The sequence below is a fragment of the Mojavia sp. genome, assembly GCF_059505145.1.
This window is the reverse complement of record NZ_JCACKA010000047.1, coordinates 136,201-193,871: the sequence shown is the minus strand read 5'-3', so window position 1 is coordinate 193,871 and position 57,671 is coordinate 136,201. Positions and strand designations below refer to the sequence as shown.

Genomic DNA, 57,671 nt, shown 5'->3' with positions numbered 1-57,671 from the left:
CATTAAGAGCTTGTCCTGAAGGTGTTTTAACACTAATCGGTGCAGATAACTGACCAGTAAACAAATCGACTTTGTAAAGCTGCGCCCCATCTTTATCTGCGGTACTGAAATCGCCAGCAATAGCTCGAGTACGACCAGGATTAAGATTGTCGATGGCTAATGAATCGACAAATTTTCCAGGATTGGTAGGTTGAGTTCCTTGTCTTTGGGCAACAGTAGTAGCTGCACCAAATTTGTCTACAAGAGTAAGAGTACCTGCTCCAGTGCCAGGTACAGTAATTTTGTAAAGAGAACTACCGACTGTTCCAGTAGAGCTTCCTCCAATGGTGTATAGAACATTAGTTGACAGTATCTGACCTGTTGATGAAAAATCACGTCCAAAGTCAGCACCTGAGTCAAACCCAAAACGACGCAGATCAGATGGTGAACGTGTTGGCGAGGCACTGGCTGGAGCAAAAGGCTGATCGATATTATTAATCCGAATAACAGTTGGATCAATTGTTGGGCTGCCACTTTTGCGTGGTTCGTTAACGGCACTTATCCTGTTCGTGCTGGGGTTAGTTCCCAGCCCTTCTAGATCTGGGTTATTAATACTAGCGACAGTAACTGTGCCTACTAGCCCAGGAGTAATAGTTTTTGGTGCAGTTGTAGAGGCAGGAGGGATAAGAAAGCGATAAACCTGGAATTGGTTTCCAGGTGCGCTAGAAACATCCGTGTCTCCTACTGTATAACCGTAAAGAGCCATGAAAATTTTCTCCACATTTAAATTTGTACAGTTTTAAAAGCATTCCAAATTTGGAAATTTTCGGTTGCAACTTTGAATTTACAGAAAGCAGACTTTTGCAGACTTAAATTCAAATTAGTCTGCGTTATCTTACTTCGCTTGTACGGCTATAAATTCTATTTGCTAGCTATATTGGCAAAAATTAATGCAGCGAAAACTTCTACTTCTAAAAGACTAGAATAACTTGACTTCAGGCTATCACATTTATTAGTTGTTCAAGAATCCTGAGTTAAGAGTAGTATTTGGAATCTTTCCATCCTTAGGATATGTGAATAATGTTAAAAATAAGTTATCTTCTTTTTAAAGTTTAATCGTATCTAAAAGCCAAAAACTATAAACCTACCTTTGGGAAATTATCAAAACCAATTATTGTATATATGCTGTCTTACAGCATATTTTGGTAACTTTATCCGTAGTTAGTTCTTAGAGAATAGGATTAGACTAGTAAAGCGCCGCACCCTAAATAATCTCAAACCTTTACGAGAAGATCCTTTACTCTCTCAAGCAGCGCAACTAAACACCCAAAATATGCTTGAGCGCCAATATTTCGAGCATCTCTCTCCCGGAGGCAATCGCTTACTAGTTTTACTAGTAAGCAAGGTTCTAATACTCATTAACGGAGTTCAAAAACTCATTAATCCAGTTCAAAGCCTCATTAACAGAGTTCAAAGGCTGGCGTCTGATGTTTATCTCAAGTTTTTCTGCTACGGAAAAATCGCGTTTAATCCGCTAACTGTTATTTACAGCGACTTGCAGTTTAGGCCACAGTAAGGGCACAACAATGTTGTGCCCTTACAATAATTTAGAAAAGTGCTGTAAGCCTTGCCATAGGCTAAGACGGTTTTTGGTAAGGTCTTTTTAATTTCGTGCAGCCGATACTACCCCGTCTTTATCTTCTCGGTTTGCAGGTCTAGGCAATAGTTCCACCTTAATCCAACCGGGTTGCCGTGTGTCAAAAGCTTTGTAAGCATCAATGACTGAGCTTAGAGGTTCAACCTGCGTCAGGATTTGTTCTGGATCGAGTTGTCCAGTCTGAACCATATCAACCAAAGTGGGAGTAAATTGCTGCTAATTTAAATGGCGTAGCTGATTCAAAATCACTAAATAAAAATTTGAAATAAATCTGCTTGTTAGCTTTTAGGTAGCGATCGCATGATTGCACTGCGCTCTGCGCGATCATACTAAAGCTTGGTGAGTCAACTTGAACTCATCAAAGAGTATCTATTTTTGTTTTCTTGTAACCTCTACCTCAAGCAAGAAAGAATACAACAGAACAAGTTAGAGAAAGCGACCATCACAGGCCGCTGATTACGAATTATTTAGGCTTGTTTTTCCACCCGCAAACCAAAATAGGTGAGAACAAGTTCAGTCGCACCGTTATTTACTACTTCGTGGACTTCTCCCGGTTCTATAGCCACGCAGTTACCAGGAAGTAAAGGATATTCTTTACCATCAATGCGAATTACCCCCGAACCAGCTTCGACAAAAAACACTTCCGACATATCTTGATGGGCGTGTGCTGGTGCTGTTTGTCCGGGAGCAAAACGTGCTTGAGAAAAGTTAGTTAGGTGAGGCAAATCGCCAAAACGCAGCATCACCTTTTTCTTGATTTCGGGGTTGTGAGAAACGGATTCTTCTGGTAAATCGTTGAGGGAGGTGGTAATCATTCTGGTCTTAAGTCGTTAGATAATTCCACAATACCCCTAGACCCATCTATCCGTACTCGTTGCCCATCTTGCAGCAGCCAAGTAGCGCCTCGAACATCCATCACCGCCGGAATACCATACTCACGAGCCACGATCGCACCGTGAGAAAGCCTGCCTCCTGCCTCGGCAATTACTCCTCCAGCCCTGACTAACAGAGGGGCCCAGCCGGAATCTGTGTAAGGCACTACGAGAATTGTGTCTCGGTCAATCTGCGGCAATGCTTGTAAATTTCGCAACACCTTCACCCGTCCTTCAGCTTGTCCGTGGCTGGCGGGAATGCCTTGTAAAATTTGGTCAGAATATAGCTCAGAGGGGGGTAGGGGGTGAGGAGGTGCATTGCCGTAAACTAATAGAGGTATTTGATTGATTTCGCTATCTTGGACAAATTGCGATCGCCTCTTTTGCACTAATATGTCCAACTGATGGCTGAATTCTGAATCAGCAGCGTCAACCAAATTTTCTATTTCTTCTAATTTGAGAAAAAAGATATCTCCTGTTTCTCTAAGCAAGCCGGACTTTAACCAAATCTGCTCTATAGCGACAAAACTCCAACGCAATTCAGCTAACAGCCGAGAATAAACTTCGGTAACTCGTCCTTTGAGATCCACCCGTCGTTGCACAGGCCCCCGTTGCTGCTCTTTTTCGGAAAGCGCTTGATTGATCGCGTCTTTTTCGCCTGCTGGCGGGTTGTCTCCCTGCATTAACTGCACAAACAACTGCTTGACATACTGAGGGTTTTCTTTCCAAGTGGGAACGGCAATATCAGTACCGACTTCACTTAAATAGCCGTAATCCTCAAGTAATTCTTGAAAGTCGTATAAAATGTTCTGCCCCTGTGGAGTTTTTCCCAACTGCTCAAACACCTGTTCAGGTTCAAACTCAGGTAATACTTGTTTGGCTTCTGCGGCTAAAGCACTCAGCGATCGCAACACCGCTACTTCTGGCGCGATGCTGTTATCAATTTTGGCATCTTTGACCCGGAAAATCCCCTGCCGGATGGCAGCACTCAAGGGAGCTAAAATACTGTAGTACGTCGCCAGGCGCAGCAAGTCTAAGATCCAATCAATTCGTTCTAATATTTGGCGTGGTTCTAGTTCATGTATAGGTTCGTGAGCCAACTGCGACAAACCTGGAATAAATTTTTCGCGGTAATCTTGCTTGAAATCCTGTTCGAGATTTAATTCTCGTTTCAGCAACCGCAACAGTCCTGGTACATTCCGTAAGGTGGAAATCAACGGCGGTTTACTGAGTTTTTCTCCTCTAGTTAAAAACTCCAGACTTTCTGGTGGCAAACCCATGCGTAAGAAAATCTGCCCTAACAAAGATGCATTAAAGTATGCTCTTGAATAATGCAGTGTGGCAGTGTCGATAAAACTTAACCCTAAAACGCGATCGCCCAACACTAAAGTAAAAATTTCTCCCCACACCCCACAAGTTAAGGGACGATTAATCGACCAAGTTAAGGGGTGAATAACTCCAGGGATTACTTCGGCGGCAATTTTGCGTGTCCAAATCGGCAGTAAGGTGGTTATGGGTCTTGCTTGCAACACCCACAGAGTTTGACCGTCGTAACTCCACTCGATATCTTGAGGAACACCGTGATAACGTTTTTCTAGCCGACGGGCTAAATATGCTACTTGTTTGATTATTGCTTGTGGAACTCGCCCTGTACCCTCTAATTGCACAGAGGCGAAATTTTCTGTATCAACGACAAAAGCCCGATATTGTTCTGGTGTAACTCTTCCAGAAACGACTTGACTGGCGCTTCCTGGTAAAGCTTCAATGACGATCGCATCACCTTGTTGGGTAATGGGATCGCGGCTGAAAGCCACACCAGAATATACACTCTGGACTTGTTGTTGAACTAGCACTGCCATCGCTTGATCTGGCAAACCGCGATCGCGTCGATATTGTACAGCAGTGGGATGATTATAAGAAGCTTTCACTTGGGCGATCGCTTCTTCTAGCTTCTGTTTACTGGTAACGTTCAACACCGTTAGGTATTGTCCAGCAGCAGAAGCTTGTTCTGAGTCTTCTCCAATAGCAGAGGAACGCGCTACCAAAGGAGATAATTCCGAAGGCTGGAAAAATTCGCTTGCTCCTTCGCCATCATCAACTGGAGAAATTACCCATCCCTTCGGCACTGGGTAACCCCATCGCTTAATTTGAGATAACGTAGCTGCTTTTTGCCCAACTCTCGCCTCATCTAAATCTTCATCTAGAGAGACAATCGGTTTTTCGCCACGCAAAAATTCCAGCATTGCTTTTGACTCCGTTTCTGCCCCTGCGGTAGGCAAGTTCAAATCATCGGGAATTTTTGTATAAATCCAGCCAAGTAGTCCAGCCAGGATCACAGCAGCAATAATTCTGGGGAAATCTTCAGCGTGCAGCAGTGCCACAAATAAAGGAAATACTAGCAAAACTCCGTACTTTACTAGTTTTTTAGATTGAAAAACTGTAAAGCTGACGGCTGCTAACAAAGCGACAAATCCTGCTACCAGTGGATCGTGTACTAAAAATCCCCAGACGACATTTGTTGTGCCTGCCCCTCTGCCCATCCAGTATCTACCTATTACCAAAGCAATTAGGGCAATCAATTCCCAAGCCGATCCTTCTTTAAAGAAAGCACGGGCAATGAAAACTGCCGCAATTCCCTTCAAAGCTTCCGATAATACTGCTAGAATTCCTACCAGTTTGCCGCCGTGGTAAAAAGCAGCTGAGACGCTTATATTTCCCGTACCAAGTTGCGCCAGTTGCCTTCCCTTCAAGGTATAGGTAATCCAGGCAATCAACGGTAACGCGCCCAACAGTGAGCAGGCAATTAAAGTAATTAAGGCACCCCAAAGTTCAAACATCGTGGATTTTGGATTTTAGATTTATATTGCATCTTGCATCTCAAATGTCAAATCTAAAATCATGCGTAAATTGTATTGATGCTTTTATGGGCGCTTTTATCAGTTGTGCGATGGACACTTGGCATCGGCAAAAACCGTTGTTGCCAGTGCCCTTCCGAACGACTAATTACTAAGCGAATAATTGCTTAGTTTAACGCATAGGCCGCTTGTAGGGCCCAGATAATCAAACCAGCAATCGACCCTAAAAGCAAGACGGTAGATATAGTGACTGCTTTCGGGGAGTCAGCACCCTTAAATTTCATAATTCCTCGATTTAAATCGGACATAGCTTTGTAAGCCTCCTTTGTTACAGTGCTAATTTGTCCGTTTTGATTGTAGTCCTTCTGTTAACGGATCATGCCAAATTACCATGATTATTTTATTTAAGCTTTGCAACATTTATAAGAGAAAATTTATTTACTCCTATGGACTTACTAAGTACTGATATACATGAGTATCAGTTACACGGTATGGAGCATAGGGTATAAGGCATCCAGCATCAGGATTTCTGAAAATTAGATTTTATTAAATATACTAAAGCATTGAATTAAATTACGTAAATTTACCTTTAAAAATAGAGTCATAATTTTAACAAAATCAGTCCAGCGGCAGAGAAAACAGTAGTATAATTTATCACTTTATTCCTGGAGAATAATTTTCTCAAAATGATTGGAGAGTATTTGCAGGTGAAATTAGCCCTGATAATAATTTTGGCGGTGATGGTGGGATTGTTGTTAGCTATAGAGATAGGACTGCGATCGCTCTTTGGCTTTGGGAATCCGTTAATTTACATTGGCGATGAGCAGATTGGCTATTTATTAGCGCCTAACCAGCGTACCCGTCGCTTTGGCAATCGCATTGAGATTAATGAGTATTCTATGCGGAGTGCGCCACTGCAAATGATACCTGTACCGTCTACACTGCGAATTTTAATTTTAGGAGATTCTATTGCTAATGGTGGCTGGTGGACAGATCAGGCTAACACCATTTCTAACTTGTTGATGCGTTCCTTAAAATCAGCCAGCATTGATAATTACACAGAAGTAGAAGTTTTAAATGCGTCAGCCAACTCTTGGGGGCCGAGAAATGAATTAGCTTATTTACAACGATTTGGGAATTTTCAAGCTCAAGTAGTGGTTTTATTAATTAATACTGATGATTTATTTGCAAAAGCTCCAACTTCTTTACCAGTAGGACGCGATCGCAACTACCCAAATAGTAAACCTCCCCTAGCTTTAGTGGAACTTTTACAACGTTATATTTTTAAGCAAAAGCCAATTCCCGAATTAGAAAATATACAAAATGAAGCAGGTGATATTGTTGGGATTAACTTAGAAGCTATTAGTAAAATTCAGGCATTAACTCGTGACAGCAACAGCAAATTTCTGTTAATTATGACTCCTTTATTCCGAGAAATTGGTGAACCAGGCTCGCGTGATTACGAGATTAAAGCACGTCAACGTTTGAGTGAATTTACGAAAACGCAGCAAATTACTTATATAGATATGTTGCCAATATTAAATTCAATCAAAGATGTTCAAGAAGTGTACCAAGACAATATTCATTTCAACTTCCAAGGTAATCAGTTAATCAGCCAAGTTATAGAGCGATCGCTAAGAGAAATGTTATATCACGATACAAAATTATAAATTGGAAAAGTTACTATAATAACTAATTAAAATCTTGACTTTTAGAATTATAAATTTTAAATTTAATTTTAGTATCAGCCCATTTTCCCCAACTTAGGATCAAGGCATTATTAAATGCTCGTCCTTTAGCAATGAGTCAGATGCCTTCTTCGTTGCCATCTTCTCCTACACCCATTGAGGAATCTCCGCCAGCAAGTACAAGATTGGGGAAAAGCACAAAAAAATTGGTATTTAACATTTTAGAATTTGTAGATCAGATATTCTACGGGTTGATGGGGCAACTTGGGAGAACAGTATATGCTTCAATTCAAGATGCGATCGCCCTAAGTATTATCTTGCAAATTCCAGGATTTATAAGTGAATTTATTATCGGTAAAAATTTCTCTAGTTTTGATGTTTGTTTCCAAGAAAATTATTTAGATGTATCCTGTTTAGCTTGCTTCATTATTGTGACATCTGATTTCTTGCTATGGATTGTGCTTGCTGGAAGAATCCTGGGCCGTTTTTGGGCAGATTTAAGGAATTTGAAAAATCCATAGGAGAAACAAGTTATGTCAGCAAATAACCGCTATCAAATGAGTCTTGATCAAGAAGCTAAATTCGGATTAAATTCTTTACTCAAGCAAACAGCTCAAGTTGGCATAGGTTTTTTAGCAATGTTATTACTCACTGGGGGTAATCCACCAGCTTTGACTATGATGTTAAGCTGCGCCGCCGGAATTAGTTTTGTTACTTGGAGTGAACAAAAGCGACTTACTAAGCAGCGAATAATAACCGAGATGCCTATCCCACGCGAGGAAATTCAAGAGCAGGTAAAGCAACTTCTCCAAGCGGATACAGAGAACTTGTCTGAGTTAGTCAAAACTGCTGGATTAAACCCCCTTGAAGATTTTGTGGGAGCTAATTTAGTCGGTGTGAAAGGAGTAGGCTGCAATTTCAGCGGCTTCAACCTTAATGGTGTTCAGTTGGGTGAAGCTGACTTAAGCCGCGCCAACTTGAGTGATGCTAACCTCAGTCATGCCAACCTACGGTCTGCTAACCTCAGCCGTGCCTATCTAGTAGGCGCTAACTTATACAATGCTTTGTTAATAGATGCGGATCTCAGCCATGCTGATATGAGAAATGCCAATTTAAGCAATGCTGACTTAATTCATGTTGACCTGAGAGGAACTGATCTCAGGGGTGCTAACTTAACCCAGACCAATTTGAGCAGCGCCATAGTAGTAAATGCACAATTTGGTGCTAATCCCGGACTTACTGAAGATACTAAATCTGACCTAAAACAGCGAGGAGCAATCTTTCCTCAAGATGAACCTGCTCCAGCACGATTGTAGAGACTTACGCTTGCTGTGTCTCTACTAAAGTTGCCCTTGGTACAAAAACCGGATTGTGTATGAGTTAGGGTACTTACCAAGTCTTGGCCATGCAACAACTCCTTCCAATAATGCCCCAAACTCAGCATGAAAACAGGTTTCCCCATTGCTTATACATAGAATTCAATACACAGCCATTGACATCTGACCAGTTTGACTTGCCTATCACTATACATTTCAGCGAACAAACGGTGCAGCTACTGGGTGGACGTGTTCAATTTGGTTTGAAAGGTATGGAACTCAAACTTAAACTAAAAAACGCTGAGATTTCTTACGATTCGCGTTATCAGCCTGAGCGAATAGAACTATCGACCTACGAACACACAGAAAAAATCACCGCAAACTATTTGCCTGTAGTTTGTCAGGTAACAACCTACGGTTCTAATTCAGACCCAGCTTGGATGTTTGAACTCACAATAAGTAGTTCAGTATTGAAAGGCTCGCTGCAAATAGAGAATTTAGGAACTTTGCAAGTCAGAAGTAAACCTTGTCAACTGAGAGCAACTGTGGAAGTCTCTTTGCAACATCTATGTTTAACTTCTGTTGAGGGATTATATGCATCGAATATCAGCCGCAATAAACAGACAATTGCAAACATAGCGATTAAGAAGGAGTTGCTGAGAACAAAGTTACAACCATATCTCAGTCGAGCCGAGGTAGATTATGAGTGACAAAGAATCTCTAAACAAACTTCAAAATCTGATCGAGCTTGTTGTCAAGGCAAAAACTGATAACTTTTTTGCGCTGGCAAAAATTGCTGGTTTAAATCCTGCTGAAGATTTTGTTGGATCTGACCTAAGCAGTATTAACCTCAATGATGCAAACTTTCAAGGTGCTAATCTCAAGGGTGCTAACCTGATTGAGGCCGATTTGATTGATGCCGACCTCAGCGGTGCTAACCTTAGCCGCGCCAACCTCAGCCGTGCAAACTTGAGGGGTGCTAATCTTAGCCATGTCAATCTCAGCCGTGCAAACTTGAGGGATACCAATCTTAGCCATGCCAATCTCAGAGGTGCAAACTTGAGGGGTGTTAATCTCAGCAGTGCTAATCTCAGCCATGCCAACTTAGTTAGTGCTGTACTAGTGGGAGTCAACTTAAACGGTGTAGAAGTAGAATTTGCCCGATTCGGGAATAACCGAGGAATTTCTGAAGCTATAAAGCTTGACTTGATTCGCAGGGGAGCGATTTTTCAAGACTTTCCGCCAGGCGATCGCTCTCCAATTCTGACCCGCATTTAAACTTATTAGCAATTACTTAATTATCGATGAAATTACAAATTCAACTAGTATAAACAACATTTATTGGAAATAAAATTAAGATTCTTGCTAATGTTTTTTTCACAAAAGACATCAATTTACATAAACAAATTTGCATAATTATGTAAAGAAAACTTAAGGTATTAAAACTCTTTCTCCTTTGCCTTCTATTCTATATAAGCGCTAGATATTGATATTACGTAGCTTACTATTGATTCATATATTTACATTAAGTTAATCTAAAAAATTTTAGAAAATATAGCAAAATAAAATTAAAAGTTTTTTCTTAACTAATATTCTTGGTTGCTAACAACTCAACCAAGCATCTCTGGTGTGATGTGAGTAGTATTTAATTTACTACTAGACTTGTTTACCTGTAGAAATTGCGAGGTGACAATATGGACACGAAACACCTCCTGAGTCGATATGCAGCAGGGGAAAAGAATTTTAATGGAGCCAATTTGCATCAGGCTAACCTTTCTAATGCTGATTTGAGAGGTATAAATTTTGCTGACGCCGACTTGAGCGGAGCCGACTTGAGCGGAGCCGACTTGAGTGGATGTAACTTAACTAGGGCAAACCTGACTAATGCAGATTTAAATAGAACCAACCTTAACGGTGCAAACTTAAGTGAAGTAAACTTTATAGGCTCAGATTTGATGAAAGCCAGCCTCAAGGAAACGAACTTGAGTCGTGCCGATTTGCGGGGTGCAAATTTAAATATGGCAAATTTGTTTAACGCAAACCTCAGCGAGGCAGAAATGAGTGGAGCCGAGTTAAGAGGTGCTAATCTGAGGCAGGCAAATTTAACTGGCAGCAACTTCAATGAAGCAGAACTTACTGGAGCAGATTTAACAGGAGCAAGCATTACTGAACAAGAGATAACTGAAAGCGTTTTGCATATTGGTTTATCGCATAAATGGGTAACTTGGGCTGGTAGTTATTAACTAATTAAAAATTCAAAATGCAAAATTCCAAGCGTCCCGTTCATATCATGTCTGCCTAATTAATTATAATTCTCGCATCTGTGCAAAAACCGCGAAATGCTCTTTCCCCCTGCCCCCGAAGTTTGCTTGGAGGGAAACCAACGCCACTTGCTCCACTTGGGGAGCCACCCCCGTGGGCGGGTTCCCCACGCCAGTCCGCACAACGGGGGGAACCCCCGCAAGCGGCTGGCTTGACTTGAGGGGAGTGGCGTGAAACCCCTGCGTACCCGTCAGTGGCTCCTCCTGGCAACTTCTCTTCCTGCGGTCTTAATGATAAGTCTTTCACCGGACACGATATCACCGATTGTACGCCAGTTAAATTAGTCAATAAAAAACTTCCAAGTTTAGCACCTGGAAGTTATTTGATGCAAAGCATAAACAAAGAATTTAGATTAAAAAATTAGTACACCAAGGGTGTAGCACCACGCATTTGGCGTAAAGAATTTATACAAGCAGGACAATCACAGCCAAATAAGTCGATCGCCATATCGCTTTCTTGATCGTTGAACTCTAGCATAGGAACGCCATCTTGAGACGGTTCCGCTTCTGGTTGATAGTTAGGAATTTGAGCTAATACAGAAGCTCTAGCACATACCAAACCAACTTTATGTTTATTGCGTATACAAGATAAACGGTCAGCGTTTGTGGTTACTGGCTCTATTGCTTGGGCTTGATTATTGATTATCACTCCCATAGATAGGATAGAGCCAAGAAGCACAGGAGTCGAAAGCAAGCTAAGTATAAATTTGTTCATGGTTTCCAGGTGAAGCAATTGCAATTGCTCAGATTCTCCGATTTAATCTTACAGTGTCAGTAAATGTCTATCAGGAATAACATTTACAGAGAATAGAGATTGAGGATTGAGATAAAAATCTGGGAATCGGGGCTTTTTCCCAGTTTCCTGTCTCTCCATCTCGACCTGATGAGTTGTATTATGACTGCGTTTGCAATTCGTTGCAAAGATTGCTGGCAGTAAAATTCCTTGCTTTCTACACCTTCAGGACTTACGTACAATGATTGTCTGTCTTGATTTCATCTGCGCTGCCTTAAAGGTTCCTCCATAATTAATATTTGACTCTCCCACCGTACTTACTGTATCTATATTTCATAACAAATGATACTTATTGTGCAGTTGCATACGGAAGAAAATTTTCTTTGATAACAAGCAAGTAGCTACTTAATAAGCTGACGTGTATACAAATTGCATCATAATCATTTATAGGTAAAACCTACAAACCTTCTGCTCTGCCACCTGCCATTCCAATGTGCAAATTAAAAACACAACAGTTTACTTAAATTTACTAGTATATCTTTATAATTTCCTCAACTTTTCATGAAACACTTTTGGTGTAACTTCGCGTTCAGTACCAAGTATTACTCATGAATCAATGTATATTCTGCCGCTCTTTGTCAGAAAAGGCTCTTCTCTGAACCTTTAAAGACAACTATAAATCGCATTCAGATGAGTCCAATCACTTACTCTTTGACTGGTGTTTTGTAATTCCAGTACGAGAATTTATTAAGTAGCTTTATAAACACTTAAAAGGTATGTAACGTGAAAATTTTGTTGGTAGAAGATGACCAGCCTACCAGTTCCGCTCTTACTGATATTCTCATTGCTCATTACTATACAGTTAACCTGGCAGTGGATGGGCAAAGTGGGTTGGAACTGGCAATGGCATTTGAATATGATCTGGTGCTGTTGGATATCATGCTTCCAGATATTGATGGTATTAGCTTGTGCAGACGCCTCCGCTCTAAAGGCTATCCCAGCCCAATTCTGCTGCTAACTGCGAAGGATAGTACCACTGATCGAGTTATGGGGTTAGATGCAGGAGCAGATGATTATGTAGTTAAGCCGTTTGACATTGATGAGTTGATGGCACGGGTACGTGCCCTACTGCGGCGAGGCAAACCGATACCATCATCTACCATCACTTGGGAAAACGTGCGTTTTGATCCGATCAACAGCGAGGTAATCTGTGGAGAAAAACTCCTGCGTCTGACTCCCAAGGAGTATTGTTTATTAGAGCTTTTCTTACTCAATCCCAAGCGAATTTTTAGCCGCAGTGCTATTCTAGAGCGCCTATGGGATTTTGCAGAGTCACCTGGAGAGGAAACTGTCAGTACCCATATCAAGTGTTTGCGTCAAAAGCTCAAGGCCGCCGGTGCTTCAGACCCCATCGAAACGGTTCACGGGCTAGGTTATAGGCTCAGACCTCCAGCGCAACCAAAAGAGCCTGCTACTTCTGTAGCCTCATATAGCAGTGACAAGAACAAAGAACAAGCATATCAAAAGAAGGTAAAGGCAAGCACTTACAAGATTTGGGAGAAATTTCAGGGCAAATTTGCACAACAGTTTGCTGTCTTGGAACAGTTAGCAATAGCGCTAAAAGCAGGCGAAGTGACATTTGAAATGCAACAGCAAGCAAAGCAACAGGCACATAACTTAGCTGGATCGTTAGGTATTTTTGGCTTGATGAAAGGTTCCCTTCTGGCAAAAGAGTTAGAGGACATATTGGAGTCGGGAAGCTTGCTGGAGGAAGTTCAGGTAGAGCAAATTGCCAACTTAGTAAGCTCACTCCGCCAAGAAGTACATAAGTCCCCCGAAGTAAAATCAGAGCCTGACTCCTACTCGCCTTTGATGCTAATTGTGGATAATGACTTGAAATTGGCGGAGCAAATTAAAATTGAAGCGAGCGTTTGGGGAGTACGAGTAGAGATTGCCATAGATTTAGACATTGCCCGCCAAGCGATCGCTCAAGATCCACCCGATATAATTTTGCTTGACCCTAATATTTCTAATTCAACGGAAGATGGGGTGACACTGCTTAGGCAACTGATGCAAGAGAGTCCTAAGATTCCTGTGTTGGTATTTACTAGGCGAGATAGCTTAACTGACAGGTTAGAGATAGCACGTTTGGGTGGGTATGCCTTCTTACAAAAACCCTTGCCAACTCGTGAAATTCTCCAAGCTGTAAGCGAAGTTTTAAGCAAGAATCACGTTACCTCTGGCAATCGAGTCATGGTAGTAGACGATGATTCAGCCATGTTAGTTATTTTGTCTACTCTCTTACGACCTTTGGGAGTAGAGGTAACAGTGCTAAATAACCCACATCAGTTTTGGGAAGTCCTGACAGCTTCGGCTCCAAACTTATTAATACTAGACCTGGAGATGCCTGATTTTAATGGATTGGATCTTTGCCAAGTTGTACGTAGTGACTGCAAATGGCACAGCCTGCCAATTATATTTTGGTCAGCGCATACAGAAGCAAAGCATATTGACCAAGCATTTGCAGCCGGCGCTGATGATTATATCTGCAAGTCTACGAAAGTAACGGAACTAACCACCAGAATTATCCGCCGTCTTAGAAGAGTTGGCTTTCAAAAGCAAAAGAGTTCAAGGGGCGACAAAGCACTTGCCTGAAGCCGAGAGCTAAATAGCACAAAAAGATTCTGACAATTTTGAAAGAACATTCAACGTCGAATGAGGGCAGCACAATGAATGCCAAAATTTACCTACAATTTTCAGCCTATGTAGTGGCTGTCGGCTCAGTAGCGATCGCGCTTCTGCTTACCCTCCTGCTTCAGCCGCTGTTAACCACTAGTATTGCTTCATTATTTTTCGTTGCCGTTGCACTGACTACATGGTATGGCGGTATTAAGCCAGGATTAATCACAACAGTGCTGTCTGTAATAGCAATTAACTATTTCTTAATTACACCAGTTCATCATTTTACTCCTGCAAGTTGGAGTGATGCTTTACGTTTAGGATTATTTTTTTTGAATGCCTCAATCATTAATCTCTTAGGTAACGACTTACGGAAAAACAAACACCAAGTTGAACAACTCAGCCAACAGTTATTACAAGAAAGCGCAATACAGCTAAGTCTGGCTTTATCCGCAACTCGTATGGGAATGTGGAACTGGAACATCCAAACAGGAAAAATCAACTGGTCGCCAGAGCATGAGCGGTTATTTGGGTTAGCACCAGGCACATTTGATGGTAGGTATGAAACTTTTGATCGTTGTTTGCATCCTGAAGACAGAGAAGCACTAAACCAAGCAGTAAATCGGGCAATACAAGAGCAGATTGCTTACCAGCATGAGTATCGTATTGTCTGGGCAGATGGAAGTGTGCATTGGATTGAGGGTAGAGGACAGACTTTTTATGATGAAACAGGGGAGCCAGTGCGAATGATGGGCACTGTGATGGATATCAGCGAACGCAAAGAAGCAGAAGCAGCTTTGGCTAGGAGTGAGCAACATCTACGCACTATTATTGATGCCGAACCAGAGTGTGTAAAAGTGATCAGCGCAGATGGTATTTTGCTCAACATGAATGCAGCTGGTTTGGCCATGATTGAAGCAGATAGTTTGGCACAAGTGGTTGGGCAATGCGTGTATCCGTTCATCGCACCTTCCCACCGACAAGCATTTAGGGATTTTATCCAGCAGGTAGCTCAGGGAGATTCCAGCGTCTTGGATTTTGAAATCATTGGACTCAAAGGAACTCGTCGATGGGTAGAATCTCATGCTGTTCCCCTGCGCGAACCAAAAGAGTCTGGGAATAGGGTTCTGGCTGTAACTCGTGATATCACTGAGCGCAAGCAAGCCGATATTGCCCTGCGCGAAAGCGAACAACGTTACGCTAGTCTAGCTGCTGCTGTTCCAGTGGGTATCTTTCGCATTGATGTAGAAGGCAACTGCCTTTATGTTAACGATCGCTGGTGTCAACTTACCGGATTAACTCCTGATCAAGCAAAAGAAACAGGTTGGTTGCAAACTTTACATCCAACCGACCGGGAACGCGTTATCCAAGATTGGAATCACGCTACCCAAAATCAGCAGATGTTTTATTCAGAGTTTCGATTTCTGCGAGCTGATGGAGTTGTCAATTGGGTATATGGTCAGGCTGTGGTAGAGCGAGCAGTCAGTGGTGAAGTATCAGGTTATGTAGGGACAATTACTGATATTAGCGGACGCAAACAACGTGAAGAACAGTTGCGATTGCTGGAATCTGTGATTTTAAAAACCAATGATGCAGTGTTAATTGTGGAAGCCGAACCCATAGATCCATCTGTACGGCGGATTGTCTACGCCAATCCTGCTTTTACTAAAATGTCGGGATATGCCCTAGAAGAAGTGATAGGCAAAACTTTTCATATTCTCCAAGGTAAAAAAACTGATCAAGCAGTACTAGCGAAAATTAACTTGGCTCTGGAAACTTGGCAATCTATCCGCTGCGATCTGATTAATTACCGCAAGGATGGCTCTGAGTTTTGGGTGGATTTAAGTATTGTGCCGGTTGCAGACGAAGAAGGTGAGTACACTCATTGGGTCGCAGTTCAGCGAGATATTACAGAGCGAAAACGAGCTGAAGAAGAACTGGAAACGCGTGTAACACAAAGAACTGCCGAATTAAGTCAGGCGAACAGTCGGCTACAATATCTTGTCAGTTCTTGCCCTTCTGTAATCTTTAGTTGCAAACCTTGCGGGGATTATGGAATTACTTACATCAGTGAAAATGTTTTTTCGTTGTTAGGCTACGAACCACAGGAATTTTTAGAAAAATCTCATTTCTGGGTTGAGCGAGTGCATCCAGAGGATGTAGAGCGGGTATTTACTGATATGGTGAGAGTTGATGAACAACACTTTTACTCTCACGACTATCGCTTTCAGCGTGCTGATGGTACTTACTGTTGGCTGTTGGTACAGATGAGATTAATTCGGGATGTATCTGGCAAACCGACTGAGATTTTAGGATATTTAGTTGATATCAGCGATGTCTACGACGAGCTTCGCTTACGCAAACAGGCAGAGGAAGCATTACGAGAAAGTGAAGCCAAGTTTCGTTCTTTGAGCGAATATTCGCCGATTGGTATTTTCATGACTGACGCTCAAGGAAAAACCACTTATACCAATCCTCGCGCCCAAGAAATAGGCGGTTATACCTTTGAAGAGGCTTTGGGATATGGATGGTTGCAATCTATTCATCCCGAAGACCAAGAACAGATTTATACTCAGTGGTCGGCTGCAATCTCTAACCAACAAAGATTTGCCCACGACGAATTACGCTATCTTCACAAGGATGGTACAGTCCGCTATGGCAAAGTTCAGACTGCCCCGATTCTGGCAGCTAAAGGTCAATTTCTGGCTCATGTCGGCACAATTGAAGATGTTACCGAAAGTCGGGCGATCGCGCAAATGAAAAATGAGTTCATTTCTATCGTGAGTCATGAACTCCGTACTCCTCTGACTGCTATTCGCGGCTCACTAGGATTACTAGCTGCTGGAGTCTACGATAAAAAGCCTGATAAGGGAAAACGAATGTTGCAAATTGCCGCAGATCAAACTGATCGCCTTGTACGATTAGTCAATGACATTCTCGACTTGGGACGACTTGAATCAGGAAAGGTGCGCTTGGAAATGCAAATTTGTGATGCAGCTAAATTAATTCAACAATCTGTAGACGCAATGCGGGCAAATGCTGAACAAAATCATATTGCTCTATCGGTTAGCTCTTCATTTATCCAAGTTTGGGCAGATCCTGATTCTATTATTCAAACTCTAACCAATTTACTGAGCAATGCCATCAAGTTTTCTCCTCCTAACACGCATATCTGGTTGAGTGCTGAACAAGTATGCGAGAACGGTCAATCTTCAACATCGATTCCTCATGTTCTCTTTCAAATTAAAGACGAAGGGCGAGGAATACCCCATGAGAAAATAGAAGCAATATTTGAGCGCTTCCAACAAGTAGATGCTTCCGATTCTCGTCAAAAAGGAGGTACAGGTTTGGGGTTAGCCATTTGTCGCCGAATTATTCAGCAACATGGTGGTCACATTTGGGCAGAGAGCATTTTGGGTAAAGGCAGTACATTTTACTTCACATTGCCCATTGCAATTGCATAAGATACAAAATTATCTCGTCCAAAATCACATTTAATGTGAATTAATTTCTAAAACTATTGTCATTTCGTAGTTGATTTCAAAACAATGATTTTGAAAGAATCTAGAGACCTTGATTAAATAAAAGGCGTTTCTAATTCACATCAGGCGTAAATCTTCAATCCCAAACTCCTTTAAGAGGTTTTACCTATATACGTAGGAGAGAATTTCTTATTATGCCAATCAAACGTATTTTGGTAATTGATGATGAAGAAGTCATTCAAGAAGTAATTCAGGAATGCTTAGAAGAGTTAGGGGCATGGCAAGTGTTTACAGCAGGATCAGGCAGAGAAGGATTGTTGATTGCTGAGTCTAAATTGCCAGATGGCATACTGCTTGATATATCTATGCCAGATATGGATGGTTTCGAGACACTCCAACACTTGCAACAAAACTCTGCAACTCAAGGAATTCCCGTTGCTTTATTAACTGCTAAAGTGCAACCTACAGATCGAGAGCGGTTTTCTCGCTTAGGAGTTGCAGGTGTCATTGTGAAACCCTTTGATCCATTAATACTGGTTGATCGGGTGGCGGAAGCATTTCAATGGGAATTATGAACTTTTTTAACTTCAAAATTTCTTCAATTCCCTATTCTACCTTAGAACAACCAAGTTCAAATTTGGTAGGAGCTAACTTTAGCTCACTCAATTGTATTGAGTGATTCTGAATTGTTGAGAATTTCTTAAGATTTTTCAATATTAAATAACTTAGAGCGTACAGCTATAAATTTTGAGATGATTCAAACTGAATATGAAAATTTGGAGGTGGTAACCATGACCACCAAACGCGTTTTGGTTGTTGATGATGAAGCTTGCGTTCAATACGTTGTGCAAGCGTGTTTAGAGGAAATAGCCGGTTGGGAGGTTGTAACTGCCAATTCCGGTCATGAAGGTTTGGTAAAAGCAGTCAAAGAAAGACCAGATGCGATCATTTTGGATATGATGATGCCAGGGATGGATGGAATAAAATTTGTTGAGCTTTTGCAAGCAGATCCCATGATTCAATCTATTCCGGTGGTACTACTTACAGCAAAAGTTGATTATACAGATTCTTGCCATATACAAAATTTAGGAATAGCAGGAGCGATCGCTAAACCCTTTGATCCTATATTGTTAGTGAATCAAGTTGCACAATACCTCGGCTGGACATGGTAGTACAAATAGCCCACTTTGGCTCATAAATTCTTTGTTAACAGATAGATTTTTATTTTGATATTTTTGCCCCCAGCCTCCTTGTTGTTAGGAGGTTTTTTTGTCAAAGCTAAGTTTTCACTTTTTATAGAAAAGTATCTAATTGTTGCTCTTTTGTAACTTCTAGCAAAACTTCAAAATTTCTTCAAAATTACCAATTAAATTCAACTGTGGCAAGTGCATCAAAGCCACTACCAATTTAAATTTTTTAATTATCAAATTTGTAAAATTTTATGACAAATTGTCTTTGCTGCTCCAACCAATTACTGCGTCACATCCGTAAAAATCAAGTTTTTCTTTTCTGTCGTCATTGCTGGCAAGAAATGCCTGAATCAAATCACAGAACAAAATATTCGGCAGCTATTTCTCCGCCACTGGAAGTAGCAAGGCAAAAACTATTGAATACTCATTAGTCATGAATCAAGCTTAAATCGTATTTACCTTAACGCACCCCTAATAAACTGTCCATAGTGAAAGTCTCTTAGGAGTTGGTTAATACCAATTTAAAATTCGTCTTGGAAAGTTCTGATGCCTGCGGGAAGGCTACGCCCAACGGTGTACCGAGGAAACCTCCGCTCAGACTTTCCGCAAAATTTAAAATTAGGAAAGCCAGATGTCAAAAGGGTTGCTGAGTTTTGGAGAATTGGTATAAGTAGCTTTATTAAGACTTACGCAGTAATAAACACTCATCAAGAATGTTGCGAGGGTTTTCTCCATGATGGTTGATCTTGGGCAAAAATTGAAAATGGGTACACGAAAACGAGCAAAAACCTTCAGGCTTCAACATCAACTGCCCATCGACAGATCACAAAACAATCCTTTGATTCTGGTGGCTGATAATGATCTTGCTATACGAACCGTTTTACGGCAGGTAATGGAAGCTGAAGGTTATCAGGTTGTTGAAGCGAGCAATGGAGAGGAGTGTCTACAAGTAGCTTTGCACTATCACCCAGATTTAGTACTACTAGATGCCACGATCGCAATTATAGATGGGTTTACTTGCTGTCAGAGGTTAAGTGCGTTAAATGAACCAAGAGTAAATATTAAAAATTATAAAGAAACTTTAAACTCCAGCTTTTTTGATTTAGCTCCTACTGTCATAATCACAAGCCTGAATGATGCGGAGTTGGTGGAACGAGCATTTGCAGCCGGGGCAACAGAGTGTATTACTAAGCCAATAAATATGGCGCTGTTGCGTCAGCGTGTGCAATCCTTACTTCAGGCAAAGAGGGAAAAAATTGCCTTAAAATTTCAGGAAAAGCAAACACAATTACTCGCCACGATTGGCCAGCAGATTAGTCAATCTCGTAATTTGATGCCGATTCTCAACAATACTGTTGCCCAAGTGCAGCAGCTATTATTGACTGATCGCGTGCTAATCTATCAATTTGAACCAGACTGGAGTGGCAAGATTGTTGTAGAAGCAGCCAGGGAAGGATATTTAGCTGTTCTAGATACTGAGATGTCTGACTCTTGTTTCCCTAAAGAATACGTTGCTCTTTATCAACAGGGACGAGTCAGAGTAATGCCTGATATTGAAGTTGCAGAAATTAGCTCTTGTCACCGCAGTTTACTCTCTCGGTTTGAGGTGAAGGCAAATTTGGCATTACCAATTTTGCAAGGAGAGGAACTTTGGGGTTTGTTGATTGCTCATCAATGTTCTGCTCCTCGACATTGGCAGACTTGGGAGATTGATTTTTTACAACAAATTGCAGTCCAAATGGCGATCGCTGTTCAGCAATCCCATCTCTATCAACAGGTACAGCAATCAAACACTGATTCCACAAATAAATTGCAAGAGCGTATCAAGCAGCTTCAGCAAGTTATTGAGTTTGAAGAAAAGCTAAAAAGCATTACGAACAAAGTGCGTGATTCTTTGGATGAAGGCCAAATTTTACAAACAACTGTAGAAGAACTTATTTTGGCATTGAGTATTGGTGGTGGGCATATAGCCTTATATGACAAACAAGAACAAGTCGCTACCGATTGCCATGAGGACGATGTGAATTTTTTACCCACCTATAGATATTTTCCCGATCTAGCAGATGAACCGGAAATTTCCTACCAACTGCAACAGAGGCAGCATTTTCAATTTTGTGTTCTTAGTCCTGTTGCTACTTATGGGCATAGTTTTTTAGTTTGTCCCATTTCTGATGAACAGGGAATTTTGGGTGATTTATGGTTGTTTAATCAGGTAGATTATGGATTTGAAGAATTAGAAATTAATTTAGTAAAGCAAGTAGCAAATCAGTGTGCGATCGCTCTACGCCAATCTCATCTTTATGAGGCAACGCAGACACGTCTAGCCCAATTAGAGCAACAGACTCAACTAAAAGATGATTTCTTAAGTACCGTTACTCATGAAATGCGATCGCCCTTGGCTAATATGCGGATGGCGATCGAGATGGTAGAACAAACGCTCATGCGGATTAAAGTCAAATTTGGGCAGTTAGTGAACTTAGATGCAGACTATGCCAGAGGTGATAAATATCTTCAGATTCTGCGTTTTGAATATGAACGAGAAATTAATTTAATCAATAATTTACTAGATTTAAAGCGGCTAGAAGCAGGACAACATCTATTAAACCTGAGTACGATTTCACTGCGGGATTGGATTGTTCAAAGAGTAGAACCCTTTCAAAAGCGATCGCAAGAACGCAACATAGCTTTAAAGACGGAACTACCTACTGATTTGCCTGATTTGGTTTCTGATTCAGCGTTTTTAGAGCGAATATTTACAGAGCTATTAAATAATGCTTGTAAATATACCCCACCCTCAGAAACAATTACCGTCACTGCTGCTGTAGTCGGAGTAGACAGACTGCAATTGCAAGTAAGTAATTCAGGTGTAGAAATTCCTACTAAAGAATTTTCTCGTATTTTTGATAAGTTCTACCGTATCCCTAAAAGCGATCATTGGAAACAAGGAGGTACAGGCTTAGGATTAGCTTTAGTAAAAGAACTATTAACAAATTTAGGTGGTTCTATACACTTAGAAAGCGCTAATAACTTGACCTGTTTTACAGTGGCTCTACCCTTAAAGGGTTTCAACATCAGTAGTGGTGAGTGCTGAGTGTTGAGTGCTGATACCGAGTTGCATTCAAAGATAGTAAATTAGGGCAGCAGAGGCGCAGGAAGAGAAGTTGCCAGGAGGGTTTCCCTCCAAGCAAACTTCGGGGAGCAGAGGTGAGGAAATCCGAATCTGTCTGATCGCAACATAGTATGAGTAAAAATACTAATCCCCAGTCCCCAGCCCCCAGCCCCTACCTTCTGCCATCTGTTTTCTACTATAAAAAACAGGGTAATCCCAGAAATTTCCAAGATTACCCGATTTTAGATTTTAAATCTTAGCAGAAATCGCTTATGCGAAAGCAGCAGTTTTCACATCGTTATTTGCCAGAATATCTTGCAACTCATCGGCATCTACTGTTTCCTTATCAACCAGCATTTGCGCGATTTGATCCAAGATGTGACGGTTATTCATCAACACTTCTTTGGCGCGAGTATAAGCTACATCCACCAGTTTGCGGACTTCTTCATCAATTGCCGCAGCGGTTTCTTCAGAAAAATCACGCTCTGACATAATATCCCGACCAAGGAACATATTGCCTTGCTGACGACCAAGGGCAACAGGCCCTAAGCGATCGCTCATTCCAAAGCGTGTAATCATCTGACGGGCAACTCTTGCAACTTGTTGTAGGTCGTTAGAAGCACCAGTAGTAACTTCTTCTTCACCAAAGATTAATTCTTCAGCAATCCGACCGCCCAAAGCCACTGCCATCTGATTCTCCAGATAAGCACGGCTGTACAAGCCAGTATCCATCCGGTCTTCGCTAGGAGTAAACCAAGTTAAACCGCCAGCGCGACCGCGAGGAATGATGCTAATCTTTTGCACTGGGTCATAGTCGGGCATCAAAGCACCAACTAAGGCGTGACCAGCTTCATGATATGCGACCAAGGTTTTGCGCTTTTCGCTCATTACCCGGTCTTTCTTTTCTGGGCCAGCTAACACGCGATCGATGGCATCGTTGATTTCGTCCATCGAAATTTCGGTCAAGTTGCGCCGTGCAGCTAGAATTGCCGCTTCATTCAGTAGGTTAGATAAATCCGCACCAGTGAATCCAGGGGTACGACGGGCGATTTTATCTAAGTCCACATCTTTTGCCAAGGTCTTACCACGGGCATGAACCTTGAGAATTTCACTGCGTCCGGCATAGTCGGGACGGTCTACGACAACTTGACGGTCAAAGCGACCGGGACGCAACAGTGCTGCATCTAGTACATCAGGACGGTTGGTTGCAGCAATAATAATAATGCCGGTGTTGCCTTCAAAGCCGTCCATTTCTGTGAGCAGCTGGTTGAGGGTTTGTTCGCGCTCATCATTACCACCACCTAAACCTGCGCCCCGTTGACGACCTACAGCGTCAATTTCATCAATGAAGACGATACAGGGGGCATTAGACTTGGCTTGCTCGAACAAGTCACGGACGCGGGAAGCACCCACACCCACGAACATTTCGACAAACTCAGAGCCAGAGATGGAGAAGAAAGGTACGCCTGCTTCGCCTGCTACAGCACGAGCTAGCAAGGTTTTACCTGTACCAGGAGGGCCAACTAACAGCACGCCTTTAGGAATCTTTGCACCAACTGCGGTAAAGCGATCGGCGTTTTTGAGAAAGTCTACAACTTCATTTAGTTCTAGTTTGGCTTGGTCAATACCAGCGACATCACCAAATGTCACCTGGGTTTGTGGCTCCATTTGAACTCTGGCTTTAGATTTCCCAAAGTTCATAGCTTGGCTGCCTGGGCCACTTTGGGCACGACGTAACAAGAAGAATAAGCCAACTAGAAGTAATACAGGGAAAAATAAGCTGCTGAGTGCCTTAAACCAAAATCCTTCATCGGTTTGTGGCAACACAGAAATATCAACACCTTTGGCGGTAAGGGTATTAATCAAGTCTGGATCGTTAACTAAAGTTACTACTTTCTTGTTGCCGTCTCTGGACGTTACAAGAGCAGTAGAACGGTCTGCGCTCAAACTGACTTTATCTATTCTGCCTTTTTCAACTTCTTGAATAAACTGACTGTACCGCAATGGCTCTCTGCTTTGAGGTTGTTTGTCAAAGAATGCTGTCCCTAAGGCAATGACAACAATAAAAAGCAGCGCGTACAGCCCCGCATTTCTCCATCTTTTATTCACCGAGGTTTATCCTCCTGTATTTTTTGTCCGTATGCGTTAAGACGCACGCTAAAAGAGAGGTCTTTTTTAAGAATTATGTTAACTTATCTTAACGTATACTAAATGGGCGTCGCTGTCATGCTAAAAAAAACTCCTTAGCAAATGAAAACTAGGATGGTAGGGATTATATTGTAGCGGCCCTGAAGGCTGCTGAACGGTATGAATAGGGATAATTTCTACCACACTGTTAGTGTAGGCGATCGCTTCAAATTTCTTGACTAACTCTTGTGTCCAAGGTTCCTCCTTTACTTGCTGTTGCTGGCGCTGCAACCATTTGACAAGCTGCGATCGCATGATTCCTGGCAAAATTCCCACCGCTAGAGGCGGTGTCCACCAACAGCCATCCTGCCATCCCCAAAGGTTACCTGTGCTTGTTTCCAGCCAATTTCCTGCATTATCGACTAAAATTGCTTCTTGGGCATTCAACTGTAGGGTACTCTTCTTTGCTATCCAAGCACCCAGGTAGTTACCTGTTTTATGAGAGGGAAGACTACGATTAAATTCTCCACTAGCAACAGCAGCGACAACGCCATTTTTTTGGTTTTCTGCCAGATCATCTGGTAAGAATCTGCCAATAATCCACTCGCGTCCATCGGGAAAGATGGTGATTCGCAGAACAGGAAACTGTGCTTTAAGGATTTCTGCACCTTGACGCACTCTGTTCCAGTCTGGTTGCTGCCAATTAAAAGTTTGTAGTGAGAACCGCAAGCGATCGCAGTGTGATAGCCAGTTAGTTAAAATACTATCGAGCGAGTTATCATAAACCCGCAGTGTAGTAAAAACTGTCGCCCCGTAAAGTAGTCCCGGATCATAAATGTCTAATTCTAGAGATTGGGAGTGGATTAATTTACCTTGATACCAAAAAATAACACTAACCTCAATAATCGCTGATAGGGCATAATTAATAAATAATCTACTCGCTCAATCTTTTGGAGGTAATATAACTCTGTGATTGCCTTCAGGAGTTGTAATTACTTTACCTCCCAAAGCTTCTATTTCACTAATTACCCTTTTTCGAGTTTTCTCATCGACTTGGTTATTTAACACCATTACCCAGCTAGAAATTCGAGCATTTTTACTATTAGGATTACTCTCCAGAAAATTAACAGTTTTTTGGGAAATATGGACTATATTTTTACTTTCATCATCTGGATAGTTACTAGCCCAGTTAGCAGCACTTATAAAAGATTGCTTGGCGGCTTGAGAATCTCCTAAAAAGAGTAACTCATCTATGCCTTTATAACGCCAAACATAATAAGATTTTTTCGGGACTTCAGGAGATAAAAATTTTAAACTTTTCTCCATCAACTCTATAGATTTTTCAGGCATAGCTGCATACATAGAAGTACTAGTAGACATACCTAAATAAGCGCCTAAAAATCGTGGATCGCGTCCAAGTATAACTTCAAAATACTCTGGGCTTAGACTGTAACCTGTTTTGGCACGAGCCTCTTCATCACCAAAATATTGCAAAAAATTAAGATATACCCAATCAGCAATCAAATTATCATACCCAAAACTGGGCATTTGATTAAGTAAGTTGAGACGTTTTTTTTCTAATTTAATTTCTCGCTCTAAAGTTTCAACAGAAGCAGCTTGTTTACTATTTAGAAGCTGTTGCAGTCGGGGATATTGTAACAAGCCGACTCCTAGCATACACAAACAGATTGCGAAAGATGCACCAACAGATTGACGAGATAAGGCGGACATTCTGCTTAAGTTACCTTTTTAGCTATGGATTACAGGTATATAGTAGCCACAAATTTTCTAAAAGTAACAGCAGACTTAATGCCAGCAGCGCAATAAAATGTAGATGTTTACTTTTTCAATAATTGCCAACATTGTTGAGCGATCGCCCAATCTTCTTGAGTATGAATCACTAATACTCGAACTGCTGAATCAGGGGTGGCAATATCTTCATCAACGGGGTTGCGTTGATTTTTCTCTGGGTCTATTTTCAGCCCTAAAAACGTAAAACCTTCTGAAGCAGCTTGGCGAATTCCTGGAGATTTTTCACCTATACCTGCGGTGAATATCAAGGCATCTAATCCTCCCAAACTGGCAAGCATAGAACCAATACCAGACCGCAAGCGATGTATGTAGATATCCCAAGCGAGTTGAGCGCGGTAGTTACCTTGGGCGATCGCCTCTATGACTTGCGGCAAATCGCTGGATATGCCAGAAATTCCACGTAAGCCTGAAGCTTTATTAAGAACATAGTCCAAGCTTTCGGCTGAGTAATTAGATTGCCGTAAAAGGTAAATCAGAATCCCCGGATCAATCGAACCACAACGACTGCCCATCATGAGTCCGTCCAAGGGTGTGAAGCCCATAGTCGTATCAATGCTACGACCATTTTTAATTGCTGCCAAAGAGCAGCCGTTACCCAAATGGCAGGTGATCAACCGCAAGGATGCTAAATCTTGCCCAAGAATCTTAGCTGCACGTTGAGAACAGTATTGATGACTAATGCCATGAAAACCATAACGACGGATACCTTGCTCTACCCACTCATAGGGGCCAGGATAAATTGCCGCCGCATCAGGTAAACTAGCATGAAATCCTGTATCAAATACTGCTACTTGTTTGACTGCACCCAAGCTTTGTTCAATCGCTTCTATTCCTTCCAAAGCGGCTGGATTATGTGCTGGAGCTAAGGTAGCAAGTTGGGTGATCGCTTGTTTGACTTCCTCAGTAATTACCACACTATGGCGATAGTCCTGCCCACCATGTACTACACGATGACCTACCACATCGATTTCTGACAGATGACTAATCACCTTAGTGGCTCCACGAGTCAGAGTATAAAGCATATAGGCGACGTGGGCGCGTCGGGAGTCAGCATAGATTGATTCTTGCAGCACTTCACCTGTAGCAGTTTTGACCTGAATTTCTGCCACACCTCGGTCTTGAGTCCAGTTTACTTTCCCTTCCCAAAGCGGCTGGGGTGCTTTTTCTGGGAGACCATCATCTGGTATCTCATACAAACAACTTTTTTGACTACTAGATCCAGCATTGAGTACAAGGATTTTCATACTAATTTCATGACCACTTAAGTACACAAAAATCAGGTAAGTAGCTCAACCTAATTAAACGTTAAATTTTATTGAATATTATTATATGTAGATTTAATTATTTACATCTAAGCACATTCAACATAAATTATCTATTAATAAAAAACAAAATGTCAGTAATTATTTCTTTTCAGATAAATTCTGTTTATGAGTATTTCATTTAATACCTATTTTTGAGAATTTAGCACTGATTGATATGCTTTTACTTGGAAATCAATACCAGTAATAGCAGTGCCAACTACAACAGCATTAGCTCCTAAATCTAAGGCTTTGCGAGCCATTTGGGGTGAGGAAATACCACCTTCACAAATAGTGGGAATATCTAGCTGTTCTACAATTTGACTCAGAAGTTCCCAACCAGGAGGAGAAAGATGCTTAGTTGAGACAGTATAACCAAAAAGAGTTGTTCCCACCATATCTGCTCCAGCATTTACAGCTGCTTTTGCCGCCTCAATTGTATCTACATCTGCCATCACTGGTTTATTAAATTCTTGATGAATTCGGGCAATAATTTCCGCTATTGTTTCATCACCAGGGCGGTTTCTCAGAGTTGCATCTATGGCTATAATATCGGCTCCGGCTTGCGCCACAGCAGCCGCATGATGAGACTGTGGTGTTATGTATACATCAGAGCCAGCTATTACTTGTTTCCATAGCCCAATAATCGGCACTTTCACTTTTGCACGCACGGTACTGATATGATTGGGAGTGTCGATACGCACACCAACTGCACCATTATTCACAGCAGCTTGTGCCATTGCTGCAATTACTATTGGTTCGTGCAATGGCGAATCAATAGGTGCTTGACAGGACACAATCAGTCCGTTTTTTAAGCTTGAAATTAAATCGTCATAATTCATGAGTCAGGGCCTGGAGACTAGGGACTGGGAGAAAGCAGGGGAGCAGGGGGCAGGGAGCAGGGGAGACAAGGGGACAAGGGGACAAGGGGAAAGAACTATGAATAACTCTTGCTCCTTGTCTCCCCGTCCCCCATGCTCCTTGTCCTCTTCACCCAATGCCCAATGCTCAATGCCCAATGCCCATCTCACTCATCATTTCAACACTTTCATTGGCTGGGCTGGTATCCATACGGTAAAAATTGAGCCAATTCCTACAGTGGATTCAACTTCGATTCGACCACGATGGAGTTCCACAAGTTGTTTAGTTAAAGCTAAACCAAGCCCAGTGCCTTCGTAGCGGCGGCGATAGGGTGTATCGAGTTGCTGAAATTTCTCGAACAGTAGTGGCAATTGCTCTTCGGGAATACCTATGCCAGTATCTTCTATTTGAAAGATAGCTGTGTTGTCTTCTACCCAAAGGCGTAAGGTGACGCTGCCACCTTCAGGCGTGAATTTAACAGCATTAGTTAATAAATTCGAGAGAATTTGTTCTACTCGTACCGCATCGGCAGTGAAGCGATCGCGTCTTGGATCGATTTGCAGATCGAGTTTGAGATTGATTTGTTCGTTGGTGGCTTTTTCTCCTAGTGAGGTAATAGCAGTTTCTGCTACATTCACCAAAGAAAATTCGGAAATATTTAAAACTGTCTTACCAGCCTCGATTTGAGATAAATCAAGGATGTCATTAATCATTTCTAATAAATGTTCTCCGCTGTCATGAATGGTTTGGAGATAATCCCGTTGTCGCTGGCTCAACTCACCTAAAGGCCAGCGTAACAGTGTAGAAGACATTCCAATGACATAAGTTAAAGGAGTGAGCAATTCATGGCTGATGGTAGCCAAAAATTCATTTCTGAGGCGGCTAGCAGCTTCGGCAGCAAGTAGGGCATCGCGCAGTGCGACTGTACGTTCTACAACTCTTTGTTCTAGGGTGTGTTTTTCTTGTGTCAGCGATCGCATCAACTCAGCTTGATGAATGGCGATCGCTAATTGTTCCGCAATATAAGTTAACAAATTTTTGTCACTCTCAGTCCATTGGCGTGATCCATTGCACTGATGAGCAATCAGCAGCCCCCAAAGTTTCTCCTCAAACATAATTGGCGCAGCCAACTTTGCTTTGACTTGGGCTTCTCTTAAAAAATTTAACAAACACTCTTCTAGAGCATAAGTTTTTTCGACATCATCCACAGCTAAGGTAAAACCTTGACGATACTTCTCCCAACATGGAGAAGTGCGTACAAAGCAAATTTCTTCCTTGTAATTTAGAACTGACGGAATGTCATCTGTAGCCCTGGCTTCGTATACAATACAACCCCCATGTTGGTAGTCTCGTTGTGGGGGTTGGGGGTTGAGTGAGAGAGGGGGTGAGTGCTGTCCATTGAGTGATGTAGATGCTGGCGCGGATTCTACCCATTGGGAATCCAGCCTCGTGCGGGGATTGTTGCCATTGAGGGTAGCAGTATCAAACTGGTGTTGAGTTTTGCCTCTAGTACCCTCAAATTTATATATTACTAATCTGTCTAATTCTAAAAACTCACGCACTTGTGTAACTGCCGTCGCCATAATTACCGACAAATCTAGGCTTTTACGGATTTGGCTTGTCACTTGATTTAACAACCGCTCTTGGGCAATCTGTTTTTGTAGGGCATCTTCCACTGCCTGACAGACATAAACATTAGGAGAGTTGGAAGTTGGTGTTATACTTTCCCCGTGGTTTACGTGCGGTAGGAGATATTCTAATAGCAAGAGTGTGAATTGACTTTGGAGCGTGGCATCATTAGTACCCAAAATTTGACTATAGCGTTCCAGATTATGGTGAGTATATGAATCACGCCTAAACAATTCTCTCAATGTCGAGAGAAAGGAGGCGATCGCCTCTGAATTAAATGTCAAAATAGCAGTTATTCTTGATTCCTCATCTCTGTGTGCTGAGTCTTGAATCAATGAAGTAAATTCTCCGCTCTCCTCTGGTTTCCCTACCAAGAGCGCACTAAACTGCTCAGAAACTAGCAATGTAAACCTTTGCTTCTGCCATTCAACAGGTATACGAATTCTTGCCAGTACAGCTTCTGTTAGTACCAAAGCGCCATTTCCCACTGCTTGAGCCATCTGTTGTTGCAACAATTCTCCAAGCTCATTAAATAGATCTAAAGGTAGGGTTCGGGAAAAGCTCAAATCAGAAGAACTAAGCATTTTCAAAAGTCTGGTGAGGGGCTAGCTGCTGCGCTAAAAGGTTTTTATTGTGTTCTAATCAACAGTTTAAGACGGTAATACAGAATTATGCATCGTGTAAGCGCCACATCCGGAGGATGGAATCAGTCAGAAGGTTTGATTTTTTTAGAACAAACTCCAGCTCCGTTTGTATTTATTACGGCTGCTGATACCGACATTCAAACCCTAGCGGCTGCCGTACCTAAATTACCCGCTACATTCCCTGCATTAAGAGTTGCCAACTTGTTACAGTTACAGCAACAACTAAGTATAGATACTTATGGAGAGCAAGTATTAGAACTTGCCGAGGTAGTTATTTTGCGCCTGTTAGGGGGACGTTCCTATTGGGCTTACGGTTTAGAAGTTTTACAGGAAATTGTTCAACGTAATGGTATAACCCTCATTGTAATGCCAGGGGACGATGCTTTTGATCCCGACTTAATTTCCCAGTCTACCGTGCCTTTGGATATTGTTAACCAAGTATGGCAATACTTTAGCCAAGGTGGTGTAGAGAATGTTGTTAACGCACTCAAGTTGATTGCTGATACTTGCCTATCAACTACATTTAATCCTCCACCACCCCAATTAATTCCCCGTGTCGGTTTGTATGAGTGGGTACGGGGGACTAGGAAAGAACTTCCTCAATGCCCCATGCCCAAAGTCGGTATTTTATTTTACCGCGCCCATTATCTAGCAGGAAATACTAAGGTAATTGATACTTTATGTGAAGCTTTGGCACAGAAAAATTTACAACCTGTGCCAGTGTTTGTGACTTCATTGCGCGAACCTGATGTCCAAGCTGAGTTGAGCGAATTGTTTCAGCCCAAAGAATCCGAACCAATCGCACTACTGCTCAACACAACAAGTTTTTCTCTGGCGCGGTTGGAAACAGAAACACCCGAAATCAAGCTGTGGGAAAAATTGGATGTGCCAGTCTTACAGGTGATTCTCAGTGGCGGGCCGATTGAGCAATGGGAGTCACAACTGTCGGGGCTTTCTCCCCGCGATATAGCGATGAATGTGGCGCTACCAGAGGTAGATGGGCGGATTATTAGTCGCGCTGTGTCTTTTAAGACAGTGCAAAGTCGAAATTCGGATTTAGAAACAGATGTGGTAGTTTATGAGCCTGTAAGCGATCGCATTGAATTTGTATCTCAACTAGCAGCTAATTGGGTGCGCCTGAGTTGTAAGCCTCCCCAAGAACGGAAAATTGCTTTGATTGTGGCAAACTACCCTAACCGTGATGGACGCCTCGCTAATGGTGTGGGATTAGATACACCAGCTAGTTGCGTGGAAATTCTCCAAGCTTTACAGTTGGCTGGCTATCAACTAGACAATTTACCCGCCAATAGTGATGAGTTAATTCAACTTCTTACTGCTGGTGTAACTAATGATCCAGAAGGTAGGGATTGGCGACCAGTCAAGCAAAGTCTTTCTTTGGCAGAATATCAAGATTATTTCGCTGCTTTGCCACAAGTTGTACAGCAAGCTATTTGTGAACGGTGGGGAAATTTTGAGCAGGGGAGCAGGGAGCAGGAGAGAGTGACGGGTACGCAGGGGTTTCACGCCACTCCCCTCAAGTCGGGGAACCCGCCCACGGGGGTGGCTCCCCAAGTGGAGCAACTTCGGAGAGCAGGGGAGAAAAACTTCCCCAATACCCAATGCCCAATCCCGATTCCCGGTATTCAACTTGGTAACATTTTTGTGGGAATTCAGCCAGCACGCGGCTATGATATTGACCCTAGTTTGAATTATCATGCTCCTGATTTAGAGCCAACTCATGCTTATTTAGCTTTTTATTATTGGGTTAGAGAATGTTTTGGTGCGGATGCTGTTGTTCATGTCGGGAAACATGGCAATTTAGAATGGTTACCCGGTAAAAGTCTGGCTTTATCTAGTAATTGTTATCCAGAAGTTGCTTTAGGCCCACTTCCTCACCTTTACCCGTTTATTGTTAACGATCCTGGTGAGGGTTCACAAGCTAAACGCCGTACTCAAGCAGTGATTATCGACCACTTGACGCCCCCAATGACTCGTGCAGAACTTTATGGTTCTTTGCAACAGTTAGAGAATTTAATTGATGAGTATTATGAGGCTGAAAGTTTAGATCCAGTGCGGTTGCCGATGATCCGCGATCGCATACGCGAGCTAATTATTCAAGAAAATTTACATCTAGATTTAGGAATTAACAATGAACAAGATATTATAAATTTTGAATTGTTAATTTTGAATTCTATAAATGGCTATCTTTGTGAATTAAAAGAAGCCCAAATCCGAGATGGATTGCACATTTTTGGCCAATGTCCTCAAGGCAGACAGTTGCGAGATTTGATAGTAGCGATCGCCCGGATACCCAATCGACATTCGTTAGGTATTACCCGTGCCTTAGCTCAAGAGTGGGGTCTTGATTTCGATCCCCTAACAGCAGATTTCAGCACTCAACTATCAGCCTTCGAGCGCAAGCTTGTTGCTGATAAAACTCAGATATCGTGTCACACTATCGGCGATGTTGTTGAAGCCCTAGAAGAACACGCAGCCTTACTAGTCGAAGAACTAATAACCTCCTCCCTAGTCCCTAGTGCCCAGTCCCCAGTCCTTAAGGTTCTCCATTGGATCAGTACGAAACTCGTGCCAGCATTACAACAAACCCACCTAGAAATCACTAATCTGTTACGCGGACTCGATGGTAGGTATATCCAGAGTGCCCCATCTGGCGCACCCACCCGCGGACGACCGGAAGTCTTACCTACAGGTAGAAACTTTTACTCAGTTGATATTCGTGCCCTACCTACAGAAACAGCTTGGGATATTGGCAGGAAAGCCGCAGAAAACTTAATTGAATGTTATACACAGGAAAATGGTGAGTATCCAAAAACCCTAGCATTATCAGTATGGGGAACAGCTACCATGCGAACTGGAGGTGATGATATCGCCGAAGCGTTGGCATTATTGGGCGTGCAACCTGTGTGGGATGGTGCAGCACGGCGTGTAGTAGATTTTGAAATTTTGCCACTTTCAATTTTGGGACGGCCCCGCGTCGATGTAACTTTGCGGATTTCTGGATTCTTTCGGGATGCTTTCCCCAACTTAATAGATTTATTCGATGCAGCGGTACAAGCAGTAGCGGCTTTGGATGAACCGCCAGAGCAAAACCCGCTAGCAGCGCAAGTCTACCAAGATACTGATTTTTGGACTGCACAAGGTTTAGCTTCCGAGGAGGCGCTGGTGCGATCGCGTTACCGCATCTTTGGTTCTAAACCAGGTGCTTACGGTGCTGGACTCCAAGGCTTAATTGAGTCACAAAATTGGACAAATGACGAAGATTTAGCTCGTGCTTATATAAACTGGAGTTGTTACGCCTACACTAAGGCTAGTTCTTCCCAAGACCAAGGCGGTTTAGTGGGAATTGCTGCGCCTGAAGCCTTTGAGCAACGCTTAGTGCAGACACAAGTTGTGCTGCACAACCAAGACAACCGCGAACACGACTTGCTCGATTCTGATGACTATTACCAATTTCAAGGTGGTTTAACAGCCGCAGTGCGTTCTCTTCAAGGAAAGAATCCCCAAACTTATTTTGGTGATAATTCTATTCCTGCTCAACCACGTGTGCGCCAACTCAGAGAAGAAATCGCACGGGTATATCGTTCTCGTGTTGTAAATCCGAAATGGATTGCGGGAGCCATGCGCCACGGTTACAAAGGAGCATTTGAAATGGCGACGACGGTAGATTTTTTATTCGCTTATGATGTTACAACTCAATGTGTTGAAGATTATATGTATCAGGGAATTGTACAATCTTATTTACTTGATCCTGGGGTTTCTGAATTTATTCAAGAAAAAAATCCATGGGCGTTACGTGATATTGCTGAAAGATTACTAGAGGCACACAAGCGCGGTTTATGGCAGGATGTAAATATAAGGGTATTGGAAACTTTAAGAAACTTAGTACATCAAGCTGAAGCAGTAATCGAAGAACAATAAGTGGTGTAGGCAACGAATATGGACAACCTCGCGTATTTGCACCTAGCTTTTGCATACGAAGATAACCAACCCAGCGAATTGGTTTCTTTAAGCTATTTGTTAAACAAAACAGCAACACCTGACTGGAAAAGACTTTCTAGCAGGGCTTGGAAGTATATGCTACCTCTTGCCCTCATGCTGTCTATTCTGAGTGCAGTCAGTAGCGTCATGGCATTGGAACGAGGCGATCAAGGCCCATCTGTCAGGAATCTACAACAACAACTGAAAAAAATAGGCTATTACCAAGCTCCCATTACACAGATATATGATTTTCCCACAGAAGATGCTGTCCGCCGCTTCCAACAAGCAGCAGGTTTACCAGTGGATGGCATTGTCGGAGCTACAACTATCCAAAAATTAGATAATTGGCGTACCGCATCTGCTAGTACAACTGCTTTTACCACAACGGCCTTCAATACAAGTACACAGGTGAAAGAACCAATTACTGTAAGTAACTCAGCCACTAGAACTAATGCTGCGAGTACATCAGCAAGAAAGACTAATGCTGTAAGTACACCAGCTAGAAAAATTATTGCTACGAGTACATCAGCTAGAAGAACTAGTGTACCGACTTCAGTAACTAACAAGCGAAACAATTCTAATTTTATTAGCAGAGGTGATGAAGGCGAAGAAGTCAGAGTTTTGCAAGAAAGGTTGCGAGTTGCTGGCTTTTATTACGGTAATGCAACAGGGATATTTGGCCCAATTACAGAAGAAGCTGTCAAACGATTCCAAACAGCTTACAAATTAGCGCCTGATGGTATTGTTGGCCCTGTGACACTAGGTAAATTGCCACCAGTTGGAGTTGGTAGTGGAGAAGATGCTCCTAAACCAGTTGTGGAAAGAGACAAACTCCGCCGAGGCGATCGCGGTGAAGCGGTTCGTATTTTGCAAGAGCAGTTGATCAAGGCAGGATATTTACAGGGAGAACCAAATGGCTACTTTGGCCCATATACCGCAGATGCTGTACGGCGATTTCAGGCTGCTAATTATTTAGCGTCAAGTGGTGTTGCTGGCCCAACTACTCGAGCTAAGTTATATAGCTTAGTTAATCCTACTTCCAAGAGCGAGTTCAGTGTTTTGGAAATCCAAAGACGACTACAAGAGAAAGGCTTTTACAAAGGTCAACTGAACGGCGTAATGGCAGAGGACACTAGAAAAGCAATTAAGCAAGCCCAAGAATTTTACGGTATCAGTCTTAAAGACGTAAGAAGCGGACGCTTTTAGCATCCGCTTAGGTCTTTGAGTATGATTCCCCAACTGGTTGCTTACCTCCGATAACAGCGAATGAAAAATTGCTCAAAATTTCACTTATTGGTTAATTTGAGACTCCGCCTTGTTATCCCATTCAGGTACTACAGTGGCATAAGTGCCCTTTGGCACTTGGGACAGACTGCATGGATTGTCAACTGACAGTCAAGGAGATGAAAACCTTCTTTTTGGGCAGTTTTAGCACCAATTTTTAAAATTGAGTCGTTTTTAAACTCAATTGTATTGTTGCATCTGACACAGATCAGGTGATGGTGGTGATGGGGGTAGGGCTGGTTAAGTTCGTAATGTTTATGCCCTTCCCCCAATTCTAGTTCCCGCAAAATTCCCATTCTAGCCATCAACTTCAAAGTTCGATAGATAGTTGACAGACTTATTCCTTCCCCATCAGTTTCTAGGCGATGGTAAAGATCCTCTGCACTGAGGTGTTCACCTTGCGGAAGTTCTTGAAAAATGTGTAGAATTGTTTCTCTTTGGGGAGTTAAACGCCAACCTCGGTCGTTTAGCTCTGCTTTGAGTGAAGTAGTTGTGTAGACAGTCATACTAGTTTTTCTCAACAAAGCCTAATAATTGAGAATATAACAAATATTCCAAGGAATTTGCAACAACTATCACTTATTGAGAAAGTTTGCTAAAGATTGAAGAATATTTAATCAAATCTTGATGGGCTGAAAAATAATAGGTGATCCCCGCCAGAAACATATCCTCAGAACAGAGTTAACAAAACTCAATCTCGCTTAAGTGATAATAATTTGCCATAACTAGAAAAATTTTGGCAACGGGGATCAAGTCAGTAAAACACAGTGTCGATAGAGTAACTATTCAAAATCATTGAAAAGCTTTTTAGATAGGCTTTTTTAATTTTGAATTCTAAATTTTGTGTAGGAGTACTCGTCTGCTACTTAATAAATAGTCCAGAGTCAACAATCCATAGTTTGGATATTGTTCAGTTCGCTATTGACCATTGACCGCTGACTATTGATTAACTAAGAGACTCCAAGTAATCGCGGATTAGGTTACGGCGCTTAGGTTGGCGTAGTTTTTGTAAAGCCTTAGATTCAATTTGTCGTACACGTTCTCTAGATAAATCGAGAGCACGTCCAATTTCCGCTAAGGAGTAAGGATGGCCATCTGCTAAACCGAACCGCATCAAAATTACATCACGCTCGCGGCTAGTTAAATCAGCCAACAAATGTTGCAAGTCTCTTTGCAAAGATTCTCGCATTAACATTTCTTCTGGGGTTACACTGTCGGTTTCCAGTAATTCCCCTAGCTCTGTATCTTTATCTTTTCCTACTTTTGTTTCTAAAGAAACGGAACGTGGCACACGTAATAAAACTTCCCGTACCTGAGTAGGTGTCATTTCTAGCTCAACTGCCAAATCTTCTAAGGTGGGGGTGCGGCCTTTTTCTTGAGCTATTTTACGTTGGGCTTTTTTAATTTTGTTCAGCTTTTCCGTGATGTGAACAGGGAGGCGAATTGTGCGGCTAGAAGTTGCGATCGCTCTTGTAATTCCCTGACGAATCCACCAGTAAGCATAAGTACTAAAGCGATAACCCTTGGTGGGGTCAAATTTTTCTACAGCTCGCTCTAAGCCTAGCGTGCCTTCTTGGACTAAATCCAACAATTCTAAACCACGATTTTGATACTTCTTAGCAACAGACACCACTAAGCGAAGATTCGCCTTAATCATGTGTTCTTTCGCTTGGAGTCCTTGGGACTGAATTTGCTCCAGTTCTTCTACCGTCATCTTGGCAATTTCTGCCCAGCGACGCTTGCCATCTCCCAAAATTGGCTTCAGGTCTGACACGTTGACACCAGCAGTAGCAGCCCATCTTTCCAAAGATGGTCGGTGTCCCAGTTCGGAGGCCAGACGCTCCTGAACTTCAATTAACCGCAAATAAGGCGAAATTACTGCATCCCCATGCTTGGCGGCGTTAGCAAGAACTATCCGCATCCGCAAGTAACGCTGGACTTTTTGAGCTTCTGAAACTTCTTCATCCCGCCCTAACAATCGAACCCGACCAATTTCTTGAAGATACAAACGTACTAGGTCTGTACTGCGACGGTTGGTGTTAGCAGCAAAATGAGCAGGGTCAACAGCAGTCAATTCCAAATCCTGTAGATCATCTACAGCCAAGTCACTATCGTCAACCGTAAGATCTCGGTCTAATGCCTGGTGGGGTTTTTGGGCGTTGTAAGGGGCATCTGCGTAAAAAGATGTTGCTGGCATAAAGATCGTCTCAATGGCTCCAGGTAACAATAGATTACGGTCAGCTAAGATTAAGGTCAGCTATTTAACTATTGCTATTGTTCCCGTGATTCAAGATGAACTAACACGGTTTAAGATTTGATTACAGTTTTTTTTGAAAAAAAGGAAAAAAAGCTGTAATAGTTATTTTTTAAACATAACTACCGAAATAGCTTGCTGCTGTAGTTCTCTGACTGAACCAATAGCTATTCATCTCTACAGCTAGCTTTTAGGTTATCAACTACCTCATTAACATTTCAATTTCGATAGCTTTTGGCAGTTATAAAAGTAACATTCTATAAACATATTTCGGTGAAAACCATGTTCGTAATCAGCATAGTCATATCTACATGGCTATAAAGGTAGTATCCTGACAATTTACTAATTTCCCTCTAAGGAATATTTGGTAAGAGGTATAAGTAATTGTCATCGGCAGTACGTTAGTAGTAATGCTTAAGTGCAAATACTAAGCAATTGCGGTTTAAGATTCCCAAAATTATAGGACTTACGCACTGAAGCCTGAAAACTTGATCCCCCCTAGCCCCCCTTCAAAAGGGGGAAAGTCTAAAGCTACGCCACTGAGGGAGTCGGGGAACCCGCAAGGGCGCGGTGGCTCCCCTTTTTAAGGGGGTTGGGGGATCTGAGTGCGTAAGTCCTGAATTAGTACTTAAATTTCAAAAAATGTGGAGATTGGAAAGAATTCAGCCATCTGTTTCCAATCTCCATCCGCAAAGTAGTGATTATTTCAATAGTTGTATTCTGGCTTGATGTCTCGCAGCATCAGTTCATCAAGGGCTTGTTGAGGTGTGAGTTCGCCTTGAAGTAAGCGGTAAACTTGCTCGGTAATTGGCACAGGAATATTTTGCAGCCTGGCTCGTTGCACCAAAACCTGACAAGTATTGACTCCTTCAGCAGTTCCTTGTAAATTCGCCAGAATTTCTAAAAGTGTTTTGCCAGCAGCTAGTTGGTAACCAACTTGATAATTTCGGCTTAAAGGGCTATTGCAGGTTGCTAGCAAATCCCCTAAACCTGATAAACCATAAAATGTTTCTGTCTTCGCACCCCAAAAGCTACCAATGCGAATTATTTCTGTCAGCCCGCGGGTAACTAAAGCGGCTTTGGCATTCGTTCCTAGATGTAAACCATCACAAACACCGGCTGCGATCGCAATGACATTCTTCAGCGTTCCTCCCAGTTCCACTCCCACAGGATCGGGATTGGTATATACCCGAAATCGAGTAGAAGAAAACACCAGCTGCACTACTTCAGCAGCAGTGGTGATGCTACTGGCTACTACCGTTGCGGCTGGCAATGACTGTTGAATTTCTTGAGATAAATTAGGCCCAGATAAGACAACTACTCCATGGTTAGGAAATGCTATTTGCCAAATTTGTGACGGCGTGCAGGTAGTTTCTGGCTCTAAACCTTTTGTTGCCGTCACAAAAATTGTTTCTGGAGAAAGGGAGAAAGACTGTACTTGAGTAGCAACATCTCTCACACCTTTCATTGAGATGGCAGACAAGATAATTTGGGCATCTTGTAGCACCTCTTTGAGAGTTTCTGGCCCCTGACGCGACCACACGCGCACCCTATGACCGTTAACTGCTGCCAGATTTGCCAGAGATGTACCCCAAGCACCCCTGCCCAAAATGGCTACGGTTTGTGGATTGTGGATTATGGATTGTGGATTAGCCATTGGTTTTTGGTCATTATTCTCCCTTGTCTTCCTAACCTCGACTGCGGGGGTAATGTTCCATTAATTCTCTGACTTGTTCTGCATGATATGAGCTTCTTGTCAAGGGTGAGGAAACAACTTGCAGGAATCCCAATTCTTCGGCGAATGCTTTCCAAGCGGCAAATTGTTCTGGGTGAATAAAATTATCTACTTTCAAATGTTTTTGACTGGGTTGAAGATATTGCCCAATTGTCAAAATATCGCAATCTACTGCTCGCAAGTCTTGCATGACTTGACGGATTTCTTGATCGGTTTCACCAAGTCCAACCATGATACCGGATTTGGTGTATATCCAAGGAGCAATTTGGCGCGATCGCAAAAGTAATTCCATTGTGCGCTCATAATTACCTTGGGGACGCACACGGCGATACAAGCGTGGAACAGTTTCTGTATTGTGATTTAGCACTTCTGGTGCAGCGTTGGTAATGATCTCCAGAGCATTCCAATTGCCGCACAGATCAGGAATTAGCACTTCAATTGTAGTATGGGGCGAGACAGTGCGAATTGCTGTAATACACTCCACAAACTGAGACGCGCCACCATCAGGTAAGTCGTCTCGATTTACAGAAGTAATTACCACATGATTGAGTTTCATGCGGCGAACAGCTTCTGCTAACCTTGCTGGTTCAGTAGGGTCTAGGGGTTTAGGCTTTTTTTCAAAATCTATATCGCAGTAGGGGCAGGCGCGTGTACAAGCTGGCCCCATAATCAAAAAGGTAGCAGTACCAGCTTGGAAGCACTCACCAATATTCGGACAGGACGCTTCCTCACAAACCGTATTGAGCGCTAAATCTCGCAAAATTTCTTTAACATTACCGACGCGCTCCCATTGAGGCGCTTTTACCCGCAACCAGTCTGGTTTAACAGCCACAATCCGTTTTTCTTACTTAAGTTATACAAATCTAATCGTAGCAACCAAAGCCCTGAGAAATGTAATCTATTATATATAGATGTAATTTTGTTATTTATCGCTGGTTGTGATATCTTGGGTTCATAGTCGCGTTTTTATGACGGGATGTAGCGCAGCTTGGTAGCGCACTTCGTTCGGGACGAAGGGGCCGCTGGTTCGAATCCAGTCATCCCGATTGGTTTTGTTGTCGATTAACACTTTATTTGTCGTCGTTAACTGATTAATGTCATCATTAACAAATTAATGTCGCTGTTGTCTCCTCACTCTCCAAAATTTCATCAACATCATTCGATCTGCCAAAAGCTAAAGATGCATTAACCTCATCGGAGTTTAGCGTTTCACTCATAAAGAAACTCCACCGCTTGGAATCCTTGAAATCTTTGATTTGGAAATACTTGAAGCTACTTCTGACAAAAAGCAAAGTTCACACCCTAAGCCGGCTATGTGATATTATCTAACCTGCTGTAAAGCTACGAAGTGGGCAAGCTGAACGCTAAAGCCACACGAGCGCTGATCTTACAACTAGAGAGAACGAGGCTTCAGTAAAACCATGTATTAAATAGTAATTATTTACTATTGCTCAATAAATATAATACTGCTTTGTTCCAAAAAGCGACATTTAATTTTTGACAAATGGCTTGCTTCTAAAAAGTGATAGTTATTTTGTTATCTAAAAGAACAAATTTTGGAATGGGAAATTTTTAAAAAACAACAGTTAAAATGTTATTTTTTAAAGAAGCGACATTTAATTAATGGAAATAATCCGAGTGTTAAATGCCAGTCAAAAAGGCTGTAATCCATGTATATAAGGGATTACAGCCTTTAATTCTTAGGCGAGATTATTTTGTTAAGACGACAAATAATTAGTTATCTGACAGCAGAATCAGCAGAAACTCAAACATGGATAGAGTTGCTGTTAAATGTGATTACTTAGATGTTGAGACAGGTCGAGAACTTTATAAGACTTATAACCAAATTCTTGGCAGCTTAGTCAACATGATTACCAATCCATTGCCTTGGCTTATGAAACGTTAAGTACCCCATCTCCTCTGCGCCCCTGCTCCTCTCTCTGCCCCTCTGCTTTCCTTCCTACTTTTCCGATTTTTGCCAGTAGTTTGATGAAGCCTATAAGTAGATAAAACGTGCAGTCAAGGTACAACATTGTTGTGCCCTTACAAAAAACTGTATTCCACACGAGTGGGAAACGCTATATATACTAGACAAATTAATCTACCAAGCACAAATGACACTGCAAATCATCACCTGGAAAGCCATCACAGCAGCAACCTTGACATTATCCGCCTTTGTCAATGTCATTAATTTAACACCAGCAACAGCTCAACCTACCCCTAACACTCAACAAGTAGGTCAGGTAATCCTGACCCTATCTGGGCATACAGCACCAATTCGCACCATCGCCCTCAGCGCTGATGGACAGATTTTAGCCAGTAGTGGTGATGACAACACAATCAAGCTGTGGAACCCAAAAACAGGAGTTTTACTCGCCACTTTGAAGGGACATTCAGAAAGAGTGATATCTATCGCTATTACCCCAGATGGGCAAACATTAGCTAGTAGTAGTTCTGACAAGACAATCAAACTGTGGAACCCGAAAACCGGAAAATTACTCCGCACCCTCACTGGACATACAAATCAGGTAACATCGGTTGCTATCAGCCCGGATGGAAAAACTTTAGCCTCTACCAGTTTTGACAAGACAATTAAATTATGGAACTTGAAGAGTGGGCAATTAATTCGTAACTTAAAACCTGGAAAAATTTCCAAAGCCCTTGTTATTAGTCCCGATAGTAAAACCCTGTTTAGTGGTGGTTTAGAAGATGGCAGAATTCAGTCATGGAACCTCAGCACAGGAAAACTACTGCGAACCTTGATTCCACCTCGACCAGTAAATCCTATATATGAGTATCAAAGGGCATCTGGTGTTGTGTCTCTCGCCATCAGTCCTGATGGGCAAACTTTGATTAACGGTGGTTACGATGACACTCATCAGTCACTTCAAGAAACTGATGGCAAAAACGTTAAAGTATGGAATTTGAAAACAGGAAAATTAATTCACAACTTTACTGTTGGTATTGGTAGCGTTGATACAGTTGTGATCAGTCCAGATGGTAAGACTGTTGCTACCGGCGGTTTGTCTCGTGAAATTCAGTTATGGGATTTGAAAACAGCGAAATTAATTAATAAGCTGAATGGTCATGCAGGCGGGATTTATGCTTTAGCTTTTAGCAAAGATGGCAAGACTCTTATCAGTGGTAGCGGCGATAAATCAATTAAGCTTTGGCGGGTTTCACCTTAAACGTGATAGGGAGAATGTACTACTCTGTAAAAGTCGAATAATCCCCTCCTTCTAGGTTCGGCTTCGCTGACTGTACTGCAATTAATATGCTGATAAATTTATTAATAATGAAGCGCGAACTGAGGCAATTATTATGAGTAATCTTTACCACCGCCACCCAGATGATATTGAGTCTGAAGCAATAAGCAACAATAATTTGTGGCAATATGTGCAATCTTTGCATCCTGAAATGGTTGCCCAACTTTCTCAGCCTACTTCACCTGAGGTATTGCAGTTAATTCAACGTGCTATTGTTGCTATGTTAGGTAACTTGCCTAGTGATAGATATCAGTCAGTGATTACCACCAGCCGCGATGAACTAGGAAGGCTTTTAGGTTCTGCTATGGTAGACGGCTATTTTCTTCGCAATGCCGAACAACGGCTAGAAATGGAAAAAACATTGCAACTGACAGGTGTTAAATCCCAAGATAAGGAATAGTTGTAGTGTTGTAACTGGTAACAATAACAGCACGTGTGAGTACAAAAAGCCTTGCTTTGCGTAGATCCTTATGATTAATCTAGTAGCCTCCTTTCAATTACTAACAAATCAGAATCAGCTTGGTTCCAAAAAATTCCCCCTTCTTGTTAACCAAAGAGGGGGCTAATTATTTATTTGGGGTAAGTTATTTTATTTACTGAGAACTTAACATTTTTTCTATAAAGTTCTACTTACATCCCAAAGATTCACGAGTATCCACACCAGTTTTAGAATTTACACCACTAGCCTTAGTGCAGAGTTTCTTTACCTGTGGGCCATCTAAAACTGCATTTGTAAAATCTGCACCTGTGATCTCAACATTATCAAAGGTAGAACGCAACATCATTGCATCTGTCAGTACCGCATCACTTAAATCAGCATCTTTGAATTTTGCTAAGTAGGCGATACCTTCACTAAAATCTACACCATGCAGATTTACTCCTTGCAACACCGTACCGTTAAATACGCCACCGCGTAAGTCGGCATTGCTAAAATTTGCATTCTCTAAATTGACATTGGTAAACTCAGTACCAATGAGAGTTTGGCCAGAGTAATCCTTACCTTTGAGTTCATCGCCAGCAGAACGGGTAATACTGGAAGAACTTGCAGCTTGCGCCGAGAGGGGAAACAAAAAAAGAACCATAGCTAAAACAAAGCTAGCTAGTAGTTGCCAATATTTCATAACTTCTTCTTAATAAATCTCAACACTTCTACTATTAACTATTAAACAGTATTGGGGATTAGGCATTGGGTATGGGGTATGGGGCATTGGGTATTTTAGGTAAGTTTCCCTTGTTCCCTAGTCACCAGTCACCAGTCCCCAGCCCCCAATCCTCATTCTCACCAAAAAAGAATCCTGCCTTAGGATATATAAATGTTGAGGTGCGATCGCAAAAATACCTGTGGCTAATCAAGAAACAGAAATCGCCCAATCTTTGGCGCGAACTCCTTTATACCAACTGGGTGTAGAACTCAAAGCCCGCCTGACCAGCTTCGGCGGTTGGGAAATGCCTGTACAATTTAGTGGCATTAGCCGCGAACATGAGGCTGTCAGAAATGCAGCAGGAATGTTTGACATTTCCCACATGGGCAAATTTATTCTCCAAGGTAAAAACCTCATTTCTCAACTCCAATTTTTAGTGCCCTCAGACTTAAGCCGCTTAAAATCCGGTCAAGCCCAATACACTGTATTGTTAAATCCCCAAGGGGGCATTATTGATGACATCATCGTCTATTATCAAGGTGAAGACACCACTGGTACACAACAGGCAGCGATTATCGTCAATGCGGCAACTACGGGTAAAGACAAAGCTTGGTTATTACAACATCTTGACCTGAATGCAGTTGCATTCCAAGATTTATCAAATCAAAAAGTCTTGATTGCTGTACAAGGGCCAAAAGCTGTTAACTATCTCCAACCTTTTGTAGAAGCCGACTTAAAACCAATAAAAGCATTCGGTCATCTACAAGCACAGGTACTGGGAAAACCTGGATTCCTTGCCCGCACAGGTTACACCGGGGAAGATGGATTTGAGGTGATGGTAGACCCAGAAGTGGGCGTAAAATTGTGGCAACAACTCTATGATGCTGGTGTCATTCCCTGCGGACTCGGTGCGAGAGATACCTTAAGGCTAGAAGCAGCAATGGCACTTTATGGACAAGATATCGATGACAGCACTACTCCCTTAGAAGCGGGTTTGGGTTGGCTAGTTCACTTAGATACCAAAGGTGATTTTATCGGCCGTGCTGTTTTGGAACAGCAAAAAGCCGTAGGAGCAAAGCGCCGACTAGTAGGTTTGCAAATGTCAGGACGGAATATTGCTCGTCATGGATACCAAGTACTATCTTTAGGTAAAGTAGTAGGAGAAATTACCAGCGGTACTCTTTCCCCGACCCTTGGTTATCCCATTGCCTTAGCATATGTTCCTTCACAGCTAGCATCTGTCGGTCAGCAACTAGAAGTGGAAATTCGCGGCAAAGCTTATCCAACAGTTGTGGTAAAACGTCCTTTTTATCGCTCGAAAAATCGTGTTATTTAAAGGATGAAGTATAATTTTCATTCTTTATCCTTTTTTTAGTCATGAACTGATAGCTGCTGATTTTTTGAGGAAAATTGTGTTGTAAGTTGCTCATCTAGAGTATGGTTAATTACCAGATGTAGCTTGGATTACCTTTGGGTAAATAATGTTTTTCATGTGGAGGGGGAAGTAACATGTCGTCTTTTGAATATCCTCAAGATTTGAGATACTTGGATACTCATGAGTACGTGCGATTAGAAGGCGAAATTGCCACTATTGGCATTACTGAGTTTGCCGTAGATCAACTGGGTGATGTCGTATTTTTGGAACTGCCAGAAATAGGAGATGCTCTAACCAAGGGAGATACCTTTGGCTCAATTGAATCAGTGAAAGCCGTTGAAGATCTCAACTCGCCAGTTACTGGCACAGTTGTAGAACGTAATGATGAGTTGATTAATTCTCCTGAACAAGTAGCAGATGACCCTTACGGTGAGGCGTGGTTCTTGAAAGTTCGCGTCAATGACCCCGATGAAGTTCATGATGCCTTGAGTGCCGACGAGTATCGCGCCCAGGTAGAAGGGGAGTAGGGGCTGGGGGCTGGGGACTGGGGACAAGGGGACACGGGGACAAGGGGAAAGAACTATGAAAACTCTTGCTCCAAGTCGTCCCCCATGCCCAATACCCAATCCCCGATACCCAATATTATATTGATGAAATTTAAAGAAACAGCTTTAGCTATAATCCGACTTGTTAAGAGTAATATTGCAAAATATTAAATAGTATTATTTGGAGAGCTATTTGTGGTAATTTACGCTCCTATTCCCAAGTCTAGCGATCGCCAGACACTGGGCAACAATAATCAAAAGTCAAATTTTGCCCAACGACACATTGGGCCTAACTCTGATAACATCCAGCAAATGCTTGATTTATTGGGGATTACCAGCCTTGATACTCTGATTGACCAAACTGTACCCCAAGCGATTCGGCTGAATAAACCCCTACAGTTGCCTGAAGCCCAAAGTGAGTATGCAGCGCTGGCAAAGTTAAAAAAAATTGCTACTAAAAATCAGGTTTTTCGCTCATTCATCGGCATGGGATATTACGATTGCATCACCCCACCAGTGATAGCGCGTAATATCCTGGAAAACCCTGGTTGGTATACTGCTTACACTCCCTATCAGCCAGAAATTGCCCAAGGACGGTTGGAAGCACTGCTGAATTTCCAAACGATGATTATTGACTTGACGGGTTTGGAAATTGCCAATGCTTCGTTACTCGATGAAGCGACAGCAGCCGCAGAAGCAATGAGTTTGAGTTATGGTGTTTGTAAAAATAAGGCAAATACCTATTTTGTTTCTCGTGACTGTCATCCCCAAACTATCGATGTGTTGCAGACACGGGCTAAACCTTTAGGAATCCAGATTATTGTTGGCGAACATCAAACTTTTGATTTTGAGCAACCGATTTTTGGGGCAGTGCTGCAATATCCTACGAGTGATGGCACTATCTATGACTACCGCGCTTTTATTGAAAAAGCCCATGCTCAGGGTGCATTAGTAACGGTAGCAGCAGACCCTTTAAGTCTAACTTTGCTGACACCTCCTGGTGAATTTGGTGCTGATATTGCTATTGGCAGCACTCAGCGCTTCGGTATTCCCTTGGGGTTTGGGGGCCCTCATGCGGCATACTTTGCGACTAAAGAAGAGTATAAGCGGCAGGTTCCCGGACGAATTGTCGGTGTATCAAAAGATGCTCAAGGTAAGCCTGCATTACGTCTCGCTTTGCAAACCCGCGAACAGCATATCCGCCGGGAAAAAGCTACTAGTAATATTTGTACAGCGCAGGTATTGCTGGCAGTCATGGCGAGTATGTACGCAGTTTATCATGGCCCAGCTGGACTCAAGGCGATCGCCGAAAATATTCACCAACTAACTTCAATATTGGCAGCAGGACTAAAGCGCCTCGGTTATAGCATCAGTTCGGAACATTTCTTTGATACGCTCAAGGTGGAGTTGGGAACACACTCTCTAGATGCTATTCTCGAAGCTTGCCAAGCTCATAATATTAACTTGCGAGTTTTTGATGCCAGTGCTGTAGGCATCTCGCTAGACGAAACAACTACAGTAGAAGATTTACAAGACCTATTAGAGATTTTTGCTTTAGGAAATGAATTAACTTTCACAGCCGAAGAATTAACAACTTCTGATTTCCCAATCTCCCGCACCAGCAATTACCTCACCCATCCTGTATTTAACCGTTATCACTCAGAAACTCAGCTGTTGCGCTATCTGCATCAGTTAGAAACTAAAGATTTATCTTTAACTACATCAATGATTCCTTTGGGATCTTGCACGATGAAGTTAAATGCCACATCTGAGATGATGCCAGTAAGTTGGGAGGAATTTGGCAAGATTCATCCATTTGCTCCAGTATCGCAAACACGGGGTTATCAAATTCTGTTCCAGCAACTTGAGGCATGGTTAGCTGAAATCACTGGATTTGCTGGAATATCTCTCCAACCTAATGCAGGTTCTCAAGGTGAATACGCAGGACTTTTAGTGATTCATCAATATCACGAAAGTCGAGGAGAAGCACACCGCAACGTTTGTTTAATTCCTACCTCGGCACATGGAACAAACCCAGCCAGTGCAGTGATGTGTGGGATGAAGGTAGTAGCAGTTGCTTGTGATGCAGAAGGTAACATTGATGTTGATGACTTGAAAGCTAAGGCAGAAAAACATAGTAATGAATTGGCTGCCTTGATGGTGACATATCCCTCAACTCACGGTGTCTTTGAGGAAGCAATTGAGAAAATCTGCGCTGTAGTTCATGCCCATGGTGGACAAGTTTATATGGATGGGGCAAATATGAATGCCCAAGTGGGAATTTGCCGTCCTGGAGATTTTGGTGCGGATGTCTGCCATTTGAATCTACACAAAACTTTTTGTATTCCCCACGGTGGCGGTGGCCCTGGTATGGGGCCAATTGGTGTAGCTTCCCATCTTGTGCCATTCCTACCCGGACACGCTGTGGTTCCCATCAATAAAATTCAGGAGTCAGCCAGTACTGAGGATTCCCACCTCGGTGCAGTTGCTGCTGCACCTTGGGGTAGTGCTAGCATTCTCGTAATTTCATGGATGTACATTGCCATGATGGGTGCAGCTGGTTTAACAGAGGCAACTAAGGTAGCAATTCTCAATGCTAACTACATCGCCAAGAAGCTAGAACCTTACTATCCAGTTTTGTATAAAGGGAAAAATGGTTTAGTTGCCCATGAGTGTATTTTAGATTTGCGATCGCTCAAAAAATCCGCCAACATCGAAATCGACGATGTAGCCAAGCGCCTCATGGATTATGGTTTTCATGCGCCTACTGTCTCTTGGCCTGTGGCAGGTACAATCATGGTAGAACCAACAGAAAGCGAATCCAAAGAAGAATTAGATCGTTTCTGTGATGCGATGATTGCTATTCGTGCAGAAATTGCCGAGATTGAATCAGGCAAGGTAGATATTCAAGATAATGTCTTGAAGAATGCACCCCACACTGTTGAAAGTCTCATCACTGGGGAATGGCAACATCCCTATTCTCGTGAACAAGCTGCTTACCCTGCACCGTGGACACGCGAACATAAATTTTGGCCTAGTGTTGGCAGAATTGACGCGGCTTTTGGCGATCGGAATTTTGTTTGTTCTTGTTTGCCAATGGATGCTTATAACTAAATCATGCCTAGTTGCTGTCAAAGATAGTAACTTCGGGTGAGAGTAGGAAGCAATACGATTCGGATAAGCATTTTTCATATCCCTTGTGGTTTGGAAAAAGGGTAAGGGGAAAATGGGAAAGGTTTGAATTCACCCTTTTGCCTTTTCCTTTCACCCTTTAACCGAACCGTATTGGGAGTGGGACTAGAGAATAGGAAAATTGCTAATTACTAACTTCTCCATTTTTCAAGATTTTTGTTGAACTCAACTGAGTATCAAAGTGTAGCTTTGGTAATTTGAAATCATTAGGCGATGTCTACGATGGCCTACGCCTACGCACTTGACAATTCGCTCTTACAACACCTCTGGCGTTCTTCTTTGCGCCTTTGCGTGAGACAAAAAAATCTATGTAAAATCGAACCGCCAAAGACGCAGAAAGCGCCAAGAAAGAGAGAAGAAGTAGCTTTAGCTGTAATATGGCTTTACACGGGCTAATTTTTGTAATCTAGGAATGAGGGGAGAAATAATTTTATCTGCGAAAGATTTCGTTGACGGTAATATTCACATCAGGAGAAGCTTGAATTGATAAAGTTTGACCGCTAGTGAACTTTTGCATAAGCTAATATCCTACGGCTGTTAGTTGTTGATAAACTTCGAAAATTCGCTCCAGAGGACATCCAACGTAGTTTGAGCAAGAATTCTGCGTTGTGCTTCATTCCCCATGCCCAAAAACTCCATTCCTTTGTGGGTGGAGTTTTTCATCTGCAAATTCAATCATAGACATGCTATAATGGAAAAGATTAAGGGCGCGTGGCTCAGTGGATAGAGCAACAGATTCCGGTTCTGTGGGTCGGGGGTTCAAATCCCTCCGCGCTCGTTTTATGTACAGTGACTAATTATTTGTCATTGTTATCATGTTGAGTGGTATAACAACACTCAGCATTTTTTGCCTGCATAATTTCAAGGATAGCAAAGTGCGATCGCCCAATATCGGGATTTGGTTTTTCATGACGATTAATATTATTAAATAGAATAAACCACTGTGAGGCAGTGGTTCAAATATCAAAAATTGGTATTTTATTAATTACTCTAAAGGTGTGCTATAGGCACTAAAGCCATAAGCTAGCCTTTTTTTCCAACGATCTGAAGGTTTGAGGCTTTTATTAATAGCTTTAGCAAATGGCACAGGAATACCTTTGATAGTTTCCGGTAAAATTGCATATTCCTTTGTTAGTTCTACTGTGTATTGCGGACACTTTGGTTTTATTCCGCAAGCATTCAACATTTCCTCGATTTCAACGGCTGAATATTGCTTGAGATAAATAGGATTTTTTCCGAAAATATTGAAGCTTCTAATTAAATTATGGATAATGTGAGAAGGGCAAGATTTGTTGTGAAAGGAATGATTAAAAACGAAACTACCACCAGGTTTAAGTACACGAAATATCTCAGATAATAAAATCCTTAATTGTGCATCTGGTATATGCATAAATACACAGTTAGAAATAACTAAATCTATAGAATTATCTTCTAGAGGTAAGATTTCTGCTGAGTTGCAAATTACATTAAATTCCGCCCCTGGAAAAAAATCATATTCTTGTTTAACCTTGATTAATCTTCGCAATAATGATTCTGAAATATCAATAGCATAATATTTTTGGCAGTTGAGATTTTTCTCTTTTGAGAGATGTAATGAAGCACGACCATAACCACAACCAATTTCCAGAATAGAACCAACAAATTTATTCATGGGAAATTGATTCCATGTACCACCAGGTCTGCCACCTAGCAAAGTATAATCTTGTTTAATTAGTGATGTGTCTGTAACTTGTTCAATTTTTTGAGAGCCATAGTAGGTTTTACCAATTTCATCCCATTTTTGTTTGTGGTTAGTACTATTTAACTGTTCATAGTTTTCAGGAAAATAAATGCCATCTCGAAAGTGAAATTTATTTAGGCTAATTCTGGATTGTTCTAATTGAGCCATAGAAGTATTTTTCATGAATAGCTAGTTATGTTTCTTGTTATACTCCCAACTAATATTTAAGTGCAAGTGCTTTTAATTAATAGCCCTAAATAAAGATATATAAACTAATTATAAAATCTACTAATAGCTTTAATATTTCCTCAAAAACACAGTAGTTTGTGATAAAAATTTATGTATCAAAAGCAACATTATATAACTAAGTTTAAGTTAATTTGCTAGTTATTTATCAGTATATTTACTTTGAAAAATGTGAATTCGTTTATAAATACTTTAAATTTAACTATATGTAACCACAAGAGATGAAGATGAAAACAGAATCACAGCAAAAACGGATAGTAGTTGTGGGAGCAGGTTGGGCTGGTTTAGGAGCAACCTACCACTTGGCAAAACAAGGCTATGATGTGACGTTGCTAGAAGCAGGGCCTTATCCCGGTGGACTAGTAGCTGGTTGGAAAACATCCGCAGGACGTTCTGTAGAAGCAGGTATACATGGTTTCTGGTATCCTTACAGAAATATTTTTTCTTTAATTAATGAATTAGAAATTAATCCTTTTACAACTTGGACTCGTTCTTCGCAATATTCGCCTGCGGGATTGGAAGTGGAATCACCAATTTTTCAAGACTTACCGCAACTCCCCACACCTTTAGGCACGTTTCTCTACACTCAGTTTAAGCGACTACCACTAATTGATCGGCTTAGTGCTTTACCTTTACTTTACGCTGTTGTTGATTTTGATAATTCTGATGAAGCTTGGCGGCGTTATGACTTTGTAACTGCACGTGAACTCTTTAAAGATTTTGGTGTGTCTGCAAGACTTTATAAAGAAGCTTTTGAACCAATGTTATTGGTAGGATTATTTGCTCCAGGCGAACAGTGTTCAGCCGCAGCCACTATAGGAATGTTGTACTTTTTTATTCTGGCTCATCAACCTGATTTTGATGTAGTTTGGTGCCGGGGGACTGTTGGAGAAAAAATATTTCGTCCTTGGGTGGAACGTATTGAAAAAGCTGGTGCAAAAGTGCTATCAAAGCGGCGAGTAACTGACTTAATTATTGATAGCAATAATCGGGCTAAAAGTGTGGTTTGTGGTGATGAAGTATTTGATGCTGATGCCGTAATTTTTGCTGTTGGTATTACTGGCATGAAGAAAATTGTTGCAAATAGTGCTAGCTTACAAAGCCGTGAAGAATTTCGCAATTTGAATAATTTAGGAGCAATCGACGTTTTAGCGGCTAGGTTGTGGTTTGACCGCAAAATTGATATTCCTCGTCCTTCTAATGCTTGCTTTGGATTTGATGCAACCACGGGATGGACATTTTTTGATTTGAATGCTCTACATGACGAATATAAAGATGAGCCAGGAACAGTAATTGAAGTTGATTTTTATCATGCAAATCAGTTTCTCAATTTGAGTGATGAGGAAATTTTGCCAATAGTCCAGCGTTATTTAGCAACTTGTGTACCAGCGTTTCGAGAAGCAAAGATAATTGATAGCAGTGTAATTCGGTTACCAAATGCGGTAACTCACTTTGCGCCTGGTAGCTATCGCCATATGTTGCCAGCCAAGACAAGTTTTGAGAATGTATTTATGAGTGGGGATTGGATTGTGAACCGTCACGGCTCATGGTCACAGGAAAAGGCTTACGTTACTGGTTTAGAGGCGGCAAATTTGGTAGTGTCATATTTGGGGGAGGGTGCGCCATCTCAAATTTTACCTATAGAAGCGGATGAACCGCATATACAAGTAGCGCGATCGCTCAATCAAACAGTGCGTGAGTTGGGTAAATCTATTTTGCCTAATTTTTGGTTGCCCTAGCTATGCAATCAAAACAGATACCTGATTTCAGATTTTGGGAGACACGCATACAACACAGGCAATATCCACATGAGATTTTTGCTCATCTTTTTCAAGCCAATTAAGGCGGGAGTCTTTAGCATCCCACCATAAAATCTGCATGAAGATACTACCACGTGTCATTATTTGCGCTTAAGCAACTTGAGCAATTCGCTGTTGAATCGGAATTTGAATCACGAATTCTGTCAGATTTCCAGGTGTGGATTGGCAGTAAATATTGCCACCATGTTTTTCCACAACAATCTGGTGACTGATAGACAAACCTAATCCAGTTCCTTTACCAACTGGTTTCGTTGTAAAGAAGGGATTAAACAGCTTTGCTTTTTTAACTTCACAAATTCCGGGGCCATTATCACTAATGTGGATAGCAACCCATTCGTTGCTGATCATTGTGGTGCGAATTGAAATTCGACTTGGTTGCTTTTGAATTTCCGCAAATGAACGCTGTTGATTATATTCATCCAAAGCATCAATGGCATTGGCGAGAATATTCATAAACACTTGGTTGAGTTGCCCAGCATAACACTCAATTAGCGGTAACTGACCGTATTCTTTAACTACTTCGATACCAGAATGTTCTGGTTTTGCCTTTAAGCGGTAATTTAAAATGGTAAGCGTGCTATCAATTCCCTCGTGAATATTTACCGCTTTCATTTTGGCTTCATCTACACGAGAAAAAATCCGCATAGACTTCACAATTTCGTGAATGCGTTTTGCACCGATATTCATGGAGTTGAGCAGCTTTAGCAAATCCTCTTGGAGAAAATCTAAGTCCGTGGCTTCAAGTTGCGTTTGAATACGAGGGGTAGGATTTGGATATTCCTGTTGATAAAGGCGCAAAATATGCAGTAATTCTTGAGTGTATTCGCCAGCAGGAATGAGATTGCCATAAATGAAATTTACGGGATTGTTAATCTCATGAGCAATGCCAGCCACCATCTGTCCTAAGCTAGACAGTTTCTCACTTTGAATTAGTTTAATTTGCATTTGTTGCAAGTCTTCATAAGCTTGGCTTACTTCTGCAACTTTCTGTTCTAACAGAGTATTTTTCTGATCTAGTTTCGCCGCCAAATCATACAACTTCAGGTGCAATTTAACCCGTGATAATACTTCCTCTTGTTGGAAGGGTTTGGTGATATAGTCTACAGCACCGACTTCAAAACCTTCCAATTTGTTAGCAGTATCGGAGAGTGCAGTCATAAAAATGACTGGAATATCTTTAGTTTGCGGATTTGCTTTTAATTGACGACAAGTTTCAAATCCATCAATCTCTGGCATCATCACATCTAAAAGAATTAAATGAGGTAGAGCATATTTGACTCTTTCTAGCGCCACCTTCCCAGATTTCGCCACCCACACTTCTAGCCCAGCCTGATCGAGGGCATCAGATAATACACCTAAGTTGGCAGGATTGTCATCAACAATGAGAACCGTTGCAGTTTGTTCAGTTACAAGATTCATAACTTTTACTTGTGAGATTGAATGAGTGCCAGAATATCTTGGTCTTGAAATCCTTTTGCCAATTGGTGCAGCTTTTTCACAAAGGGGATATATTTTTCATCCATTTGTGCAATTAATGCTGCCTGTTTAATAATTCCCTTGAAATTACCTTTCATCACCAACTCGTACAAAGTTTCGATTTCTGCTGTTGGTGGAGCGATTAGCTCAGTATTATCTCGCTCTGACTCGCTCACAGTGTTCTGCTCTTCATAAACCCACTCTAGGCTCAGATGTTTCCGCAATTTCTGGAACAGCTCCATTGCCTGTATGGGTTTGGGAAGAAACTCATCACCACCTACTTCTAAGCTGCGATGTTGATCGGTTTCAAATACGCTTGCTGAGGAAACAATAATCGCAATGTCTTTGAATGCTTCTGATGCACGAATGCGCTTGATTAGACCGAATCCATCAAGTTCTGGCATTAACAAGTCAGTAATGACAAGTTCTGGTTGAAATTCCGAGACTTTCTGCCAACCATCTTCTCCATTGATTGCTTCAGCCACCTCGAAGCCAATTGGACTGAGCAAATTGGCAATAACTGAGCGATTTGCCCATTTGTCATCAACTACAAGAACCTTGGGTCGGTGGTCTTTAATGCCAATAATTTGTCCGCGATCATCAGCTTGAGATGTTTTGACCCACTCATCAGCTGCGGGCAGGTTGACATCAAACCAAAAAATACTACCAACACCCAGCTCGCTATGAACCTGAATGGTACTGCCCATCAATTCTACAATTCTTTGGCTGATTGCCAAGCCCAACCCAGTACCCTCAGTTTGCCGGCGGTTATCTCCTGCTTGCTCAAAGGGTAGAAAAATAGCTTGGAGTTTATCTTGGGGAACACCGATGCCTGAGTCACGTACTTCAAAGCGAATTTTTCCTTCAGAAGCATAGCTGATAGTAAAGATGACGCTACCTGCATCGGTAAATTTGATTGCATTGCTCAGAAGGTTAATTAATACTTGCCGCAGGCGTTTTTCATCGGCATGGATACCAATAGGTAGTTCTGAAGCTAATTGATATTCAAAGTTAATATTTTTCAGTTCAGCGCGGATGCGGCACATCTCCGCAACACCTTGCAAGAATGCGGGAAAGTGGAAATCAGTGGGTATGAGTTCGACTTTCTGCGCCTCAATTTTTGATAAATCTAAGATGTCATTGATTAAGGTCAGCAAATGCGAACCGCACTGATAAATCACATCAATGCGCGATCGCTCTTCTTCATTGAGATGTTTGGAACGCTGAAGAATTTGGGCATAGCCTAAGATACCGTTGAGGGGAGTCCGCAACTCGTGGCTCATGTTGGCTAGAAATTCGCTTTTAGCGAAACTTGCTGCTTCTGCCACTTCTTTGGCTTGGGCAAGTGCAATTTCTGCGAGTTTGCGGTCATGGATATCAGTATGGACTCCAATCCACTCTCGAATGCTGCCATTTGTATTCAGAATGGGCAATGCTCGTACACTCATGTAGCGATATTCGCCATCGTAACGCTGCAAGCGATGCTCATCTTCATAAAGTATTCGATTAGCAAGAGCGTGTGACCAAACCTCTGCGGTGTGGAGTTGATCGTCAGGATGAATGGCGTTCTGCCAACCTAATCCTTTCAATTCTTCAAAGGACTGTCCGGTAAATGCACTCCATTGGCGTTGTTCAGTGACAAACTCGCCCTCTGCCTTGGTATCCCAAATTATTTGGGCTGTGGCTTCAATTAGCGATCGGAATCGTTCTTCGCTATGTTGCAGCGCTAGCTCTGCTCGTTTGCGATCGGTAATATCTCGTGTTGTGGCAACGATACCGAGAATGTTGCCATTAGCATCCCGCCAAGGAGCCTTGGTAGTAATAAAAGTTCCACTAGTATCAGCACTGGCGAGTAATTCCTCATAAGTCTCGGTGATACCCGTTTTAATAATGTGGCGGTCTTTTGCGATCATTTCACGCGCAACATCCGGCGGAAACACTTCAAAATCGTCTTTGCCGATCATGTCGTCAACTGTTAGGTCAAGAAAGTTTGCCGCAGTGGTGTTGAGGGCGACATAACGCCCCTCACAATCTTTGACAACAATGACGTCTGGTGTACTTTCCAAGATAGAACGCAACAGCATATTGCGTTCGCGTAGGTCTTCTTCAGCTTGTTTGCGCTGAGTAATATTTTCGTTAAACATCATGATGCCGCCAATTTCACCGTTTGCTGTATGCCAAGGACGAATAGACCAGCGTACCCATTCAATAGAACCGTCTGCTCGTGAATATGGGTCTTCCTCGCGTTGTGCGATCGCCCCTGCTAAACACTGCTGGTGAATCTGTTTCCACTCTTGTGTAATCTCAGGAAACACCTCGTAGTGGGAGCGTCCGATAATCTCATCAGTCAGGTTATACTCTTCTAGCCATAAGCGATTCACAGCAACATAGCGCATTTGTTGATCAAATATGACCATCCCCACAGGAGCATATTCAATTGCCTGCTGGAAGTGAGCGACACTTTCATACAAAGCGATTTCTGCCTGGTTGCACCCAGCCATATCAGTGTTTACTCCAATCCACTCACGAATCACACTGCTGGATTGTTCTTCGTTTTGTTTGAGAGCATCCTGGGGGTTTGCTTGCTCTGGCATTTTGCTCATGATCTGCGATCGCTCATTTGCTTAGAAGGTTTCAGATGGAAATCGTTGGTTCATGGTCAATCCTGAATTAAGGGCTAATACTTTATTAAAGTTGGATTTGCTTCACTGCTATGATTCTGGATGCGGAACTTTCCCTATAAGGGTTTCCATAACACAGAGTTCCCTGTGAGCTTGAAAATATAATCGAGGTAAACCAATTCCTAAGTTTCCTGTATATATTGAAACCACATTTATCCTGAGACGAGATCCGGGCAACAACGGAAATATAAAAATTTTGACATTTTAATTACATACACCAGCCTTGTCGCTGGGAAAATAGCGAATTATTAGATATCAAGTAAGACAACTAACTAATGTCTAAGCCCAAAGTCTCCAAAAACATTTAAATTGGGTATATATTAATACTGAAATTAAGTAATATTGACTATAGATTTTTATTCCTTGGCGCAGCTACGCTGCGCTAAGGCTTGTGAAATTTTTCTACATCCTATAAATCCCTTTACCTAAGAAAGCCATAGTCTTAGAAAAACGGATATTTATCCTTGATAATCAACGCTTGTCGTGATTCCGCATGGCTTTATGGATTTTCTTCCATCGTTCTTTCTCAGCTACCTGTGCCCTCTGGTCTTGTTTGCGAGCTAAATAGTCCAGTTCTTTTTGCAATTTTTGGTAGCTGAGAAACCTGGAGTAATCAAGTCTCTCCTCTGCCAATGCTTGCTGCACTGCACAACCGGGTTCGTTATTGTGCTGACAATTGCG

The 57,671-nt window shown here is 42.0% G+C and carries 42 protein-coding genes, 2 tRNA genes and 1 pseudogene (2 of these 45 only partly in view); 22 read left to right on the top strand and 23 right to left on the bottom strand.

All coding sequences use genetic code 11. From position 1 onward, the window contains the following. The 5 genes from AC5JL8_RS08050 to AC5JL8_RS08030 all read right to left on the bottom strand — a co-directional run. Positions 1-745 carry the 5' portion of a hypothetical protein gene (locus AC5JL8_RS08050; RefSeq protein WP_495879254.1) on the bottom strand. Its footprint begins 257 nt before the window's first position, so the window shows 745 of its 1,002 coding nt (coding positions 1-745); the start codon lies at positions 743-745; its stop codon lies beyond the left edge, outside the window. Positions 746-1,642: 897 nt separating this feature from the next. Continuing rightward, positions 1,643-1,825: a hypothetical protein gene (locus tag AC5JL8_RS08045; RefSeq protein ID WP_495879253.1), complete on the bottom strand. Its 183-nt coding sequence runs from the start codon at positions 1,823-1,825 to the stop codon at positions 1,643-1,645. Between the two features lie 278 nt (positions 1,826-2,103). Next, a complete protein-coding gene (locus AC5JL8_RS08040; RefSeq protein WP_495879252.1) occupies positions 2,104-2,451 on the bottom strand; it encodes a cupin domain-containing protein in 348 nt (115 codons plus the stop codon). Beyond that, entirely contained in the window at positions 2,448-5,345 is a 2,898-nt protein-coding gene (locus tag AC5JL8_RS08035) for a glycerol-3-phosphate acyltransferase (protein WP_495879251.1), read from the bottom strand. Before AC5JL8_RS08035 ends, AC5JL8_RS08040 begins: the two co-directional genes overlap by 4 nt. A gap of 185 nt (positions 5,346-5,530) precedes the next feature. Beyond that, positions 5,531-5,671, bottom strand: coding sequence for a hypothetical protein (locus AC5JL8_RS08030; protein WP_495879250.1), 141 nt, complete (start codon positions 5,669-5,671; stop codon positions 5,531-5,533). A 399-nt stretch (positions 5,672-6,070) separates the two neighbouring features. On the opposite strand from AC5JL8_RS08030, the gene AC5JL8_RS08025 reads away from it, so the two are divergent. From AC5JL8_RS08025 to AC5JL8_RS08000, 6 genes are all read left to right on the top strand, one after another. Then, positions 6,071-7,033 (top strand): SGNH/GDSL hydrolase family protein, encoded by a 963-nt coding sequence (locus AC5JL8_RS08025; protein WP_495879249.1) that lies wholly within the window; start codon positions 6,071-6,073, stop codon positions 7,031-7,033. A gap of 140 nt (positions 7,034-7,173) precedes the next feature. Continuing rightward, complete coding sequence (locus AC5JL8_RS08020) at positions 7,174-7,572, top strand: hypothetical protein (protein WP_495879248.1); 399 nt, start codon at positions 7,174-7,176, stop codon at positions 7,570-7,572. Positions 7,573-7,584: 12 nt separating this feature from the next. Further along, positions 7,585-8,367, top strand: a complete 783-nt coding sequence (locus AC5JL8_RS08015; protein ID WP_495879247.1) for a pentapeptide repeat-containing protein — start codon at positions 7,585-7,587, stop codon at positions 8,365-8,367. 176 nt (positions 8,368-8,543) lie between these two features. Further along, positions 8,544-9,077 carry a hypothetical protein gene (locus AC5JL8_RS08010; protein ID WP_495879246.1) on the top strand — a complete coding sequence of 178 codons (534 nt, stop codon included), beginning with the start codon at positions 8,544-8,546 and terminating at the stop codon, positions 9,075-9,077. Then, positions 9,070-9,645, top strand: coding sequence for a pentapeptide repeat-containing protein (locus tag AC5JL8_RS08005; protein ID WP_495879245.1), 576 nt, complete (start codon positions 9,070-9,072; stop codon positions 9,643-9,645). Before AC5JL8_RS08010 ends, AC5JL8_RS08005 begins: the two co-directional genes overlap by 8 nt. Before the next feature lie 416 nt (positions 9,646-10,061). Beyond that, positions 10,062-10,610 (top strand): pentapeptide repeat-containing protein, encoded by a 549-nt coding sequence (locus tag AC5JL8_RS08000; protein ID WP_495879244.1) that lies wholly within the window; start codon positions 10,062-10,064, stop codon positions 10,608-10,610. 55 nt (positions 10,611-10,665) lie between these two features. On the opposite strand, the gene AC5JL8_RS07995 is transcribed toward AC5JL8_RS08000, so the two are convergent. Together AC5JL8_RS07995 and AC5JL8_RS07990 are read right to left on the bottom strand one after the other, a co-directional pair. After that, positions 10,666-10,977: a hypothetical protein gene (locus AC5JL8_RS07995; protein ID WP_495879243.1), complete on the bottom strand. Its 312-nt coding sequence runs from the start codon at positions 10,975-10,977 to the stop codon at positions 10,666-10,668. 72 nt (positions 10,978-11,049) lie between these two features. After that, positions 11,050-11,403: a hypothetical protein gene (locus tag AC5JL8_RS07990; protein WP_495879242.1), complete on the bottom strand. Its 354-nt coding sequence runs from the start codon at positions 11,401-11,403 to the stop codon at positions 11,050-11,052. A gap of 801 nt (positions 11,404-12,204) precedes the next feature. On the opposite strand from AC5JL8_RS07990, the gene AC5JL8_RS07985 reads away from it, so the two are divergent. From AC5JL8_RS07985 to AC5JL8_RS07965, 5 genes are all read left to right on the top strand, one after another. Further along, positions 12,205-14,076 carry a response regulator gene (locus tag AC5JL8_RS07985; protein ID WP_495879241.1) on the top strand — a complete coding sequence of 624 codons (1,872 nt, stop codon included), beginning with the start codon at positions 12,205-12,207 and terminating at the stop codon, positions 14,074-14,076. Between the two features lie 74 nt (positions 14,077-14,150). After that, positions 14,151-17,564, top strand: a complete 3,414-nt coding sequence (locus AC5JL8_RS07980; protein WP_495879240.1) for a PAS domain S-box protein — start codon at positions 14,151-14,153, stop codon at positions 17,562-17,564. A 212-nt stretch (positions 17,565-17,776) separates the two neighbouring features. Then, positions 17,777-18,157, top strand: coding sequence for a response regulator (locus AC5JL8_RS07975; RefSeq protein ID WP_495879239.1), 381 nt, complete (start codon positions 17,777-17,779; stop codon positions 18,155-18,157). A gap of 216 nt (positions 18,158-18,373) precedes the next feature. Then, positions 18,374-18,754 (top strand): response regulator, encoded by a 381-nt coding sequence (locus AC5JL8_RS07970; RefSeq protein ID WP_495879238.1) that lies wholly within the window; start codon positions 18,374-18,376, stop codon positions 18,752-18,754. 751 nt (positions 18,755-19,505) lie between these two features. Beyond that, positions 19,506-21,863, top strand: a complete 2,358-nt coding sequence (locus tag AC5JL8_RS07965) for a GAF domain-containing protein (RefSeq protein ID WP_495879237.1) — start codon at positions 19,506-19,508, stop codon at positions 21,861-21,863. Between the two features lie 288 nt (positions 21,864-22,151). Here AC5JL8_RS07965 and ftsH3 read toward each other — a convergent pair whose 3' ends face one another. The 6 genes from ftsH3 to AC5JL8_RS07935 form a co-directional block, all read right to left on the bottom strand. After that, entirely contained in the window at positions 22,152-23,990 is a 1,839-nt protein-coding gene (gene ftsH3 / locus AC5JL8_RS07960; protein ID WP_495879236.1) for an ATP-dependent zinc metalloprotease FtsH3, read from the bottom strand. A 120-nt stretch (positions 23,991-24,110) separates the two neighbouring features. Continuing rightward, a complete protein-coding gene (locus tag AC5JL8_RS07955; protein WP_495879560.1) occupies positions 24,111-24,896 on the bottom strand; it encodes an aminotransferase class IV in 786 nt (261 codons plus the stop codon). Positions 24,897-24,950: 54 nt separating this feature from the next. Beyond that, on the bottom strand, positions 24,951-25,739 hold the full coding sequence (locus tag AC5JL8_RS07950; protein WP_495879235.1) for a hypothetical protein: 789 nt from the start codon (positions 25,737-25,739) through the stop codon (positions 24,951-24,953). 107 nt (positions 25,740-25,846) lie between these two features. Further along, positions 25,847-27,064 carry an acetate kinase gene (locus AC5JL8_RS07945; protein WP_495879234.1) on the bottom strand — a complete coding sequence of 406 codons (1,218 nt, stop codon included), beginning with the start codon at positions 27,062-27,064 and terminating at the stop codon, positions 25,847-25,849. Positions 27,065-27,270: 206 nt separating this feature from the next. After that, entirely contained in the window at positions 27,271-27,963 is a 693-nt protein-coding gene (locus tag AC5JL8_RS07940; RefSeq protein ID WP_495879233.1) for an N-acetylmannosamine-6-phosphate 2-epimerase, read from the bottom strand. A gap of 192 nt (positions 27,964-28,155) precedes the next feature. Next, positions 28,156-30,195: a GAF domain-containing sensor histidine kinase gene (locus AC5JL8_RS07935; RefSeq protein WP_495879232.1), complete on the bottom strand. Its 2,040-nt coding sequence runs from the start codon at positions 30,193-30,195 to the stop codon at positions 28,156-28,158. An 87-nt stretch (positions 30,196-30,282) separates the two neighbouring features. Between AC5JL8_RS07935 and cobN the strand changes: the two genes are divergently transcribed. Both cobN and AC5JL8_RS07925 read left to right on the top strand, forming a co-directional pair. Next, positions 30,283-34,194, top strand: a complete 3,912-nt coding sequence (gene cobN, locus AC5JL8_RS07930; RefSeq protein WP_495879231.1) for a cobaltochelatase subunit CobN — start codon at positions 30,283-30,285, stop codon at positions 34,192-34,194. Between the two features lie 18 nt (positions 34,195-34,212). Beyond that, positions 34,213-35,460, top strand: a complete 1,248-nt coding sequence (locus AC5JL8_RS07925) for a peptidoglycan-binding domain-containing protein (protein ID WP_495879230.1) — start codon at positions 34,213-34,215, stop codon at positions 35,458-35,460. Positions 35,461-35,588: 128 nt separating this feature from the next. On the opposite strand, the gene AC5JL8_RS07920 is transcribed toward AC5JL8_RS07925, so the two are convergent. From AC5JL8_RS07920 to lipA, 4 genes are all read right to left on the bottom strand, one after another. Further along, positions 35,589-36,044, bottom strand: coding sequence for a Fur family transcriptional regulator (locus AC5JL8_RS07920; RefSeq protein ID WP_495879229.1), 456 nt, complete (start codon positions 36,042-36,044; stop codon positions 35,589-35,591). Between the two features lie 440 nt (positions 36,045-36,484). Next, positions 36,485-37,735 (bottom strand): RNA polymerase sigma factor SigC, encoded by a 1,251-nt coding sequence (gene sigC, locus AC5JL8_RS07915; protein WP_495879228.1) that lies wholly within the window; start codon positions 37,733-37,735, stop codon positions 36,485-36,487. A gap of 763 nt (positions 37,736-38,498) precedes the next feature. Beyond that, positions 38,499-39,449 carry an NAD(P)H-dependent glycerol-3-phosphate dehydrogenase gene (locus AC5JL8_RS07910; protein WP_495879227.1) on the bottom strand — a complete coding sequence of 317 codons (951 nt, stop codon included), beginning with the start codon at positions 39,447-39,449 and terminating at the stop codon, positions 38,499-38,501. Between the two features lie 31 nt (positions 39,450-39,480). Beyond that, positions 39,481-40,359 (bottom strand): lipoyl synthase, encoded by an 879-nt coding sequence (gene lipA / locus AC5JL8_RS07905; protein WP_495879226.1) that lies wholly within the window; start codon positions 40,357-40,359, stop codon positions 39,481-39,483. 140 nt (positions 40,360-40,499) lie between these two features. Between lipA and AC5JL8_RS07900 the strand changes: the two genes are divergently transcribed. From AC5JL8_RS07900 to AC5JL8_RS07885, 4 genes and pseudogenes are all read left to right on the top strand, one after another. Beyond that, positions 40,500-40,573 (top strand) — tRNA-Pro (locus tag AC5JL8_RS07900). A gap of 702 nt (positions 40,574-41,275) precedes the next feature. Beyond that, positions 41,276-41,433, top strand: a pseudogene (locus AC5JL8_RS07895) (four helix bundle protein); the annotation flags it as partial. 208 nt (positions 41,434-41,641) lie between these two features. Next, positions 41,642-42,715: a WD40 repeat domain-containing protein gene (locus AC5JL8_RS07890; protein WP_495879225.1), complete on the top strand. Its 1,074-nt coding sequence runs from the start codon at positions 41,642-41,644 to the stop codon at positions 42,713-42,715. A gap of 133 nt (positions 42,716-42,848) precedes the next feature. Continuing rightward, positions 42,849-43,193 carry a DUF760 domain-containing protein gene (locus AC5JL8_RS07885; protein ID WP_495879224.1) on the top strand — a complete coding sequence of 115 codons (345 nt, stop codon included), beginning with the start codon at positions 42,849-42,851 and terminating at the stop codon, positions 43,191-43,193. A gap of 226 nt (positions 43,194-43,419) precedes the next feature. On the opposite strand, the gene AC5JL8_RS07880 is transcribed toward AC5JL8_RS07885, so the two are convergent. Beyond that, a complete protein-coding gene (locus AC5JL8_RS07880; RefSeq protein ID WP_495879223.1) occupies positions 43,420-43,914 on the bottom strand; it encodes a pentapeptide repeat-containing protein in 495 nt (164 codons plus the stop codon). Positions 43,915-44,134: 220 nt separating this feature from the next. Here AC5JL8_RS07880 and gcvT point away from each other — a divergent pair, with 220 nt between their 5' ends. From gcvT to AC5JL8_RS07860, 4 genes are all read left to right on the top strand, one after another. Continuing rightward, positions 44,135-45,271 carry a glycine cleavage system aminomethyltransferase GcvT gene (gene gcvT, locus AC5JL8_RS07875; RefSeq protein WP_495879222.1) on the top strand — a complete coding sequence of 379 codons (1,137 nt, stop codon included), beginning with the start codon at positions 44,135-44,137 and terminating at the stop codon, positions 45,269-45,271. A gap of 173 nt (positions 45,272-45,444) precedes the next feature. Beyond that, positions 45,445-45,837 carry a glycine cleavage system protein GcvH gene (gcvH, locus tag AC5JL8_RS07870; RefSeq protein WP_495879221.1) on the top strand — a complete coding sequence of 131 codons (393 nt, stop codon included), beginning with the start codon at positions 45,445-45,447 and terminating at the stop codon, positions 45,835-45,837. A gap of 213 nt (positions 45,838-46,050) precedes the next feature. Further along, on the top strand, positions 46,051-48,969 hold the full coding sequence (gene gcvP, locus AC5JL8_RS07865) for an aminomethyl-transferring glycine dehydrogenase (protein ID WP_495879220.1): 2,919 nt from the start codon (positions 46,051-46,053) through the stop codon (positions 48,967-48,969). A gap of 783 nt (positions 48,970-49,752) precedes the next feature. Further along, positions 49,753-49,825: transfer RNA gene (locus AC5JL8_RS07860), tRNA-Arg, on the top strand. A 207-nt stretch (positions 49,826-50,032) separates the two neighbouring features. On the opposite strand, the gene AC5JL8_RS07855 is transcribed toward AC5JL8_RS07860, so the two are convergent. Next, positions 50,033-50,950 carry a class I SAM-dependent methyltransferase gene (locus AC5JL8_RS07855; protein ID WP_495879219.1) on the bottom strand — a complete coding sequence of 306 codons (918 nt, stop codon included), beginning with the start codon at positions 50,948-50,950 and terminating at the stop codon, positions 50,033-50,035. 290 nt (positions 50,951-51,240) lie between these two features. On the opposite strand from AC5JL8_RS07855, the gene AC5JL8_RS07850 reads away from it, so the two are divergent. Further along, positions 51,241-52,752: a hydroxysqualene dehydroxylase gene (locus AC5JL8_RS07850; protein ID WP_495879218.1), complete on the top strand. Its 1,512-nt coding sequence runs from the start codon at positions 51,241-51,243 to the stop codon at positions 52,750-52,752. A 27-nt stretch (positions 52,753-52,779) separates the two neighbouring features. Here AC5JL8_RS07850 and AC5JL8_RS07845 read toward each other — a convergent pair whose 3' ends face one another. From AC5JL8_RS07845 to rsgA, 4 genes are all read right to left on the bottom strand, one after another. After that, complete coding sequence (locus AC5JL8_RS07845) at positions 52,780-52,914, bottom strand: hypothetical protein (RefSeq protein WP_495879217.1); 135 nt, start codon at positions 52,912-52,914, stop codon at positions 52,780-52,782. A 9-nt stretch (positions 52,915-52,923) separates the two neighbouring features. Further along, positions 52,924-54,252 carry a hybrid sensor histidine kinase/response regulator gene (locus AC5JL8_RS07840; RefSeq protein ID WP_495879216.1) on the bottom strand — a complete coding sequence of 443 codons (1,329 nt, stop codon included), beginning with the start codon at positions 54,250-54,252 and terminating at the stop codon, positions 52,924-52,926. Between the two features lie 5 nt (positions 54,253-54,257). Next, positions 54,258-56,912 carry a PAS domain S-box protein gene (locus AC5JL8_RS07835; RefSeq protein WP_495879215.1) on the bottom strand — a complete coding sequence of 885 codons (2,655 nt, stop codon included), beginning with the start codon at positions 56,910-56,912 and terminating at the stop codon, positions 54,258-54,260. 549 nt (positions 56,913-57,461) lie between these two features. Continuing rightward, positions 57,462-57,671 carry the final stretch of a ribosome small subunit-dependent GTPase A gene (rsgA, locus tag AC5JL8_RS07830; protein ID WP_495879214.1) on the bottom strand. It continues 852 nt past the right edge of the window, so the window shows 210 of its 1,062 coding nt (coding positions 853-1,062); its start codon lies beyond the right edge, outside the window — the gene reads right to left on this strand; it ends in the stop codon at positions 57,462-57,464.

Bases quoted from the DNA above. Each gene is read 5' to 3' on its own strand.
- AC5JL8_RS08045 (WP_495879253.1), bottom strand. From the start codon at position 1,825: ATGGTTCAGACTGGACAACTCGATCCAGAACAAATCCTGACGCAGGTT.
- AC5JL8_RS08040 (WP_495879252.1), bottom strand. From the start codon at position 2,451: ATGATTACCACCTCCCTCAACGATTTACCAGAAGAATCCGTTTCTCAC.
- AC5JL8_RS08035 (WP_495879251.1), bottom strand. From the start codon at position 5,345: ATGTTTGAACTTTGGGGTGCCTTAATTACTTTAATTGCCTGCTCACTG.
- AC5JL8_RS08030 (WP_495879250.1), bottom strand. From the start codon at position 5,671: ATGTCCGATTTAAATCGAGGAATTATGAAATTTAAGGGTGCTGACTCC.
- AC5JL8_RS08020 (WP_495879248.1), top strand. From the start codon at position 7,174: ATGCCTTCTTCGTTGCCATCTTCTCCTACACCCATTGAGGAATCTCCG.
- AC5JL8_RS08015 (WP_495879247.1), top strand. From the start codon at position 7,585: ATGTCAGCAAATAACCGCTATCAAATGAGTCTTGATCAAGAAGCTAAA.
- AC5JL8_RS08005 (WP_495879245.1), top strand. From the start codon at position 9,070: ATGAGTGACAAAGAATCTCTAAACAAACTTCAAAATCTGATCGAGCTT.
- AC5JL8_RS08000 (WP_495879244.1), top strand. From the start codon at position 10,062: ATGGACACGAAACACCTCCTGAGTCGATATGCAGCAGGGGAAAAGAAT.
- AC5JL8_RS07990 (WP_495879242.1), bottom strand. From the start codon at position 11,403: ATGAACAAATTTATACTTAGCTTGCTTTCGACTCCTGTGCTTCTTGGC.
- AC5JL8_RS07980 (WP_495879240.1), top strand. From the start codon at position 14,151: ATGAATGCCAAAATTTACCTACAATTTTCAGCCTATGTAGTGGCTGTC.
- AC5JL8_RS07975 (WP_495879239.1), top strand. From the start codon at position 17,777: ATGCCAATCAAACGTATTTTGGTAATTGATGATGAAGAAGTCATTCAA.
- AC5JL8_RS07970 (WP_495879238.1), top strand. From the start codon at position 18,374: ATGACCACCAAACGCGTTTTGGTTGTTGATGATGAAGCTTGCGTTCAA.
- AC5JL8_RS07965 (WP_495879237.1), top strand. From the start codon at position 19,506: ATGATGGTTGATCTTGGGCAAAAATTGAAAATGGGTACACGAAAACGA.
- AC5JL8_RS07950 (WP_495879235.1), bottom strand. From the start codon at position 25,739: ATGTCCGCCTTATCTCGTCAATCTGTTGGTGCATCTTTCGCAATCTGT.
- AC5JL8_RS07945 (WP_495879234.1), bottom strand. From the start codon at position 27,064: ATGAAAATCCTTGTACTCAATGCTGGATCTAGTAGTCAAAAAAGTTGT.
- AC5JL8_RS07940 (WP_495879233.1), bottom strand. From the start codon at position 27,963: ATGAATTATGACGATTTAATTTCAAGCTTAAAAAACGGACTGATTGTG.
- AC5JL8_RS07935 (WP_495879232.1), bottom strand. From the start codon at position 30,195: ATGCTTAGTTCTTCTGATTTGAGCTTTTCCCGAACCCTACCTTTAGAT.
- cobN (WP_495879231.1), top strand. From the start codon at position 30,283: ATGCATCGTGTAAGCGCCACATCCGGAGGATGGAATCAGTCAGAAGGT.
- AC5JL8_RS07925 (WP_495879230.1), top strand. From the start codon at position 34,213: ATGGACAACCTCGCGTATTTGCACCTAGCTTTTGCATACGAAGATAAC.
- AC5JL8_RS07920 (WP_495879229.1), bottom strand. From the start codon at position 36,044: ATGACTGTCTACACAACTACTTCACTCAAAGCAGAGCTAAACGACCGA.
- sigC (WP_495879228.1), bottom strand. From the start codon at position 37,735: ATGCCAGCAACATCTTTTTACGCAGATGCCCCTTACAACGCCCAAAAA.
- AC5JL8_RS07910 (WP_495879227.1), bottom strand. From the start codon at position 39,449: ATGGCTAATCCACAATCCATAATCCACAATCCACAAACCGTAGCCATT.
- AC5JL8_RS07890 (WP_495879225.1), top strand. From the start codon at position 41,642: ATGACACTGCAAATCATCACCTGGAAAGCCATCACAGCAGCAACCTTG.
- AC5JL8_RS07885 (WP_495879224.1), top strand. From the start codon at position 42,849: ATGAGTAATCTTTACCACCGCCACCCAGATGATATTGAGTCTGAAGCA.
- AC5JL8_RS07880 (WP_495879223.1), bottom strand. From the start codon at position 43,914: ATGAAATATTGGCAACTACTAGCTAGCTTTGTTTTAGCTATGGTTCTT.
- gcvH (WP_495879221.1), top strand. From the start codon at position 45,445: ATGTCGTCTTTTGAATATCCTCAAGATTTGAGATACTTGGATACTCAT.
- AC5JL8_RS07855 (WP_495879219.1), bottom strand. From the start codon at position 50,950: ATGAAAAATACTTCTATGGCTCAATTAGAACAATCCAGAATTAGCCTA.
- AC5JL8_RS07850 (WP_495879218.1), top strand. From the start codon at position 51,241: ATGAAAACAGAATCACAGCAAAAACGGATAGTAGTTGTGGGAGCAGGT.
- AC5JL8_RS07845 (WP_495879217.1), bottom strand. From the start codon at position 52,914: ATGACACGTGGTAGTATCTTCATGCAGATTTTATGGTGGGATGCTAAA.
- AC5JL8_RS07840 (WP_495879216.1), bottom strand. From the start codon at position 54,252: ATGAATCTTGTAACTGAACAAACTGCAACGGTTCTCATTGTTGATGAC.
- AC5JL8_RS07835 (WP_495879215.1), bottom strand. From the start codon at position 56,912: ATGAGCAAAATGCCAGAGCAAGCAAACCCCCAGGATGCTCTCAAACAA.